The organism is Pseudomonas sp. GW531-T4, assembly GCF_017349615.1.
GTDB classification, from domain to species: domain Bacteria; phylum Pseudomonadota; class Gammaproteobacteria; order Pseudomonadales; family Pseudomonadaceae; genus Aquipseudomonas; species Aquipseudomonas chlororaphis_I.
The window spans coordinates 1-55,172 of the sequence record NZ_JACMZT010000029.1; the positions used below are offsets into that span (position 1 = coordinate 1).

Annotated in this window: 54 protein-coding genes and 1 riboswitch; of the genes, 26 read left to right on the forward strand and 28 right to left on the reverse strand. The window is 64.8% G+C overall.

The features are described 5' to 3' along the window. Positions 1-6: 6 nt before the first annotated feature. Together ligB and J4D28_RS21100 are read left to right on the forward strand one after the other, a co-directional pair. A complete protein-coding gene (gene ligB, locus J4D28_RS21095; protein WP_207246445.1) occupies positions 7-1,671 on the forward strand; it encodes an NAD-dependent DNA ligase LigB in 1,665 nt (554 codons plus the stop codon). Between the two features lie 97 nt (positions 1,672-1,768). Next, a complete protein-coding gene (locus J4D28_RS21100) occupies positions 1,769-2,164 on the forward strand; it encodes a DUF1090 domain-containing protein (protein ID WP_009051275.1) in 396 nt (131 codons plus the stop codon). A 52-nt stretch (positions 2,165-2,216) separates the two neighbouring features. Here J4D28_RS21100 and J4D28_RS21105 read toward each other — a convergent pair whose 3' ends face one another. Next, positions 2,217-2,666: a cytochrome c gene (locus J4D28_RS21105; protein ID WP_016704238.1), complete on the reverse strand. Its 450-nt coding sequence runs from the start codon at positions 2,664-2,666 to the stop codon at positions 2,217-2,219. A 128-nt stretch (positions 2,667-2,794) separates the two neighbouring features. On the opposite strand from J4D28_RS21105, the gene J4D28_RS21110 reads away from it, so the two are divergent. Beyond that, on the forward strand, positions 2,795-3,970 hold the full coding sequence (locus J4D28_RS21110; protein ID WP_016704239.1) for a murein transglycosylase A: 1,176 nt from the start codon (positions 2,795-2,797) through the stop codon (positions 3,968-3,970). Between the two features lie 159 nt (positions 3,971-4,129). On the opposite strand, the gene J4D28_RS21115 is transcribed toward J4D28_RS21110, so the two are convergent. Together J4D28_RS21115 and J4D28_RS21120 are read right to left on the reverse strand one after the other, a co-directional pair. Further along, positions 4,130-4,516 carry an MAPEG family protein gene (locus tag J4D28_RS21115; protein WP_103331457.1) on the reverse strand — a complete coding sequence of 129 codons (387 nt, stop codon included), beginning with the start codon at positions 4,514-4,516 and terminating at the stop codon, positions 4,130-4,132. 36 nt (positions 4,517-4,552) lie between these two features. Continuing rightward, positions 4,553-5,386: an EamA family transporter gene (locus tag J4D28_RS21120; protein ID WP_028684178.1), complete on the reverse strand. Its 834-nt coding sequence runs from the start codon at positions 5,384-5,386 to the stop codon at positions 4,553-4,555. Between the two features lie 209 nt (positions 5,387-5,595). Here J4D28_RS21120 and J4D28_RS21125 point away from each other — a divergent pair, with 209 nt between their 5' ends. Then, positions 5,596-6,765, forward strand: coding sequence for an MFS transporter (locus tag J4D28_RS21125; protein ID WP_009051280.1), 1,170 nt, complete (start codon positions 5,596-5,598; stop codon positions 6,763-6,765). A gap of 176 nt (positions 6,766-6,941) precedes the next feature. Further along, a complete protein-coding gene (locus tag J4D28_RS21130; protein ID WP_009051281.1) occupies positions 6,942-8,201 on the forward strand; it encodes a sodium:proton antiporter in 1,260 nt (419 codons plus the stop codon). A 138-nt stretch (positions 8,202-8,339) separates the two neighbouring features. Here J4D28_RS21130 and J4D28_RS21135 read toward each other — a convergent pair whose 3' ends face one another. Then, positions 8,340-8,744 carry an acyl-CoA thioesterase gene (locus J4D28_RS21135; RefSeq protein WP_007932525.1) on the reverse strand — a complete coding sequence of 135 codons (405 nt, stop codon included), beginning with the start codon at positions 8,742-8,744 and terminating at the stop codon, positions 8,340-8,342. Between the two features lie 197 nt (positions 8,745-8,941). Next, positions 8,942-9,048, forward strand: a riboswitch (S-adenosyl-L-homocysteine riboswitch). Positions 9,049-9,070: 22 nt separating this feature from the next. On the opposite strand from J4D28_RS21135, the gene ahcY reads away from it, so the two are divergent. From ahcY to J4D28_RS21160, 5 genes are all read left to right on the forward strand, one after another. Next, entirely contained in the window at positions 9,071-10,480 is a 1,410-nt protein-coding gene (gene ahcY, locus J4D28_RS21140; protein ID WP_009045993.1) for an adenosylhomocysteinase, read from the forward strand. A gap of 189 nt (positions 10,481-10,669) precedes the next feature. Further along, a complete protein-coding gene (gene metF / locus J4D28_RS21145) occupies positions 10,670-11,515 on the forward strand; it encodes a methylenetetrahydrofolate reductase [NAD(P)H] (RefSeq protein WP_009051282.1) in 846 nt (281 codons plus the stop codon). An 82-nt stretch (positions 11,516-11,597) separates the two neighbouring features. Continuing rightward, positions 11,598-12,680, forward strand: coding sequence for a hypothetical protein (locus J4D28_RS21150; protein ID WP_016704244.1), 1,083 nt, complete (start codon positions 11,598-11,600; stop codon positions 12,678-12,680). A 55-nt stretch (positions 12,681-12,735) separates the two neighbouring features. Then, positions 12,736-13,551 (forward strand): ABC transporter substrate-binding protein, encoded by an 816-nt coding sequence (locus tag J4D28_RS21155; protein WP_038636132.1) that lies wholly within the window; start codon positions 12,736-12,738, stop codon positions 13,549-13,551. Positions 13,552-13,776: 225 nt separating this feature from the next. Beyond that, entirely contained in the window at positions 13,777-15,639 is a 1,863-nt protein-coding gene (locus J4D28_RS21160) for a DEAD/DEAH box helicase (RefSeq protein ID WP_016704246.1), read from the forward strand. Positions 15,640-15,818: 179 nt separating this feature from the next. On the opposite strand, the gene J4D28_RS21165 is transcribed toward J4D28_RS21160, so the two are convergent. Then, entirely contained in the window at positions 15,819-16,415 is a 597-nt protein-coding gene (locus J4D28_RS21165) for a YceI family protein (RefSeq protein ID WP_103331456.1), read from the reverse strand. Positions 16,416-16,447: 32 nt separating this feature from the next. Continuing rightward, on the reverse strand, positions 16,448-16,999 hold the full coding sequence (locus J4D28_RS21170; RefSeq protein WP_016704248.1) for a cytochrome b: 552 nt from the start codon (positions 16,997-16,999) through the stop codon (positions 16,448-16,450). Between the two features lie 280 nt (positions 17,000-17,279). Here J4D28_RS21170 and J4D28_RS21175 point away from each other — a divergent pair, with 280 nt between their 5' ends. Both J4D28_RS21175 and J4D28_RS21180 read left to right on the forward strand, forming a co-directional pair. Continuing rightward, a complete protein-coding gene (locus J4D28_RS21175; protein WP_028684177.1) occupies positions 17,280-18,686 on the forward strand; it encodes an adenosylmethionine--8-amino-7-oxononanoate transaminase in 1,407 nt (468 codons plus the stop codon). Between the two features lie 98 nt (positions 18,687-18,784). Beyond that, positions 18,785-19,504 carry a 16S rRNA (uracil(1498)-N(3))-methyltransferase gene (locus J4D28_RS21180; RefSeq protein ID WP_009051289.1) on the forward strand — a complete coding sequence of 240 codons (720 nt, stop codon included), beginning with the start codon at positions 18,785-18,787 and terminating at the stop codon, positions 19,502-19,504. Positions 19,505-19,611: 107 nt separating this feature from the next. On the opposite strand, the gene J4D28_RS21185 is transcribed toward J4D28_RS21180, so the two are convergent. From J4D28_RS21185 to J4D28_RS21195, 3 genes are read right to left on the reverse strand one after another with little or no spacing between them, the layout of a single operon-like run. Continuing rightward, positions 19,612-20,514 (reverse strand): transporter substrate-binding domain-containing protein, encoded by a 903-nt coding sequence (locus tag J4D28_RS21185; protein ID WP_009051290.1) that lies wholly within the window; start codon positions 20,512-20,514, stop codon positions 19,612-19,614. A 27-nt stretch (positions 20,515-20,541) separates the two neighbouring features. Further along, a complete protein-coding gene (locus tag J4D28_RS21190; protein ID WP_028684176.1) occupies positions 20,542-20,892 on the reverse strand; it encodes a RidA family protein in 351 nt (116 codons plus the stop codon). A gap of 27 nt (positions 20,893-20,919) precedes the next feature. After that, complete coding sequence (locus J4D28_RS21195) at positions 20,920-22,161, reverse strand: D-amino acid dehydrogenase (RefSeq protein ID WP_028684175.1); 1,242 nt, start codon at positions 22,159-22,161, stop codon at positions 20,920-20,922. 106 nt (positions 22,162-22,267) lie between these two features. Between J4D28_RS21195 and J4D28_RS21200 the strand changes: the two genes are divergently transcribed. Then, positions 22,268-23,182 (forward strand): LysR family transcriptional regulator, encoded by a 915-nt coding sequence (locus J4D28_RS21200; RefSeq protein WP_009051293.1) that lies wholly within the window; start codon positions 22,268-22,270, stop codon positions 23,180-23,182. A gap of 116 nt (positions 23,183-23,298) precedes the next feature. On the opposite strand, the gene J4D28_RS21205 is transcribed toward J4D28_RS21200, so the two are convergent. Then, the gene (locus tag J4D28_RS21205; protein ID WP_103331455.1) at positions 23,299-23,916 is read right to left on the reverse strand and encodes a hemolysin III family protein; all 618 of its coding nucleotides are present in this window, start codon (positions 23,914-23,916) and stop codon (positions 23,299-23,301) included. Between the two features lie 154 nt (positions 23,917-24,070). Between J4D28_RS21205 and J4D28_RS21210 the strand changes: the two genes are divergently transcribed. Beyond that, a complete protein-coding gene (locus tag J4D28_RS21210) occupies positions 24,071-24,988 on the forward strand; it encodes a LysR substrate-binding domain-containing protein (protein ID WP_009051295.1) in 918 nt (305 codons plus the stop codon). A gap of 101 nt (positions 24,989-25,089) precedes the next feature. Here J4D28_RS21210 and madM read toward each other — a convergent pair whose 3' ends face one another. The 16 genes from madM to pilG all read right to left on the reverse strand — a co-directional run bounded on the left by madM (position 25,090) and on the right by pilG (position 43,673). Further along, positions 25,090-25,854 (reverse strand): malonate transporter subunit MadM, encoded by a 765-nt coding sequence (madM, locus tag J4D28_RS21215; RefSeq protein WP_009051296.1) that lies wholly within the window; start codon positions 25,852-25,854, stop codon positions 25,090-25,092. Position 25,855: 1 nt separating this feature from the next. Further along, complete coding sequence (gene madL, locus J4D28_RS21220; protein ID WP_028684174.1) at positions 25,856-26,272, reverse strand: malonate transporter subunit MadL; 417 nt, start codon at positions 26,270-26,272, stop codon at positions 25,856-25,858. 66 nt (positions 26,273-26,338) lie between these two features. Continuing rightward, the gene (gene mdcH, locus J4D28_RS21225; protein ID WP_009051298.1) at positions 26,339-27,274 is read right to left on the reverse strand and encodes a malonate decarboxylase subunit epsilon; all 936 of its coding nucleotides are present in this window, start codon (positions 27,272-27,274) and stop codon (positions 26,339-26,341) included. Then, positions 27,271-27,891, reverse strand: coding sequence for a malonate decarboxylase holo-ACP synthase (locus tag J4D28_RS21230; RefSeq protein WP_103331454.1), 621 nt, complete (start codon positions 27,889-27,891; stop codon positions 27,271-27,273). The genes mdcH and J4D28_RS21230 overlap by 4 nt, the downstream gene beginning before the upstream one ends. Positions 27,892-27,896: 5 nt before the next feature. Continuing rightward, positions 27,897-28,703, reverse strand: coding sequence for a biotin-independent malonate decarboxylase subunit gamma (mdcE, locus tag J4D28_RS21235; RefSeq protein WP_177477899.1), 807 nt, complete (start codon positions 28,701-28,703; stop codon positions 27,897-27,899). Continuing rightward, positions 28,700-29,548, reverse strand: coding sequence for a biotin-independent malonate decarboxylase subunit beta (locus J4D28_RS21240; RefSeq protein ID WP_103331452.1), 849 nt, complete (start codon positions 29,546-29,548; stop codon positions 28,700-28,702). Before J4D28_RS21240 ends, mdcE begins: the two co-directional genes overlap by 4 nt. After that, positions 29,541-29,840 (reverse strand): malonate decarboxylase subunit delta, encoded by a 300-nt coding sequence (locus J4D28_RS21245; protein ID WP_007932573.1) that lies wholly within the window; start codon positions 29,838-29,840, stop codon positions 29,541-29,543. Before J4D28_RS21245 ends, J4D28_RS21240 begins: the two co-directional genes overlap by 8 nt. Continuing rightward, positions 29,840-30,715 (reverse strand): triphosphoribosyl-dephospho-CoA synthase, encoded by an 876-nt coding sequence (locus J4D28_RS21250; protein ID WP_103331451.1) that lies wholly within the window; start codon positions 30,713-30,715, stop codon positions 29,840-29,842. Before J4D28_RS21250 ends, J4D28_RS21245 begins: the two co-directional genes overlap by 1 nt. Beyond that, positions 30,716-32,392 carry a malonate decarboxylase subunit alpha gene (gene mdcA / locus J4D28_RS21255; RefSeq protein ID WP_096375689.1) on the reverse strand — a complete coding sequence of 559 codons (1,677 nt, stop codon included), beginning with the start codon at positions 32,390-32,392 and terminating at the stop codon, positions 30,716-30,718. 147 nt (positions 32,393-32,539) lie between these two features. Further along, positions 32,540-32,800, reverse strand: coding sequence for a hypothetical protein (locus tag J4D28_RS21260; protein ID WP_103331450.1), 261 nt, complete (start codon positions 32,798-32,800; stop codon positions 32,540-32,542). A 911-nt stretch (positions 32,801-33,711) separates the two neighbouring features. Next, positions 33,712-34,167: a chemotaxis protein CheW gene (locus J4D28_RS21265; RefSeq protein ID WP_009046013.1), complete on the reverse strand. Its 456-nt coding sequence runs from the start codon at positions 34,165-34,167 to the stop codon at positions 33,712-33,714. Then, positions 34,160-40,114, reverse strand: a complete 5,955-nt coding sequence (locus tag J4D28_RS21270; RefSeq protein ID WP_103331449.1) for an Hpt domain-containing protein — start codon at positions 40,112-40,114, stop codon at positions 34,160-34,162. Before J4D28_RS21270 ends, J4D28_RS21265 begins: the two co-directional genes overlap by 8 nt. 30 nt (positions 40,115-40,144) lie before the next feature. Further along, positions 40,145-42,208, reverse strand: coding sequence for a methyl-accepting chemotaxis protein (locus tag J4D28_RS21275; protein WP_009051306.1), 2,064 nt, complete (start codon positions 42,206-42,208; stop codon positions 40,145-40,147). A 97-nt stretch (positions 42,209-42,305) separates the two neighbouring features. Further along, positions 42,306-42,845: a chemotaxis protein CheW gene (locus tag J4D28_RS21280; protein WP_016704857.1), complete on the reverse strand. Its 540-nt coding sequence runs from the start codon at positions 42,843-42,845 to the stop codon at positions 42,306-42,308. Between the two features lie 11 nt (positions 42,846-42,856). After that, positions 42,857-43,222: a twitching motility response regulator PilH gene (gene pilH / locus J4D28_RS21285; RefSeq protein ID WP_007953328.1), complete on the reverse strand. Its 366-nt coding sequence runs from the start codon at positions 43,220-43,222 to the stop codon at positions 42,857-42,859. Positions 43,223-43,265: 43 nt separating this feature from the next. Next, a complete protein-coding gene (pilG, locus tag J4D28_RS21290) occupies positions 43,266-43,673 on the reverse strand; it encodes a twitching motility response regulator PilG (RefSeq protein ID WP_009051308.1) in 408 nt (135 codons plus the stop codon). 236 nt (positions 43,674-43,909) lie between these two features. Here pilG and gshB point away from each other — a divergent pair, with 236 nt between their 5' ends. The 7 genes from gshB to J4D28_RS21325 all read left to right on the forward strand — a co-directional run bounded on the left by gshB (position 43,910) and on the right by J4D28_RS21325 (position 50,060). Next, complete coding sequence (gshB, locus tag J4D28_RS21295; RefSeq protein WP_009051309.1) at positions 43,910-44,884, forward strand: glutathione synthase; 975 nt, start codon at positions 43,910-43,912, stop codon at positions 44,882-44,884. 150 nt (positions 44,885-45,034) lie between these two features. Continuing rightward, positions 45,035-45,934, forward strand: coding sequence for an energy transducer TonB (locus J4D28_RS21300; RefSeq protein ID WP_007929970.1), 900 nt, complete (start codon positions 45,035-45,037; stop codon positions 45,932-45,934). Between the two features lie 192 nt (positions 45,935-46,126). Beyond that, positions 46,127-46,696: a YqgE/AlgH family protein gene (locus tag J4D28_RS21305; protein WP_007929972.1), complete on the forward strand. Its 570-nt coding sequence runs from the start codon at positions 46,127-46,129 to the stop codon at positions 46,694-46,696. Beyond that, positions 46,696-47,133 (forward strand): Holliday junction resolvase RuvX, encoded by a 438-nt coding sequence (ruvX, locus tag J4D28_RS21310; protein ID WP_009046019.1) that lies wholly within the window; start codon positions 46,696-46,698, stop codon positions 47,131-47,133. The genes J4D28_RS21305 and ruvX overlap by 1 nt, the downstream gene beginning before the upstream one ends. Before the next feature lie 121 nt (positions 47,134-47,254). Then, positions 47,255-47,761: a bifunctional pyr operon transcriptional regulator/uracil phosphoribosyltransferase PyrR gene (gene pyrR / locus J4D28_RS21315; protein ID WP_007929976.1), complete on the forward strand. Its 507-nt coding sequence runs from the start codon at positions 47,255-47,257 to the stop codon at positions 47,759-47,761. A 26-nt stretch (positions 47,762-47,787) separates the two neighbouring features. After that, complete coding sequence (locus J4D28_RS21320; RefSeq protein WP_007929978.1) at positions 47,788-48,792, forward strand: aspartate carbamoyltransferase catalytic subunit; 1,005 nt, start codon at positions 47,788-47,790, stop codon at positions 48,790-48,792. Further along, entirely contained in the window at positions 48,789-50,060 is a 1,272-nt protein-coding gene (locus J4D28_RS21325; RefSeq protein WP_009051310.1) for a dihydroorotase, read from the forward strand. The genes J4D28_RS21320 and J4D28_RS21325 overlap by 4 nt, the downstream gene beginning before the upstream one ends. Before the next feature lie 105 nt (positions 50,061-50,165). Here J4D28_RS21325 and J4D28_RS21330 read toward each other — a convergent pair whose 3' ends face one another. Then, the gene (locus J4D28_RS21330; protein ID WP_009051311.1) at positions 50,166-50,585 is read right to left on the reverse strand and encodes a TM2 domain-containing protein; all 420 of its coding nucleotides are present in this window, start codon (positions 50,583-50,585) and stop codon (positions 50,166-50,168) included. Between the two features lie 250 nt (positions 50,586-50,835). Between J4D28_RS21330 and J4D28_RS21335 the strand changes: the two genes are divergently transcribed. Then, the gene (locus J4D28_RS21335; protein ID WP_009046022.1) at positions 50,836-51,468 is read left to right on the forward strand and encodes a C40 family peptidase; all 633 of its coding nucleotides are present in this window, start codon (positions 50,836-50,838) and stop codon (positions 51,466-51,468) included. Positions 51,469-51,550: 82 nt separating this feature from the next. Here the strand turns inward: J4D28_RS21335 and J4D28_RS21340 are convergent, their stop codons facing one another. Continuing rightward, complete coding sequence (locus J4D28_RS21340; protein ID WP_038575072.1) at positions 51,551-52,585, reverse strand: type IV pilus twitching motility protein PilT; 1,035 nt, start codon at positions 52,583-52,585, stop codon at positions 51,551-51,553. A 57-nt stretch (positions 52,586-52,642) separates the two neighbouring features. Here J4D28_RS21340 and J4D28_RS21345 point away from each other — a divergent pair, with 57 nt between their 5' ends. The 4 genes from J4D28_RS21345 to J4D28_RS21360 are packed head-to-tail and all read left to right on the forward strand — an operon-like array spanning position 52,643 to position 55,102. Beyond that, complete coding sequence (locus J4D28_RS21345) at positions 52,643-53,341, forward strand: YggS family pyridoxal phosphate-dependent enzyme (RefSeq protein ID WP_103331448.1); 699 nt, start codon at positions 52,643-52,645, stop codon at positions 53,339-53,341. A gap of 34 nt (positions 53,342-53,375) precedes the next feature. Further along, positions 53,376-54,194 (forward strand): pyrroline-5-carboxylate reductase, encoded by an 819-nt coding sequence (gene proC / locus J4D28_RS21350; RefSeq protein WP_103331447.1) that lies wholly within the window; start codon positions 53,376-53,378, stop codon positions 54,192-54,194. A gap of 10 nt (positions 54,195-54,204) precedes the next feature. Next, positions 54,205-54,795 (forward strand): YggT family protein, encoded by a 591-nt coding sequence (locus tag J4D28_RS21355; protein WP_009051315.1) that lies wholly within the window; start codon positions 54,205-54,207, stop codon positions 54,793-54,795. 13 nt (positions 54,796-54,808) lie between these two features. Beyond that, positions 54,809-55,102, forward strand: a complete 294-nt coding sequence (locus J4D28_RS21360; protein ID WP_028683556.1) for a DUF167 domain-containing protein — start codon at positions 54,809-54,811, stop codon at positions 55,100-55,102. The last annotated feature ends 70 nt before the right edge of the window (positions 55,103-55,172 follow it).

The following is a 55,172-nucleotide window of genomic DNA, read 5'->3' on the forward strand; positions in this document are numbered from 1 at the left end:
CTGCCCATGGCCGGCCTCCTTCTGAGCGCCATCGCCCTGCCGAGCGTCGCCAGCCCGTGCCCCGACTGGACACCCGCCCAGGCGCAAGCCGAAACGGCCACCCTGCAACAGCACATCAACCGTTGGGACGACAGCTACCACCGCGAAGGCCTGTCGCCGGTGACTGACGAACTCTACGACCAGTCCCGCGCCCGGCTCGAACATTGGCAAAGCTGTTTTCCCTCCGTCAGCGCGGAGCTCGCCAACCCGTTGCGCACCGCACGCGGCACTGTCCCGCACCCCATTCCCCATACCGGCGTGGAGAAACTGGCCGATGAAAGCGCCGTACGCCGGTGGTTCGCCGGGCGCGAGGAGGTCTGGGTACAGCCCAAGATCGACGGCGTGGCCGTGACCCTGATCTATCGCCAGGGACGCTTCCAGCAAGCCATCAGCCGTGGGGATGGCCTTCAGGGCCAGGACTGGACCAGGCCCGCGCAACTGATAAGCGCCATCCCCAAACACCTGCCCGAGCCTCGGGACCTGCTGCTACAGGGCGAGCTCTATTGGCGCCAGCACGATCACATACAGGCCAAGGCCGGCAGCCTGAATGCCCGCGGCCAGGTCGCCGGCCTATTGGCGCGCAACCAGCTGGATCCCCAGCAAGCCAGCCAGATCGGCCTGTTCGTCTGGGACTGGCCCCAAGGCCCGAGCACCCTGGCGCAGCGCCTGGACGGTCTCAAGGCCCTGGGGTTTCCCCACAGCAGCGAATACAGCCAGCGCGTCAGTACGTTCGCCGAGGTCCAGCACTGGCGAGCGCACTGGTATCGCTCGACCCTGCCCTTCGCCAGCGATGGCATCGTCCTGCGCCAGAGCCGGCGCCCGGAAGCGCAACGCTGGCAGGCCAAGGCGCCCTACTGGATCGCCGCGTGGAAGTACCCGTTCGCCCAGGCCCTGGCCAGGGTGCACAAGGTCGACTTCAAGATCGGTCGCACCGGCCGGATCACCCCGATGCTCGAACTGGAGCCGGTCCAGCTCGACGACCGGCAGATCAGGCGGGTCAGCGTCGGCTCGCTACCGCGCTGGCAAGAACTGGATATCCGCCCTGGCGATCAGGTATCGATCAGCCTCGCCGGCCTGACCATCCCGCGCCTGGACAGCGTGGTGCTGCGCGCGCCCCAGCGTGTTCCGCTGCAAGTCCCGGACGCCTCGGCCTTCCATGCGCTCAGCTGCTTGCAGCCCCTGCCCGGCTGCAGGAGCCAGTTCCTCGCGCGCCTGACCTGGCTGAGCAGCAAATCCGGGCTGGACCTGCCCCATGTGGGCGCCGGCACCTGGGAGAAGCTGCTGGACGCAGGGCTGATCAACGGGCTGGTCGATTGGTTGACCCTCGATCCTGCAGAGCTTGCTAACATTACCGGCTTTGGCGAACGCAGCATCGCGCGTTTGCTGGGCAGCCTGCACAGCGCCCGCCAGCAGCCGTTTCAGCGCTGGCTCAAAGCCCTTGGACTGCCACCGACCGGCAACGCCGGGCTCGAGGATGGCTGGGCGGTGTTGGCGGCCAGAACCACCGAACAATGGCAGGCCCAAAGCGCTATCGGCCCGGGACGCGCCGCTCAGTTGAGCGCCTTTTTCCGCGATCCGCAGGTCCTGGCCTTGATTGAAGAATTACGTGCCGCCGGAATCGAAGGCTTCTGAAGCCTTTATAACCGGCGGCGTTGAACCCCGGGGACGCAGATGGCTCAAACAGCCCATCGCCCCACTCCTGCTATTCATCTTTTCACATGGAGCCTTTATGAAATTCCTTGCACCGCTCACCCTCTTCGCCGCGTTCAGCCTGACAACCCCAGCCCTGATGGCCGCCGAGCAGGCCCCGGAACTCACCGGCTGCGCCGCCAAGCGCCAGGCCATCAGCACCCAGATCGAACAGGCCAAGGCCCATGGCAACAGCGAGCAACAGGCCGGCCTGGAAAAAGCCCTGAGCGAAGCCACCGCCAACTGCACCGACGCCTCGCTGAAAAAGGAACGCGAAAACAAGGTGCTGGAAGCCAAGCACGAGGTGAGCCGGCGCCAGACCGACCTGGACAAGGCCATGAAAAAAGGCGACGCCGAGAAGATCAACAAGCGCAAGGACAAGCTGGCCGAATCCCGCAAGGAATTGCAGGAAGCCCTCGACGAACTGGACAAGTAAGGTCGAGCCGCTGCGGCAGATGTGCCTGCCGCAGCCACCTCAGGCGACGGGATCAGTGATCGCGAAACTCTTTGTGGCAGGCACTGCAGGCATCTTCGACTTTCTGCACCGCCGGCCCCAAATTGCTGGCCTTGTACGGCTGGACCTTGCTGGCGATCACCAATTCACCGGTGGCCGCCTCGAGGGCACGGGCCAGTTCCTGGAAACGTGCCTGCTTCTGCCAGACATCGTCAGTCGCGCTGGTGTGCTCCTGCTCCTTGACCTGCGGGAAGTGCTTCCAGGGTTCGTGAGACAGGTTGTCCAGCTTGATCGCGCCTTCGGTAAAACGCGGGCCGTCGAACGGGATACGCCCACGGAGCATGCCGCCCAGGTCCTCACCGGTCTTGAGCATCTGTTTGAAGATCGCCTTGCGCTGACCCAGCGGGGAGTTCGGATCGACACCGCCGCAGGCGGACAACGTCAGGCAGGCCAGCAATACAACAGAGAGTCTTTTAAGCGTCATGGTGGCTTCGGGTCACGGGAAACGGCCGCCAGTATCCTCGCCTGTCCGGCAAAGACCAATAGCCCTATTAACAATATGGATTGCCTGAAGTTGCCATGCGCCCAGGCAAGCCACAAAGGAATTACCCAATGAACACCCGTTTCAAACTGTGGCGTCGACACCTGGCCTGGGCCTTGCCGACCGCGATCCTGCTGGCCGGATGCAATGGCGGCGAAGTCGGCAAGCCACCCCAGCCCCACGCTATCGCCACCTATACCAGCGCCAGCTGGGAAGCCTTGCCCACTGTGTCCGACGACGACCTGCTGGCCGGCTTCGGTTCCTGGCGCAGCGCCTGCACCCGGCTGAAAGCCGACCCGGTGTGGGGCCCGACCTGCGCGACCGCGGCCAACGTGCCGCTCACCGCCCTCGATGTCCGCAGCTTCCTCAAGGAACACCTGGACGTCTACGGCCTGCGCTCAGCCAGCGGCAGCAGCAATGGCCTGATCACCGGCTACTACGAGCCGGTCTACCCGGGCAGCCTGACCCAGACCCAGGCCGCGTCAGTGCCGGTCTACGGCGTGCCGGAAGACATGATCATCGTCGCCCTCGACAGCATTTATCCCGAACTCAAGGGCAAGCGCCTGCGTGGCCGCCTCGAAGGCCGGGTGCTGAAACCCTACGACGATGCCGCGACCATCGAGACCAAGGGGGTCAAGGCGCCGGTGATCGCCTGGCTGACCGACCCGATGAACCTGCAATTCCTGCAGATCCAGGGCTCGGGCCGCATCCAGCTGGAAGACGGGCGCCAGTTGCGCATTGGTTATGCCGACCAGAACGGCCACCCCTACCGCCCCATCGGCCGCTGGCTGGTGGATCAGGGCGAGCTGAAGAAAGAGGACGTGACCATGGGCACCATCGCAGCCTGGGCCAAGGCCAACCCCAATCGCATCCCGGAACTGCTGGGCAGCAACCCCAGCTACGTGTTCTTCAACCGCAACCCGGACAGCAACGAAGGCCCGCGCGGCTCGCTGAACGTACCGCTGACGTCCGGCTACAGCGTGGCGGTGGATCGCAAGGTGATACCGCTGGGCAGCCTGCTGTGGCTTTCCACCACCCGGCCCGATGGCAGCAGCCTGATCCGCCCGGTGGCGGCGCAGGACACCGGCGGCGCGATCGCCGGCGAGGTTCGCGCCGACCTGTTCTGGGGCACCGGCGACGCGGCCGGGCAACTGGCGGGGGACATGAAACAGCAGGGCCAGATCTGGATGCTCTGGCCCAAGGGCGCCACGCTGCCGAAAGTGCCTCAAGTCACCGACAGCAAATAATCCTGTAGCCCCGTAGCCGCTGCCGAGCTTGCGAGGCTGCGATCGACTGCGTAGCAGGCGCAAAACCTGAGAGTGCGTTGGGCCAGGATAACCGCGACGCCCCCATTGCGGCCGCTGCGCGCCCGGTCGCAGCCTCGCAAGCTCGGCAGCGGCTACAGGTCAAATGGAGACGAAAAAGAAGCTGGCAATCAGCGCGATACCGACGAGCCACACCAGCGACCGCAGGGCCGCCCAGTCCGCCAGGTAGCAGATGATGTACAGCAGGCGGCTGGTGATGAACAGCACCGCAAGCACATCGATGGTCACCAGTTCGGCGACGTTGGCGATGTGGGCAATGATCACCCCCGCCGCGAAGGCCGGGGTCACTTCAAAACTGTTGAGCTGCGCCGCGTGCGCCCGCCGGGCGAACCCCTCGAGGGTCTCGAGATAGGCCCGTGGGTCATGGTTCTGCCGCAGGCCAAAGTTGCCCCCGCTGAACTTGGCGATGCTGTTGCACAGGTAAGGCAGGAAGATGGCGATCAATACACACCAGAAAGCGACGGTCATGGCAGAGTCCTTTTTAAAGTCATGAGGGGAGCGGGGTCAGAACTTCATCACCAGCATGCCGATCAGCACCAGCCCACAAGCTAAGAGCCGAGGTCGGCCGAAAGGTTCTTTCAGGTAACGCATGCCGAACAACACCACCAGGATCACGCTGACTTCCCGCAGCGCCGCCGCCTCGGCGATCGATCCCAGCTGCATGGCCCACAGCACCAGAGCGTAGCTGAACAATACGCAGAACCCGACGCTCAACCCCAGTTGCCATTGCTCGCGCCAGAACAGAGCGAAAGCCGCACGCTTGCGCAGCAGCGCCAGCAACGGAAAGGGCCAGGCGCTGAGCAGCGTCACCCACACCAGGTAATCCAGCGGATGGGACCAGCGACGCAATGCCTGGCCGTCGATAAAGGTGTAGCAGCCGATGCACAGGCCGATCAGCGCCACCACCGGCAACATCGACCACGGCAGGCGGTCGCCGCCACCGCCCTGCCACAGCAGGCACAGCATGCCGAAAGGGATCAACAGGATGCCGAGGATCTGCTGGGGGCTGAGCACCTCGCCGGCGAAGACCAGGGTCAGGGCCAGCACCACCAGGGGCGAAAGGCCGCGCATCAGCGGATAGACCAGGCCCAGGTCGCCGACCCGATAGGCCTGGATCAGCAGGTAGCGGTAGAGCAATTCGAAAACCGCCGAGGCCAGGATCCATGGCCAGATCTCCAGCGGCGGCCATGCGACGAATCCCAGCATCAACGCCACGAACAGCAAGGCGACACTGTCCATGCAGGCCACCACCAACAAGCGCTCGCCGCTGAACTTGATCAGGGTATTCCATGCCGCATGCAGCAGCGCCGCCACCAGAACCAGAGTTGTCGCCAACACCTCACACTCCCTGTTTGCGATAAGAGAATCGATTCACCTAGGCGCTACGGCTGTCTATACTGACGCCGACCACGCCGCACTCAGTTGCGCATATCTATTCCAATAATTCCTGCTGCTGCCCGATCCGCCGGACCCGCTCCGATGGAGGAGCAAAGCCGGCATGCGTATGCCTGATCAGGGCGTCAAGACTACAGACAGAGAATCCTCGCATGCCACTCGCCTTGCTCGCACTGGCTGTTGCCGCCTTCGGCATCGGCACCACTGAATTCGTCATCATGGGCCTGCTGCCCGATGTCGCCCGCGACCTGTCCGTCAGCATTCCCCATGCGGGCCTGCTGATTACCGGCTACGCCCTGGGCGTGGTGTTCGGCGCGCCGATCCTCGCCGTCGGCACCGCCAACATGCCGCGCAAGGCTACGTTGCTGGGCATGACCCTGATGTTCATCCTCGGCAACGTGCTCTGCGCGCTGGCGCCGAACTACGCCACGCTGATGGCCGCACGGGTGATCACCGCGCTGTGCCACGGCGCGTTTTTCGGCATCGGCTCGGTGGTCGCCGCCAGCCTGGTGGCGCCGAACAAACGCGCCCAGGCGATCGCCATGATGTTCACCGGCCTGACCCTGGCCAATGTGCTTGGCGTGCCGCTGGGTACGGCGTTGGGGCAGTACGCCGGCTGGCGCTCGACCTTCTGGGCGGTGTCGGTGATCGGGGTGATCGCCGCCATTGCCCAGTGGCTCTGGCTGCCCCGGCACATCGCCATGGACAAGGCCAACCTGGCCAGCGAATTCAAGGTCCTGGGCAAGACCAACGTGCTGCTGGCCCTGGGCATGAGCGTGCTGGCGTCCACCAGCCTGTTCAGCGTCTTCACCTATATCGCGCCGATCCTGCAGGACGTCACCGGCGTCAGCCCCCATGGCGTGACCATCATGTTGCTGCTGTTCGGTGTCGGCCTGACGGCCGGCAGCATGCTCGGCGGACGCCTGGCCGACAGCCGCCTGTTGCCGTCGCTGGTGGCCATGGCGCTGGCCGTGGTGCTGGTACTGGCCGCGTTCAGCCAGACCAGCCATCTGCTGATCCCGGCGGCGATCACTTTGCTGCTGTGGGGGATTTTCGCCTTCGCCCTGTGCCCGATCCTGCAACTGCTGATCATCGACCAGGCCCATGAGGCCCCCAACCTGGGCTCGACCCTGAACCAGAGCGCCTTCAACCTGGGTAACGCCGCCGGCGCCTGGATCGGCGGCCTGGTGGTCGCCAGCGGCGCCGACCTGGCCGACCTGCCGTGGACCGGCGCGCTGGTCGGCGGGCTGACGGTGCTGACCGCGCTGCTGTTCATTCACCTGCAACGTCGCCAGGCGACCGCGGTCAATGTATCCGGCTGAGGCCGCCGAGCGCGCGACTGACCGACAATCGCCTCTAGAACCACACACCGACCGGCTCACCGCCAGAAGAATCTGAACTTTCCTTGTCGGTGTGCCCCGGGCCGCCAGCGGCCCATCCAACCCTTGCCCGATGGTTTTCGGGCTTTCTTTTCACCTTTCTATCCAAGGGACTCCGGATGCTTGAACTCGTTGCCGCCTTCATCTGCCTGACCACCCTGCTCACCTACGTCAACTTCCGCTTCATCGGCCTGCCGCCGACCATCGGGGTGATGGTCACCGCACTGCTGTTTTCCCTGCTGCTGCAAGGCTTGAGCTTCCTCGGCTATCCCGGCCTGGAAGAGCATGTACAACAGCTGATCGGCCAGATCGACTTCGGCGACCTGCTGATGAACTGGATGCTGTCGTTCCTGCTGTTCGCCGGCGCCTTGCACGTCAACCTCAACGACCTGCGCAGCTACCGCTGGCCCATCGGCCTGTTGGCCACGGTCGGCGTGCTGATCGCCACGTTCGTCATCGGCAGCCTGGCCTACTGGATCTTCGGCCTGTTCGGCTGGCACGTGAGCTTCCTCTATTGCCTGCTGTTCGGCGCCCTGATCTCGCCGACCGACCCGATCGCGGTGCTCGGCGTGCTGCGTACCGCCAACGCGTCCAAGCCACTGAAAACCACCATCGTCGGCGAGTCGCTGTTCAACGACGGCACCGCGGTGGTGGTGTTCACCGTGTTGCTGGGTATCGCCCAGCTCGGCGAAACCCCGACCATCGGCGCTACCGCCCTGCTGTTTGCCCATGAGGCCATCGGCGGCGTGGTATTCGGCGGGCTGATCGGCTACCTGGTGTACCTGATGATCAAGAGCATCGAGCAGCACCAGATCGAGGTGATGCTGACCCTGGCCCTGGTGATCGGCGGCTCGGCGATGGCCAGCGAACTGCACGTCTCGGCGCCGATCGCGATGGTGGTGGCAGGCCTGATCATCGGCAACCTGGGGCGTAACCTGGCGATGAACGACATGACCCGGCGCTACCTGGACGGTTTCTGGGAGCTGCTCGACGACATGCTCAACGCCCTGCTGTTCGCCCTGATCGGCATGGAGCTGTTGCTGCTGCCGTTCAACTGGCTGCACTTGCTGGCCGCGAGCCTGCTGGCGGTGGCGATCGTACTGTCGCGCCTGCTCACCGTGGCCCCGGCCATCGTCCTGCTACGCCGCTGGCGCAGCGTGCCGCGCGGCACCATCCGGGTACTGACCTGGGGCGGCCTGCGCGGCGGGGTTTCGGTGGCGCTGGCCCTGGCCCTGCCATTGGGCCCGGAGCGCGACCTGGTACTGAGCATCACCTACATCGTGGTGCTGTCGTCGATCCTCCTGCAGGGCCTGACCATCGGCAAACTGGTGCGTCATGTCACCAAGGATGCTCCGGCCGCCGCCCAGGACGCTCACTGACAACCTGCCCCCTGTAGGAGCGAGCTTGCTCGCGATCGGCCCGTCCAGACACCGCACTGCTTCAAGCAGATCGCGTCGCCTGGCAGCCCTGATCGCGAGCAATCAAGCGTCGACCGGCTGCTCCTACAAGAAGACGGCTCAGGCGATCGGCTCGTCATCCTTGAACTGGTCCTTCACGTACCTGATCTCGGTACGACCGTGAGGGGCCGGCAGGCCGTCCTCGCCCAGGTTGACGAAGACCATCTTCTCGACGGTGAGGATGCTTTTGCGGGTGATCTTGTTGCGCACTTCACAGGTCAGGGTGATCGAGGTGCGGCCGAATTCGGTGGCGGTGATGCCCAGCTCGATGATGTCGCCCTGGCGCGAGGCGCTGACAAAGTTGATTTCGGAAATGTACTTGGTGACCACGCGCTGGTTGCCCAGCTGGACGATGGCGTAGATCGCCGCTTCTTCGTCGATCCAGCGCAACAGGCTGCCGCCGAACAGCGTGCCGTTGGGGTTGAGGTCTTCGGGTTTTACCCATTTGCGGGTGTGGAAATTCATGCTCACTCCTGACCGTCTTGCCGATTGATGCCGGCATCATGGCAGACCCCGGCGCAGAGCTCTATTGAGCTTCTACTATGGTCGCGATTACCGTTCGATCATCGTCCGACAGAAATCCTTGGGAAGTCGCAGGCAGACGGCTATAATCGCCTCCGTTTCAAAACGGTAACGATCACCTGATACCGTTTTCCCGCCACCTGTCCGAGGGGCGCTGCAGCAGGCTAGACCTGTCAGGCTCGGATGGGGCGTTGTCTGGCCGTGATGGTTCGGTCAGTCACTAAACGCACAACGGCGCCCATTCGCATACTTACGAATGGAGGCTCTTCATGAGCGCTGTCATCACGCCTGCAGATTTTACCGACTACAAAGTCGCCGACATGTCCCTGGCCGCCTGGGGCCGTCGTGAAACCATCATCGCCGAATCGGAAATGCCGGCCCTGATGGGCCTGCGCCGCAAGTACGCCGCTGAACAACCGCTCAAGGGCGCGAAGATTCTCGGCTGCATCCACATGACCATCCAGACTGCCGTGCTGATCGAAACCCTGGTTGCCCTGGGTGCCGAAGTACGCTGGTCGTCCTGCAACATCTTCTCGACCCAGGACCAGGCCGCTGCCTCCATCGCCGCCGCCGGCATCCCGGTATTCGCCTGGAAAGGCGAGACCGAGCAAGAGTACGAGTGGTGCCTGGAGCAGACCATCCTCAAGGATGGCAAGCCATGGGATGCCAACATGATCCTCGACGACGGCGGCGACCTGACCGAGCTGCTGCACAAGAAGTACCCGCAGGTGCTGGATCGCGTCCACGGCGTGACCGAAGAAACCACCACCGGCGTGCACCGCCTGCTGGACATGCTGGCCAAGGGCGAGCTGAAGATCCCGGCCATCAACGTCAACGACTCGGTGACCAAGAGCAAGAACGACAACAAGTACGGCTGCCGTCACAGCCTGAACGATGCGATCAAGCGCGGTACCGACCACCTGCTGTCCGGCAAGCAAGCGCTGGTCATCGGCTACGGTGACGTGGGCAAGGGTTCGGCCCAGTCCCTGCGTCAGGAAGGCATGATCGTCAAGGTTTCCGAAGTTGACCCGATCTGCGCCATGCAGGCCTGCATGGACGGTTTCGAACTGGTTTCGCCGTTCATCGACGGGATCAACACCGGCACCGAAGCGAGCATCGACAAGGCCCTGCTGGGCAAGATCGACCTGATCGTGACCACCACCGGTAACGTCAATGTTTGCGACGCAAACATGCTCAAGGCCCTGAAGAAGCGTGCCGTGGTCTGCAACATCGGTCACTTCGACAACGAAATCGACACCGCTTTCATGCGCAAGAACTGGGCATGGGAAGAAGTGAAGCCACAGGTGCACAAGGTTCACCGTACCGGCCCAGGCGCTTTCGACGCCCAGAACGACGACTACCTGATCCTGCTGGCCGAAGGCCGCCTGGTGAACCTGGGCAACGCCACCGGTCACCCAAGCCGCATCATGGACGGTTCGTTCGCCAACCAGGTTCTGGCGCAGATCTTCCTGTTCGGCCAGAAGTATGCCGACCTGTCGCCAGCCCAGAAAGCCGAGCGCCTGACCGTTGAAGTACTGCCGAAGAAACTCGACGAAGAAGTGGCCCTGGAAATGGTTCGCGGCTTCGGTGGCGTGGTCACCCAACTGACCAAGCAACAGGCTGACTACATCGGCGTGACCGTCGAAGGCCCGTTCAAGCCGCACGCTTACCGGTACTAAGAGCAGTTGCAAGCCTTGAGCTTCAAGCGGCAAGCGAGGGCCACAAGCCCTGCTTGCCGCTCGAAGCTTTCGGCTTCGTCCCTATTTGCTTAAACAGTTTCAAGCAGCCCGTTCCAGGCCCAAGAGTCGAGCGCACCTCCGCTACTCTTGCAGTTTGTGGCTTGCAGCTTGTAGCTGGAGGTTTCCTCCATGTCCCAAGACCGTCGCTACAGCTTCGAGTTCTTCCCGACCAAGACCGATGCTGGGCATGAAAAACTGCTCGCCACTGCCCGCCAGCTGGCCAGCTACAACCCCGACTTCTTCTCCTGCACCTACGGTGCCGGTGGCTCGACCCGCGACCGCACGATGAACACCGTGCTGCAGCTCGAAAGCGAAGTGAAGATCCCGGCCGCACCGCACCTGTCCTGCGTGGGTGACAGCAAGGCCGACCTGCGTGGCCTGCTGACCCAGTACAAGGCTGCCGGCATCAACCGTATCGTCGCCCTGCGCGGCGACCTGCCTTCGGGCATGGGCATGGCCAGCGGCGAGCTGCGTCACGCCAACGACCTGGTGAGTTTCATTCGTGAAGAGACCGGCGATCACTTCCACATCGAAGTGGCGGCGTATCCGGAAATGCACCCGCAGGCGCGCAATTTCGAAGACGACCTCAACAACTTCGTGCGCAAGGCCAACGCCGGCGCCAACAGTGCGATCACCCAGTATTTCTTCAACGCCGACAGTTATTTCTACTTCGTCGAACGCGTGCAACAAATGGGTGTGAACATCCCGATCGTGCCCGGCATCATGCCGATCACCAACTACAGCAAGCTGGCGCGTTTCTCCGACGCCTGCGGCGCGGAAATCCCGCGCTGGATCCGCAAGCAACTGGAAGCCTACGGCGACGACAGCCAAAGCATTCAGACGTTCGGCGAACAGGTCATCACCGAAATGTGTGAACGTTTGTTGCAAGGCGGGGCGCCAGGGCTGCATTTCTATACCCTGAACCAAGCCGAGCCAAGCCTGGCCGTCTGGAACAACCTGAAGCTGCCGCGTTAACCGCCCGGCAACATCAGAAAAGGCCTTGGCGAAATCCAGGGCCTTTTTTTTAACCCCCAATACATCCGAAGGATCGCCGTAGATGTCCACAGGCAGCACCGCAGCACGCCCACAATTGATCTATCTGGTTTACGGCGCCGCGACCTATCACCAGGAAGCCGCGTTCAGCATTGCCAGCGCCCTTGCCGGGCTGCGCGAAACGCCGGGCGAAGCCCTCGACATCCAGGTCTTCACCGACAATGCCGCGCCTTACCGCGACCTGCCTGTGCGCGTGCGCCCCTTGGACGAAAACACCCGCCAGGCCTGGATCGCCCCACACGGCTACCACTTTCGCGCCAAGCACGTGGTGATGCAGCAGGTGCTGCAAGAGTCCGAACTGGCGCTGCTGATCGACACCGATACCTTTTTCCACTGCTCGCCGCTGGAGCTGTTTCGCCGCATCCAGCCCGGCACCCTGCTGTGTAACGCCTTCGGCATGTGCTACGGCGCCAACAAGGAGTCCGGCCTCTACCAGTCCCTGGCCGGCTTGCTGCAGGAACGCAAACTCGCCGACGACCAGATGCCGCTGCTGAACTCCGGCGTGATCGGCCTGCACCGCGCCGACGCCGATGTGCTGGAGCGCTCCATCGCCCTGATGGACGAGCTGTACCCGCTGGCCAACGGCGCCTACACCCTCGAAGAGTTCTGCCTGTCGGTGGCGGCCTATCGCACCAAGCAGGTTCGCGAATGCCCCGACCTGATCCACCACTACTGGAGCCGCAAGCAGCTGTTTCGCGCCAAGATCAAGGCCTGGCTGGACAAGCACGGCGCAGCACCCACCAGCAGCGTCGCCCTGGACGAAACCCGCCTGGTCACCGCGACCCTGCCACGCCCACCGGCGTTGCAACGCCTGGCCTACAAGATCGTGACCCTGGCCCTGCCCGGGCACCAGCGGCAGTTCATGCGCGAAATCCTCTACGGCTGCTACCGCCACACCAACGAATTCGACCAGGCCTGCGCCCCGGTCTGGTGGGAGAAAGCCCGGGAAAACGCCGAAGGCCGCCTGAAAAAGCCGCTCAACAGCCATCAACTCGAGCGCTGGTTCAACCACCCGGTGATTCGCCTGGTACTGGGCCAGCGACGCAAGGCCATCTACCTGCATCTGATCGAGACAAAGGCTGACTGAGGCTTGAGCTAGACAGCCTCTGGTATTGGGCGACCTCTCGTCGTAATCTCCAGCGATGCCCCTCATCGCCCAGCTGCTGACAGCCTTTATCTGTGCTTGCCTGAGCCTCACCGCCCATGGCGAGAAGCTGCGCATTGTCACCGAGCCCTGGGCCCCTTATGTCTATGAGGAACAGGGCAAGGCCCAGGGGCTGGATTACGAAACCACGGCCATCGTCTTCCAGCGCCTGGGGATCGAAGTCGAATGGCAGTTCCTGCCCTGGAAACGTTGCCTGGCCATGCTCGAACAGGGACAGGCCGACGGTGCCCTGGACATCTTTCACAGCAACGAACGCGAAAGCAGCCTGCTCTACCCCAGCGAGCCGCTGTCGGACGTCGAGTTCGTGATGTTCTATGCCAATGCCCGGCCCTTTCCGTTCCGCACCCTGGAAGACTTGCGCGGCCTGACCGTGGGCACTTCCCCCGGCTACCTGTACAGCCAGGACTTCAGGGAATCCACGCTGTTCAAGCACGAGCCGGCGCCGACCCACGAAGCCAACTTCGGCAAGCTGCTGCGCGGCCGCATCGACCTGCTGATCACCGATCGGCGGGTCGGCCAGCATCTGCTCGACCAACTGGATATTCGCCAGCAGATCACCGAGAACCCGGTGGTCATCAGCCGCCAGAGCCAGTTTCTGGCGGTACGACGCAATGCCGGCATGGACTTGCTGGTGCAGCGTTTCGGCGCCGAACTCAAGCGCTTCAAACGCGAGCCGGCCTACGCCGAACTGAGCGCACGCTATGGCACGGCGCCGGCCATGGCCGACTCAAGCGCAATGCCGCCCGGCGCCCCGCTGAAAACCGTTGAGCAGCAGGAACGCAGCGCACGCTGATTGCTCTGTTATACTCCGGCCTTCCCGCCAGGCTCACGCCCGGACGCTCGACCCTGTTCAAGGCCTCTCGATACCGCTACAGCGCAGCCACAAGGCCCGCGCGAGCCCTCGCCGATGAGCCTTCAGGAGCCAGCAGGACCGGACGGGATTGCGTCCTCTTAAACGCCATTCGCGCCAGGCAAGACTATCCCTCTGGGCCAAGCCCTCACTAAAACAGGATTACTCATGTCCTTTGCTTCCCTCGGTCTCTCCGAGGCTTTAGTCGGCGCCATCGAAGCCGCCGGCTACACCCAGCCTACTCCGGTGCAACAGCGGGCCATTCCCGCCGTGTTGCAAGGTCGCGACCTGATGGTCGCGGCACAGACAGGTACTGGTAAAACCGGCGGTTTCGCCCTTCCGATCCTGGAACGGTTGTTTCCCAACGGTCACCCGGACAAATCCCAGCGTCACGGCCCGCGCCAACCGCGCGTCCTGGTCCTGACCCCAACCCGCGAACTGGCCGCGCAAGTGCACGAGAGCTTCAAGGTCTATGCCCGCGACCTGAAGTTCGTCAGTGCCTGCATCTTCGGCGGCGTCGGCATGAACCCACAGGTTCAGGCCATGGCCCGCGGCGTCGACGTGCTGGTGGCCTGCCCCGGCCGCCTGCTCGACCTGGCCGGCCAGGGCAGCGTCGACCTGTCCCACGTGGAAATCCTCGTGCTCGACGAAGCCGACCGCATGCTCGACATGGGCTTCGTCCATGACGTGAAGAAAGTCCTCGCACGCCTGCCCGCCAAGCGCCAGAACCTGCTGTTCTCCGCGACCTTCTCCAAGGACATCACGGACCTGGCCGGCAAGCTGCTGCACAACCCCGAGCGCATCGAAGTCACGCCGCCGAACACCACGGTCGAGCGTATCGAGCAACGGGTGTTCCGCCTGGCCGCCAGCCACAAGCGTGCCTTGCTGGCCCACCTGATCACCGCTGGCGCCTGGGAACAGGTACTGGTCTTCACCCGTACCAAGCACGGCGCCAACCGCCTGGCCGAGTACCTGGACAAGCACGGCCTGACCGCCGTCGCCATCCACGGCAACAAGAGCCAGAACGCCCGCACCAAGGCCCTGGCCGACTTCAAGGCCGGTGAAGTGCGGATCCTGGTCGCCACCGACATCGCCGCCCGCGGCCTGGACATCGACCAACTGCCACACGTGGTCAACTTCGAACTGCCGAACGTCGACGAAGACTACGTGCACCGCATTGGCCGTACCGGTCGTGCCGGTCGTTCGGGCGAAGCGATCTCGCTGGTCGCGCCGGACGAAGAGAAGCTGCTCAAGAGCATCGAGCGCATGACCAAGCAGAAGATCCCCGACGGCGATCTGATGGGCTTCGATGCCAGCGCCGTGGAAGCCGAGAAACCGGAAGTGCGCGAGCGTCCGGACGTGCGTAACCCGCGCAATTCCCGTGGCCCGCGTGGCGACGGTCCGAACGGCGGCGGTGGTGGTGGCGGCGGCCGCAAAGACAAAGGCAAGGACAAGGGCAAGGAAAAACCGGCCGCTCGCGGCGACCGTCCAGCCCGTGAGCAGAAGCCTCGCGAAGGCACCCCGGCCCGCGAACAGCGCCAGCCGACGCCACGCGCCGACCGCGCCCCGGATGAGTTCCTGGACGACGACGTGGACAACTTCGGCAACCGCGCCGACTACGTCAGCCCGTACCAGAACAAGAACAACCAGAGCCGCGGCCGCCGTCCAGGCGCGCCAGGCCAGGGCGCAGCAGCCAACAGCAATGCGCCGCGCAGTGGCGGCCAGGGTCGCTCCGGCGGTCCGCGCAACAGCAACGGCGCCAGCACCGGCACTCCACCTGCCAAGCGCAACGGCCCACGCAGCGGTGCTCCACGTGACGGCCAGGCCCGTCGCGAAGAGTCGCGCAATCGTCGTCCGGCCCGTGACGACCAGGCGCGTCAGGAACCGGCGGTACAGAACCCGCGTGGCAACCAGCCGAAGATCATGCACAAGGAATCGAAAGCCGACCGCTTCCCGACACCCGAGCAGCTCGATCAACTGCCAAGCCGTCCACGTGGCGAGAAACCAGCCTTGCTGACCCGCAATCGCTGAGTTACCCGCGGCAATAAAAAACGCCCCTGATCTTGCGATCAGGGGCGTTTTTTTATGGCCTCTGTAGCCGCTGCCGAGGCTGCGATCGACCGGGAACCGGTCGCCGGCCTCAAGGGCCATGAAGGTCCTGCGGACCTTGTCGCAGCCTCGCGGGCTCGGCAGCGGCTACAGACGAAGCATTACTTCGCTTTCACACCTTCGAAGGTGATGTACAGGTCGACATTGTTGGAGGCCGGGCCCAGGTCCATCATCTTGCCGAAATCCTGGCGATTGATGCTGGTGGTGCCTTCGAAGCCGGCACGGTAGCCGCCCCATGGGTCCTTGCCTTCACCCAGGAAGGTCGCCTTGACCACGACCGGCTTGGTCACACCGTGCAGGGTCAGGTTGCCGGTCACGTCGGCAGTCTGCTTGCCATCGGCGTTCTTGCCGGTTGGCTTGACGCTGGTGGAGACGAACTTGGCGTCAGCGAACTTGCCCACGTCCAGGAAGTCTTTGCTGGCGATGTGCTTGTCGCGCTCGGCGTGGTTGGTGAACACGCTGGCGGTGCGCACATTGACTTCGATCTTGGCGTCTTCAGGCTTGGCCGCGTCGAAGCTGAACTTGCCGTCCAGGTCCTTGAAGGTACCGGTGATGAAGCTGTAGCCCAGGTGGCTGATCTTGAAGTCGACGAAGGCGTGCTGGCCTTCCTTGTCGATCACGTAATCAGCGGCCATCGCCTGACCGGCAGACAACAGAGCAGAACCGATTGTCAGAGCGGCGAGAGTCTTTTTCAACATGCTTTCTATTCCTTTTGAGTCGAGGTTGAGCATCAGGCTTTGCGTCCCAGCATACGAGCCAGGGTCGCATCACGATCGATAAAGTGGTGTTTCAAGGCGGCCAGAGCATGCACTCCGGCAAAGATCACCAGGGCCCAGGCCAGGTACAGATGCACCTCGCCGGCCACATCCGCCTGGTCCGGCAGTCCGGAAACCAGGGCGGGAATTTCAAACAGGCCAAACACCGGGATCCCGACACCGTCTGCGGTGGAAATCAGGTAACCGGCAATCATCACAGCGAACAGACTGAGATACAGGAAGGCATGGCCGAAGGTGGCGCCCAGGCGCGTCAGGCGACCGTGGTTGGCCGGTGCCGGTGGCGGCGGGCTGACAAAGCGCCACAGCACCCGCAGCAGCATGACCGCGAACAGCGTCAAGCCAATGCTTTTGTGCAGGTCCGGCGCATCTTTGCGCCAGGCACTGTAGTAATCCAGGCCGACCATCCACAGGCCCAGGGCGAACAATCCAAAGACTGCCAGCGCCACACTCCAGTGCAGGAAAATGCTTACCCAGCCATAGCGGGAAGAAGAGTTACGTAGCTGCATCACTTAAATCCTGTAAGAACTGCTGCCCAAGACTATCGATTTAACTATCGAATTAAAGCGGAAATTTTCGCTTTGAAATATCGAGAAATACGATGTTGATCCTACGAACACTAAATTAACCAGGCATTAAGGTCTACGTGGGGAAAACGTGACAGACCGTCCTGCGGCCGCGATCAATTCGCCCTTCCAGGCATGCAATGGGTTGTGACACGGCCTGGCATTGCATAGGCTTGCGCGATTGTTTGCTCGCGTACTTAGAGCCGCCTCCAGGAGACTGAACATGGGCCTCAACAACCAGTGGATGCAACGCGATCTCGCGGTGTTATGGCATCCCTGCACCCAGATGAAAGACCACGAGCAGCTGCCGCTGATCCCGATCAAGCGCGGCGAAGGCGTGTGGCTGGAGGACTTCGAAGGCAAGCGCTACCTCGACGCGGTCAGCTCCTGGTGGGTCAATGTGTTCGGCCACGCCAACCCGCGCATCAACCAGCGCATCAAGGATCAGGTCGATCAGCTGGAGCACGTGATCCTCGCCGGCTTCAGCCATCAGCCGGTGATCGAGCTGTCCGAGCGCCTGGTGAAAATGACCCCCGAAGGCCTGACCCGCTGCTTCTATGCCGACAACGGCTCGTCGTGCATCGAAGTGGCGATGAAGATGAGCTTCCACTACTGGTTCAACCGCGGCCAGAAGGACAAGAAGCGCTTCGTCACCCTGACCAACAGCTACCACGGCGAAACCATCGCCGCGATGTCGGTGGGCGATGTGCCGCTGTTCACCGAGACCTACAAAGCCCTGCTGCTGGACACCCTCAAGGTGCCGAGCCCGGACTGCTACCTGCGCCCCGAAGGCATGAGCTGGGAAGAACACTCGCGCAACGTGTTCGCGGCCATGGAGCAGACCCTGGCGGAACACCACGCCACCCTCGCCGCGGTGATAGTCGAGCCGCTGATCCAGGGCGCCGGCGGCATGCGCATGTATCACCCGGTGTACCTCAAGCTGCTACGCGAGGCCTGCGACCGCTACGGCGTGCACCTGATCCACGATGAAATCGCCGTCGGCTTCGGCCGCACCGGCACGATGTTCGCCTGCGAACAGGCCGGCATCCGCCCGGACTTCCTCTGCCTGTCCAAGGCCCTGACCGGCGGCTACCTGCCGCTGGCCGCATGCCTGACCACCGACGAGGTCTACAGCGCCTTCTACGACGACTACCCGACCCTGCGCGCCTTCCTCCACTCCCACAGCTATACCGGCAACCCGCTGGCCTGTGCGGCGGCGCTGGCGACCCTGGATATCTTCGAGCAGGACAACGTCATCGCGAACAACCGGGCGCTGGCCCAGCGCATGGCCATCTCGACCGCGCACCTGGCGGACCACCCGCACGTCGCGGAAGTACGCCAGACAGGCATGGTGCTGGCCATCGAGATGGTCCAGGACAAGGCCAGCAAGACCGCCTACCCGTGGCAGGAACGCCGTGGCCTGAAAGTCTTCCAGCACGCCCTGGAGCGTGGCGCCCTGCTGCGTCCGCTGGGCAGCGTGGTGTATTTCCTGCCGCCCTACGTGATCACCCCGGAGCAGATCGACTTCCTCGCCGAGGTGGCCAGCGAAGGCATCGATATCGCCACCAGCGACAAGGTCAGCGTGGCGGTGCCCAAGGACTTCCACCCAGGCTTCCGCGATCCGGGCTGATAACCGCGCGAGCAAGCCCGCCCTCCGTAGGAGCGAGCTTGCTCGCGAAAAGCTCCGACTGACTGACACCGATCCAGAATTTTCCCCAGAGAACCACCATGAGACTGTCCCGCTTCTTTATCGACGCCCCCCTGAGCCTCGGCGAGCACGAACTGCCGGAAGCCCAGGCCCACTACATCGGGCGCGTGCTGCGCATGGCCGAGGGCGACGCGCTGCAGCTGTTCGACGGTTCGGGCAACGAATTTCGCGGCACCCTGCTGGAAGTCGGCAAGAAACGCGTGGTGGTCCGGCTCGATGAAAGCTTCGCCGGGCAGGTCGAGTCGCCGCTGCAGATCCACCTCGGCCAGGGCCTGTCCCGGGGCGAGCGCATGGACTGGGCGATTCAGAAAGCTACCGAGTTGGGAGTGAATGAAATCACCCCGATCTTCAGCGAGCGCTGCGAAGTACGGCTCAAGGACGAACGCGCCGACAAGCGCCTGGCCCACTGGCGCCAGGTGGCTGTCAGCGCCTGCGAACAATGCGGGCGCTCGCGGGTGCCGGTGATTCATCCGCCAGTGCTGCTGGCCGACTGGATCAAGCAGACCCAGGCCGACCTCAAGCTGGTGCTGCACCCGGTGGCCGAGCCGCTGGTGAGCCACGCCAAACCGGCGACCCTGGCATTCCTGATCGGCCCGGAAGGCGGTCTGTCCGACACCGAAGTGGACCAGGCCCAGGACGCGGGCTTCCTGCCGGCGCGCCTTGGGCCGCGGGTGCTGCGCACCGAAACCGCGCCGGTGGTAGCGCTGGCCGTGGCGCAGCAACTCTGGGGCGACTTCTAACCCCTTCTGTAGGAGCGAGCTTGCTCGCGAAAAACGGACTCAGCCAACGTAATTTCCACGTCCGGACGATCCAATCGCGAGCAAGCTCGCTCCTACGGAGGGGCCGATCACTCCACCGGATCGCTCACTGGCTTGGCGATGATGGCCTTCAACTCGCTGGTCATCGGAAATTCCAGGTTCAGGCCCTTGGGTGGAATCGGTTGTTCGAACCAGCGCTGGTAGATTCCGTTGATCTCCCCTGAGCGATACAGGTCCGCCAGGGTGCTGTTCACCAGTTCCAGGAACTGCGGATCGTCCTTGCGCACCATGCAGCTGTAGATTTCCCGCGACTGCTCCTCACCGACCACCACCCAGTTGTGCGGATCGCGGGCCTTGGCCCGTTCGCCGTAGAGCAGTGCGTCGTCCATGTAGAACGCCGCGGCGCGACCCGATTGCAGCATCTGGAAGGCTTCGCCGTGGTCTTTGGCGCTGATCACGAACATGTCGATCTTGTGCTCGACGTTATAGCTCTTGAGGAAGCGCTCGTTGGTGGTGCCGGCGGTGGTCACCACGTTCTTGCCGCGCAGGTCGGCGAAACGCTTGATCCCGCTGTCCCTGGCGGTCAGCAACTGGCCTTTGACGTAGATAAAGCCATAGGAGAACGCCACCTGCTTCTGCCGTTCGGCGGTCACTCCGGTGGAGCCGCATTCCAGGTCCACGGTGCCGTTCTGCACCAGCGGAATGCGCGTCTGCGACGTCACCAGGTTGTACTTCACCGCCAGTTGCGGCAGCGCAAGCTTGTCGCGGATGCGCTCAACGACCTTGCTCGCCAGGTCCACCGAGTAGCCCATGGGTTTGCCGCTGTTGTCACCCACGTAGGAAAACGGCACCGACGCATCGCGATAACCCAGGGTAATACTGCCGGCATTGGCGATCTTGCCCAGGGTGCCAGTCAGCGGCGCCTCGCTGGCGTACAGCGGGGAGCCGAGCAACAGGCCCAGGGTGCAGCCGAGCAACGTGATTTTTTGCATTGTTATTCTCCGTTGTGGGTGAAGGCGTTAGCGGCGAACCGCGATGACAGTGATTTCCACCAGGATTTCCGGACGCGCCAGCGCGGCCTGCACGGTGGTGCGGCTTGGCGCCTGGCCCGGGGACAGCCAGGCCGACCAGACCTCGTTCATCGCGGCAAAGTCCTGCTGGATGTCTTTCAGGTAGAGGGTCGCACTAAGCAGATGATCCTTGTCGCTGCCGGCCTCGGCCAGCAAGGCGTCGATCTTCGCCAGCACTTCACGGGTCTGGCCGGCGACATCGGTGGCCGGGCCCGGCACCTGGCCAGACAGGAACAGCAGATCGGCAAAGCTCACGACAGCGCTGAGGCGGTCATTGCTGTGGAGACGCTGGATGGTCATGGGACAACTCCTTGTACGCGGAAGAAATCAGGCGGCATGGGGCGCGAGGCCCTGCATGTCGATGGAAGGACGGCGCTGGCCGATCAGCTCGGCCAACAGCCGCCCGCTGCCACAGGCCAGGGTGAACCCCAGGGCGCCGTGGCCGAGGTTGAGCCACAGGTTGCGGTAGCCGGTGGCGCCAATCAGCGGTACGCCGCTGGGGGTCGCCGGGCGCATGCCGGCCCACTCGATGGCGGCATCGTAGTCGCCGGCGTTGGCGAAGGTTTCCCGGGCCTGGCGCTGCATCAGGGCCAGGCGCTTGGGGTCCAGGGACGGGTCGAAACCGACGATATCGACCATCGCCGCTACCCGCAGCTGCTGGCCGATCCGCGCGTAGACGATCTTGCGGTTGTAGTCGGTGATGCTGATCTCCGGCGCCCGGTGCCCCGAGCCGATCGGCACGCTGAGGCTGTAGCCCTTGAGTGGATACAGCGGCAGCTTCAGCCCGGGCAGCGCCAGCTCGCCACTGCGATGGCCGGCGGCGAGTATCAGTTGGTCCACCGCCAGCACCTCGGCGCCCAGCTCGATGGCCTGCACCTGGCCGCCCGCCTGACGAATACCGGTGACCTGGCGCCCCGTCAGCAGCTGGCAGCGACCGGAAGCCTGCAGCCGCGCCACCAGTTGCTGGCAGAAGGCGTGACAGTCGGCCACCTCTTCGTCCGGGGTGAAGATGCCGCCGACAAAGGGCACGCCGCCGAGGGTCGGCTCCAGTTGTGCGCATTCGCCAGCGGACAACACCTGTTGCTGGCGCGGATCGGCCAGTCCATGGCGGGCATGCTCGAAACTGGCGGTTTCGCGGAAAGTCACCAGCTTGCCGTTACGCCGCCAGTGAAAACCCTCGAGCCGATCCTCCTCGCGCCAGCGCTGCAAGGTGGCCTGGCTCAGCAGCGCCAGGCGCAGCAGGTGGGCACCGTTGCGCCGGTTGACCGAGCCGCGGCAGGCCGCCAGGAACCCGGCCATCCAGCGCCACTGCGCCGGGTCCAGGCGCGGGCGCAGCTTCAGCGGCGAATCGCCCCGCAGCATCCAGCCCAGCGCCTGCCAGGGCACGCCGGCATCGGCCAGCGGCGCCACGTAGCGGTACGACAGTTGGCCGCCGTTGGCGAAGCTGGTCTGGCTGGCGAAGGATTCGCGCGCCTCCACCAGGCTGACGTCGAACCCCTCGCGAACCAGGGCGTAGGCGCTGGCCAGGCCAATGACCCCGCCGCCGATGATGCAAACCCGCTGTGCCATGTCAGTCCTTAAACCTTGTTGAGCGGGCTTCAGGTTAGGACCAGGTGACAGGCCCGGGACAATGAATAAAGATGGACCACCCATAAACAAAGGTTATGGAATCATCATGCGACTGCGCCATATCGAGATTTTCCAGGCCATCCGCCAGACCGGCTCGATCAGCGGCGCGGCGCAACTGCTGCACGTCTCCCAGCCGGCGGTGACCAAGGTCTTGCAGCACGCCGAGCAGCAGTTGGGGTTCCCGCTGTTCCTGCGGGTCAAGGGCAAGTTGCAGGCCACCCCGGAAGCCCTGGAGCTGGAGCGCGAAGTCGACAAGGTCAGCGAAAGCCTGCAAGGGGTGCGACGCCTGGCCCAGAGCCTGCGCCGCGAGCCGGGCCACAGCCTGCGGATCGGCGCCACGCCGGCGCTGGCCCTGTCCTTGCTGCCGCCGGCCATCAACCAGTGGACCCGGCGCTACCCGGACATCGTCTGCGAGCTGTCCAGCGCCCACAGCCGCGAGCTGGTACAGAACCTGCTGATGCGCGAGATCGATGTAGCCCTGACCCTGCAGCGCCCGGATCATCCGGGGCTGACCGCCCAGGCCCTGGCCAGTGGGGTGCTGGTGGCGCTGGCGCCGCTGGATTACTGGCCCCAGGCGGCCAGGGGCACGCCGCTGCCGTTGATGGAATTGGCGGGGGCGCCCTTGATCGGCCTGTCCAGCGCCGACCCGCTGGCGGCGAAACTCGACGGTTACCTGAAAGCCGTGGAGCCGGCGCCCCGGGTCAGCATTGCCGTGCAGACCTACTCCCTGGCCCGGGCCATGGTCGAATCCGGGGCCGGGCTGGCGGTGATCGACCCCTTCACCGCCCTAGGCGCCTCCCCCGCCAGCACCGCGATTCGCCCGCTGACCCCGGCGCTGCCGATCACCCTGTATGCCGTGACCCGCGCGGCGGAGGCCCTGCCCCACACCTTGAGCAGCCTGCTGGAGATCTTCGGCGGCCGGGCGCAGGAACAGCTGGATCGGTTGATGACCGGGGATTGAGGCGGCCCTGCCGGGCCTTGTCGCGAGCAATCGAGCGTCTACCGGCTGCTCCTACAGAAGCACCTCGTACCTGTAGGAGCGAGCTTGCTCGCGATGAACGATAACGCGGTCGCCCGTCACAACACGTAGAAAAAGATCGCCACAAAGTGCAGCAAACTGCCGGCGATCACGAACAGGTGCCAGATCCCGTGGGCGTGGCGCAAACGGCTGTCGAGGACGAAGAAGATGATGCCGACGGTGTAGAGCACCCCGCCCGAGGCCAGCCAGGCAAAGCCGGCGGGGCCCAGGGCCGCCAGCAGCGGCTTGACCGCCACCAGCACGATCCAGCCCATCACCGCGTAGATCACGATGGACAGGATGCGCGCCTCGGAGCGCGGCTTGATCTCCTGCAGGATGCCGATCAGCGCCAGCCCCCAGACGATCCCGAACAGCGTCCAGCCCCAGGGCCCGCGCAGGGTCACCAGGCAGAACGGCGTATAGCTGCCGGCGATCAGCAGGTAGATCGAGAAGTGATCGACCTTCTGCATGATGCTTTTCGCCCGCCCGCGCACGCTGTGGTACACCGTCGAGGCGCTGTACAGCACCAGCAAGGTGAAGCCGTAGATCGCCACGCTGACAATTTTCCACGGACTGCCGTCGAGGCAGGCCAACACCAGCAGCCAGATCCCCCCGACCAGTGCCGCAATCGCTCCCACCAGATGCGTCCAGGCGTTGAGTCTTTCCCCGTGATACATGTGCCACTCACCTCCCAAGGCGGAAAATCTGCGCAAGGCTCAGGCCTGCAGCCTGAAAGCGCAATGTTTGCGAATAAAGCTATGGACGAAAAAACCTCCAGCCAAGTCATGACCCGGCAGGCACAATCGGAGCATTCGAATAAGAGCGCCCATCATGCTGATCGATGAAGAGTTGACCCTGAAAAAGCTCGAAGTGTTTCTGGCGTTCATGCGCACCGGCAACCTGGCGCGTGCCGCCGCCGAGTTGCAGACCAGCAATGTCAGCGTGCACCGGGCCATTCACTCCCTGGAAAGCGCCCTGCGCTGCCCGCTGTTCAAGCATGAAGGACGCAACCTGACGCCGCTGGAGAGCGCCTTCGTCCTCGAAGAACGGGCACAGAAGCTGATCCAGGACGTGCTCGAAAGCGTGCGCCTGACCCGCGAAGCCGCCGGGTTCTCGGCGGAGCGCTTCAAGCTCGGCTCCCTGTATTCATTGACGGTGAAGACCGTGCCGCAGCTGATCATGGGCCTGAAACTGCGCCGCAGCGAGCTGAATATCGACCTGATCCTCGGTTCCAACATCGACCTGTTGTACAAGCTGAAGAACATGGAAGTCGACGCGATCCTGGTATCGCTGGACGACAGCGTCAGTGACCCGGACTGCGAGCAGATCCCGCTGTTTTCCGACGACATCTTCCTCGCCACGCCGGCCGATTCGCCGTTCGCCCAGCAGGCGGAAGTCGACCTCAGCGATGTGCGCGACGCGACCTTCATCACCCTGACCCAGGGCTTTGCCACCCATCAGGACGGCGTGCGGGTGTTCAAGCAGGCGGGGTTCGAGCCGAAGGTGGCGATGCAGGTCAACGACATCTTCACCCTGCTGAGCATGGTCAGCTCGGGGGTGGGCTATGCCCTGCTGCCGGGAAGGATTGCCGCGGTGTACGAAAACCGCGTGAAACTGATTCCGCTGCAGGCGCGCTACCGGCTGCAACAGCATATCGGCGTGGTATTCCTCAAGGCCAAGGAGCGCGACCCGAACCTGCTGGCGCTGCTGGCGGAGTGCCGGATGTATGCCAACCGGCAGGACACATAACGCACGGTGTTTACAAGAACGCTATCGCGAGCAAGCTCGCTCCTACAGGGGATCACACCGTACCTGTAGGAGCGAGCTTGCTCGCGATGAGGCCAGCCGCCCTACCCCACCAACCCGCGCACGATGAAGAACAGCAACGAAGGCCCGAGCAGGCAACCCAGCCCGGTATGGAAGGTCGCGGTCAGCGCGCCGTAGGGCACCAGGCGCCGGTCGGTCGCCGCCAGGCCCGCGGTCACCCCGCTGACGGTGCCGGCCAGGCCACCGAAGACCATCGCCGAACGCGGGTTGTCCAGGCCCATCCAGCGCGCCGCCATGGGCGTGCCGACCATCACCAGGATCGCCTTGATCAGCCCCGTGGCGATGGACAGCGCCACCACATCGGAACTGGCGCCGATCGCCGCCCCGGTCACCGGGCCGACAATGTAGGTCACCGCGCCGGCGCCGATGGTGGTCATGCTCACCGCATCGCGATAGCCGAAGGCCCAGGCGATGCTCGCGCCGACAATGAACGGCAGCACCGTGCCGAGAAACAGCGCGATGGCGCCGATCATCCCGGCCTTGCGCGCCTCGGTGGCCTGCACTTCGAAGGCCGTGGCGACAATCGCGAAGTCCCGCAGCATGGCGCCGCCCATCAGGCCGATGCCGGAAAACAGCGCCAGGTCCGCCAGGCCCTTTTGCCCACCGGTGATGGTGCCGCCGACCCAGGCCAGCACAAGGCCGATGACGATGGCGATGGCCGAACCGTGTACCCGGCCGAACGTCAGGCGCTTGGACAGCAGCACCGAGACCCACATGATCACGCCGACGAAGGCGAAGGCGGTGACCAGGCCGTTGTGTTCCAGGCCTTTCTCGATCAGATCCCACATATCAGCGTCCCCCTGCCGCAGCGGCGCCAGGGGCGACACTGTCCGGTTCGTCCGGCAACGGTTCGCCTTTGTTGGTGCGGCTGATCAGGGCGATGGTGCCACCACAGAGCAGCACCGAACCGATGGCCGCCAGTACCGCCACCGGGCCGCCGTGCAGGGCGGTCACCACGTTCTGTTGCGCGGCCATGGCCACCACCACCGGGATGTACATGGCGCCCCAGAAGCCGACGCCCATCTCGCAGTCCTTGGTCATGCCACCGTGCCTGTGCATCCACAGCCGCGCGCAAATCAGCAGGATCATGGCGATGCCCACCCCGCCGACGTTGGATTTCACCCCCAGCAGGACGCCGAGCATGTCACCGATAATCACCCCTGCCAGCGTACAGATCGCCAGCAGCGCCACACCGTAAATAATCATTGTTGTAGTCCTCAAAGTGCATCGTCGAAGTTGTTGTTCTTGTGCTTCGCCAGCTTGAGTCGGTGTCTAGGGTTGGCGGCTTCCCTCCTCACGCAACAGCGCTTGCAGGGTGTCGAGCCGGGCACCGTCACAGGCAATCACGGTGCCTTGCTCGAACACCCGGCGCGCCAGAGCGGTCAACACCGCACCGGGCGGCAGTTCGATCTGTAGCCGCACGCCGCGCTCGTAGGCGCTTTGCACGGTGCCGCGCCAATCCACCACCCGGCACATGTTGAAGGCCAGGTCGTCGCGCAACTGCTCTGGCGTGCGCAGCGGCCGCGCGCGGCTGCCGCTCAGGTAACCCAGGCGCGGCGGCTGCAGCGTCACCCTGGAGAAGGCCACGGCCAGGACCTGGGCCGGCTGCTCCAGCAGCGGGCAATGGGACGGCACGCTGACCGCCAGGCGCTTGGCCACCCCGACACCGCAACTCCGGGCCAGCTCGGCGACCTGGGCCATGGCGGCATCGCTGCCGGCGATCACCACCTGGCTATCGGCATTGATATTGGCCAGGTACACCGGGTTGTCCGGGCTGTGCACCCGGGCCAGCAAGGCCTCCACCGTCGCCAGCTCCAGGCCGATGATCGCGGTCATGCCATAACCCTGTGGATAGGCCTGCTGCATCAGCTCGCCGCGCAGGCTGACCAGACGCAGCGCATCGCCAAAATCCAGGGCCCCGGCCACCACCGCGGCGGGATAGGCGCCAATCGACAGGCCCGCCACGTAATCCGCGCCCGGTCCATTTTCCAGCAGCACCCGGGCATTGGCCACGCCGGCGATCAGCAGGCACAGCTGCACCGCCCGGGTACTCGCCAGGGCCTGGGGCGAATCCAGGGCCAGGGCATCCTCGCCCAGGACTTCGCTGGCCTGTCGCAGGCAGGCGTCCGCCAGGGCGCTGGGCGGCAGGCGATGCAACATTCCCGGCTGCTGCGCGCCCTGGCCTGGAAACACCAGTAGGCTGCTCACGCCACCTGCTCCAGGGCCTGCCACGGATCGCTGACCAGACGCGCGCCACTGGCGCTTTTCAGCAGCACCCGCGCCGAAGTCCCGGCCCACTCGCGCAGAGCCACGGCGCCGTTGGGCGTCTGCAATTGCAGGTCCACCGGGCAAACGGCGGCGTCGAGCAGAGCCAACAACGCGCGGGCCTGGGCCCGGTCCATGGGCTGCGCAGTGCGCAGGATCAGGTCCAGGTCGCTCTGCCGATGCAACGCCGGCACGCCGCTGGCCAGTTCAAAACCGGCGCTGCCGCTGACACCCCAGGCGAGGCCAAGGGCATCCAAAGGTTCACGCAACCGGGCCAGTGCCTGGAGCGCTGGCCAGGCCCGCTCCGACTCGACATAACGCAGCTCTTCCGGGCGCACCCGGCGCTCGATGGCCGCCACCGCCATCAGCGTCCCGTAGCGCTGCTCGCGCAGCCGCCCACGCACGCCCACCGCCACTTGCCCGGCCGCGGCCACCGCTCGACGCACCACCACCGGTTGCCCGGCAGCCATGGCCGTCACCGCCCAGGCCGGGGCATCGGCGGGCAACTGTTGCGGGGTCAAGCCCCACAGCAGGTCATGGGGCAGCAAGGCGCTGGTCATGGCGCTCACCACTGCTCGCGCAACAGCTGGCGGACCCGGCTGGAAGCGCCGCGATTGCTGGCCCCCAGGCGGCCCGACAGATCGCGGCCATGGGTACGCACATCGGCAATCGCCTGGCTCAGGCACTGCCGCACCTGGGCCAGATCGTCAGCGGTCGGTTGTTCGATCTGACTGACCGAGAGGGTCTCCCAGAGCAGGCCGAGGCTGGCATAGCTGTCGATGTCATAGGCCATGGGCGGCACGCTGGCGGCCAGGGTTTCCAGTTCCTCGACGCTGCGCAGGGTGACCCGCGCCGCCGACACCTTGCCCATGGCGTGCACCATCACCCCCGGATCGCGCAGGGCGATCAGGCGGTTGGCCTGGTAACCGTGGGCCAGGAAGGCCCCGGACATGGCCTTGCCCACCAGCAGGCCGATCACCGGATGCCCGGCCAGCCGGGCCCGGGCATAACTGTCGGCGGCCGCGGCCAGGGCCTGATGAATGCCTAAAGCTTCTTCGCGACGCCCATAGGCCTGGCTCGGCACATCGACTATGGCGATCAGCGCACGCTTGATGCTCTGCTCGCGGTCGGCCTCGATCGCCTCGTCCACCGCCTTGGCCAGGCCCCAGCCTTCCAGCAGGCCGACCTCACCGTTGCGGGCGCGCACGAAGGGGTTGGCCGGGTCGGCGACCACGGCGATAAAGCGCACCGGCTGCTGCTCCAGCGTGGCATCCGCCACTTTCAACGAGGCGGGCAAACCCGCTACCGGGGCAGCGCCCGCGCTCAGGGCCGTGAACCAATGCAGGCCCCGCAGGGAATAAGCACTCATCAGTGGTCTCCTCGGTACAGCTGGCGAACCGTTGCCGGGTCGATCTGTGGGTGGGCGTCCAGCCGGGCCAGGCGTTGCAGGTACAGCTCGGCCTGGCGGCTGCGCTGCTCGTCGGGCAACCCCTGGGCCAGCAACTCGCCAACCTGTTGGCGGATCTGCGCCACGTCGTCGGCCACATAACGGTCCGCCAGGCCGCTGGCGAAACGCTGCTCGCCGCCGGTCAGGCTCCAGATAAAGGGCCGGTCGCGGGAGTCGTACTCCTCAAGGCCGGCTTCCTGTTCGATCACCTGCGGGCCGTTGAGGCCCAGCCGCGCCTCCTGGGTCACCAGCAGGTAGCTGCACAGCCCGGCGGCAATCGACATGCCGCCAAAACAGCCGACGCTGCCGGCCACAATGCCTATCACCGGCTGGTACTGGCGCAGATCGACGATGGCCGCGTGAATGTCGGCAATCGCCGCCAGCCCAAGGTTGGCTTCCTGCAGGCGCACGCCGCCGGTTTCCAGCAGCAACACGGCGCGGGTAGGAATGCCCTTGCGGTTGTCTTCGGCCGCCAGCTCCAGGGCGCCGGCAATCTTCGCCCCACCGACCTCGCCGAGGCTGCCGCCCTGGAACGCGCCTTCGATGGCGGCGATCACCACCGGCAGGCCGTCGATGCGGCCCTTGGCGATCACCACACCGTCATCGGCCTGGGGCACCACGCCCTGGCGGGCCAGCCACGGCGACATGACGCGCTGGAACGGATCGAGCAATTCGCGAAAGCTGCCGGCGTCGAGCAGGGTCTTGGCCCGCTGCCGGGCGCCGAGTTCGACGAAGCTGTGTTTGTTGAGCAAACGGGCGCTGTCAGTCATGGCCGATCTCCTCGAAACCCTGCTCCAGGCGCAAGCGCACCACGCCGGGGGTGGCGCCAAAATCATGGATATCGATGCTCAGGGCCGGCGGCGTCTGGCCGTCGAACATGCGCTCGAACAGATGCTGCCAGCGCGACGCGCTACCGTTGACCGAGGTCTGCACCTGAATGCTCAGCTTGCCGGGTTGCCCGGGTTCGAGCAGCACTTCCAGGTCGCCGGAGCCGACACAGCCCACCAGCGCCCGGCCCCGGGCGGGTTGCCCGGCGGGAAATTCGAAAGACAAGGTTTCCATCACACTGCTCCCTGGATAAAGGCGGCGCCGGAGGCGATCCGGTCGATCAGCAGGCAGGCCGCGAGCAAGTCCGCGGCGCCACCGGGCGAGGCATTCAAGGCCAGCAGGCACTGGTCCAGTTCGTGCAGGCGGCGACGCCCGGCCAGGCTGGCGCTGCCGCCGGCGTCGAGCACCGCCTGGGCGCCCTGTTGCATGGCCTGCAGGCCCGCCTCGCCAGCGCGATAGAGCACGCAGGTGTCGGCCAGGCCGGTCATGATCGCCAGCAGCGCATCGAGCCGGGCGTTCTGTTCGCCATGCCCCTGGGCCCGGCTGCGTTCGAGTTGCGGCAGGCCCCGTTGCAGCACAGCCGGAAAGCCCAACTGGGCTTCTTCCCGAGCGCCACGCACGCCATAGCGCAGCGCCACTTGCGCGCCGTGGCTGAGGGGCCGCGGCGCGTAACGGTCGTCCAGCAGCGCCAGGCGCGCGGCCCGCAGGCACAGGGCGCCTGCCGTGTTGGCTTGCGGTTCCAGCGCGGCGGCGGCCACCAACAGGCCCAGGGCCCAGATCGCGCCACGATGGGTGTTCACCCCGTTGGTCGTGGCGAGCATCGCCGCTTCGCCTTCACGGCCAATGCAGCCCAGGGCTTCGCGCAGGGGCAGGCCGACCGTGCCGAACTCGCTGGCGGCTTCGGCCATTTCCTTGAAGGCTGGCCACAGCGACAGGGCCGAGGCATGCATCAAGCCCAGGTGCAGGTCGCTGTGGGCGCCGTTACCACGACGGTCGACCAGGGCCGGTTTCGGCGACAGGTCGGCTTCGTCGATCAGCGCGTCCACCGCCAGGTCCGCCAGGCGCTCGGCCAGGCTCAGGGGTTTGCTTTGCAGGTTGAAGGCGTGCATTTACCAGCTCCTGAACTTGGCGGGCGGGTTGTACAGGCCACCCGACCACTCCACCAGATCGGCGACGCTTTTTGCCGCCAGCAGCTCGCGGCTGGCGTCGGTGCGGCGGATGCCGAGGTCTTCGGGCAGGGCGATCAGGCCTTCGCGGCGCATGCGCGCGGTGTCTTTCGGGTTGTGGCGCAGGCCGATGGCGGTCACCCCGGCCACCGCCGCGATCATCGCCTGGCGCTCTTCCAGGGAACGCGCCTTGTACAGGTAGGCGATGCCCTCCTCGGTCAGCAGGTGGGTGACGTCGTCGCCGTAGATCATGATCGGCGCCAGGGGCATGCCGCTCTTGCGTGCCACTTCCACGGCGTCGAGGGTTTCGACAAAGGTGGGTTTGCCGCCTTCCTGGAAGGTCTCAACCATCTGCACCACCAGCTTCTTGCCACGTTCGAGCATGGCCGCCGGCGCGTCGCTCTGATCCTGGCGCATATCCAGCCAGGCCGGGGTGCCGTGGCGCCGGCCGCGCGGGTCGTGGCCCATGTTCGGCGCACCGCCGAAACCGGCCAGTCGGCCGCGGGTCACGGTGGAGGAATGGCCATCGCCATCGACCTGCAGGGTGGCGCCGATAAACAGGTCCACCGCGTATTGCCCGGCCAGCTGGCAGAACATCCGGTTGGAGCGCAACGAGCCGTCGCGCCCGGTGAAGAACACATCCGGCCGCGCGGCGATGTAGTTTTCCATGCCCAGTTCGGTGCCGAAGCAATGCACGCTTTCCACCCAGCCGCTTTCGATGGCCGGGATCAGGGTCGGGTGGGGGTTGAGGGTCCAGTTGCGGCAGATCTTGCCTTTCAGGCCCAGGGATTCGCCGTAGGTCGGCAGGATCAGCTCGATGGCCGCGGTGTTGAAACCGATGCCATGGTTCAGCGACTGGACGTTGTGTTTCTCGTAGATGCCGCGGATCGCCATCATCGCCATCAGCACGTGCACCGGCTTGATATGGCGCGGGTCGCGGGTGAACAGTGGCTCGATGTAGAACGGCTTGTCGGCCACCACCACGAAATCGACCCAGGACGCCGGGATATCCACCCGCGGCAGCTCGCTGACGTCGTCCACCAACTGGTTGACCTGGACGATGACGATGCCATCGCTGAACGCCGCCGGTTCGATCAGCGCCGGGGTGTCCTCGGTGCTTGGCCCGGTGTAGATATTGCCCGCGCGGTCGGCCATAAAGCCGGCCGAAAGCACCACGTTGGGGATCAGGTCCACCACCAGCCGCGCATAGAGCTCGATGTAGGTGTGGATAGCGCCGATTTCCAGCAGGCCATCTTCCAGCAACTGGCTGATGCGCAGGCTCTGGGTGCCGGCGAAAGAGAAGTCGAGTTTGCGGGCGATGCCGCGTTCGAACAGGTCCAGGTGCTCCGAGCGGCCGACGCTGGGCATGATCATGTGCAGATCATGCAAGCGGCCCGGGTCGGCCTTGGCCAGGGAGCGGGACAGGAAGTCCGCCTGCTTCTGGTTGTTGCCCTCCAGCACCACACGGTCGCCGGGCAGGATCAACGCCTCCAGCGCCGCGACTATCTTGTCGGTGGGCAACACCGCGCCATCGGCGAGACCCCGCACCTGCTCGAGACGCCGCTGCTTTTCAGCGCGCCGCCGCGTCCAGCGCGAGTCGGGGGATATTGTTGTTGTCATGCTCACTCCACGGGTTCGCTGTCGTGGCAGCTACCTTAGGAGCGGAGGATGGGCGGCATCAATCAAGCAGAGCGGTGGATCGTTACGGTGAGGGTAATGATCAGGGGCGCAGGCCTTCCCACCCACGCCCCATAAACAACCTTGCGCTTAACCTTCGAGCCGCCACTGCAATGCATCCAACGCATCGCAGCCATCCTGCAACAGCAGATGGGCCGCATTGACGATGTGATGCAGGTCCTGGTCGTGAACGCCTTTGAGGCTCAGGCAGTTGAGGCTGTGCATCAGGTCGCGGGTGGTCTTGAGGCGCTGGACGGCACAACCGTGCAGATCGGATGCCGGGGCGTTGGGGTTGAGGTAGAGCACTGGAGTGGTGGTGAGATTGCTGTGTAGCGGGATGAACTCAGTCATGGGTCTAGCTCCTTGGCCGGTCGAGAAACAGGTTAAACAGCAGTTCCATACTTGTCTGTGCACGACCGTAAGTAAGAAAAGACAGCCCCGTCTTTGGAGACGTCTATAGGTCCGTGAACAAATTCGACCGGCTAAGATCGGCCACCGATGCGTCGGTGACAGCCCGGACTATGGGGCCTGATACACCTCCCAGCAATCGGCAAACTGTTGCCACTCTCTACGACTGAAATCTCTGTTAATACCCCAGCCCCCGTGTAGCCGCTGCCGAGCCATGGCGAGGCTCCGATCGACCGCGTAGCGGGCGCAAAGCAGACGCCAGAGCAGGTCAGCTATACCGCGTCGCCAGATTTACGGGGCTACGCCCCGATCGCAGCCTGCGGCAGCGGCTACAGGGTTTCGCGCCGACCGGCAGGTCGCGTTTGGCTTTTGATCTTGATCTACCCGCCCCATCGGGAGGCTTCGTTCCGGTGTTCATCAGGGGGATGGCGCGCAGCGCCCCTCGACGCAGTCGAGGACATCGTATGGAGGTCGAAGCGAAGCCGACCGGAGTCGATGCCCCCTGATGGACACCGGAGCGAGGGAACCTGAGCGCAGCGAAGGCCGTACGCAGGGGCAAGCGTTTTTTGGTTACTTTTTGCTGGGCCGGCATTCCGGCGTTTGAAAAAAAGTGACCCGCCGTAAGGGCGGAACCCTAAGTGGCCGTTACCGCAGGAATGGATATGTACACCATCCAAAAAATGCAGCGCCAGAACAGACGCCATCGCGGGCAAGCCTCGCTCCTACAGATCCGTGGCGCACCAAAAACAGTCGCTGCGTCATCGAACGATGAGTGCCGACATGATTGATCCCATCAGTCCCAAATAGGGACCGATAGGTCCCTTTCCGGGAACGATCAAGCCGCTCGACAGGGCCTAAGACAACCCCGCCTTCACCAGCATCTCCTCCAACCCCAACAGATCCGGAATCTTCGCCACCTGCTCCCCCACCTGCACCGCAGCCTTTTCCAGCCGGCACAGCGGCACGTCGACGTAGCTCAGCTGGCTGTCGAGCCGGCAGGAGCGCGGGATGCCCTGGATCACCAGGGCGATGAACTTCAGGCGCTCGCGGCCGCCCAGGGTGTTGAGCACCACGATGCGGGCGCGTTCGCCGATGGCGAGGGGCTGCCCGCAGGCAGCCTCGAAGCTGATCAGCGGCAACTGGCGGTCGCGCCAGGCCACGGAGCGCAGGTACCAGGGCGGCGCGTCGCTGGCGGGTTCGCCACGCTGGTAGTCGATCAGTTCGGCCACCGCGACATTGGGCAGGATCAGGGTGCGGTCGGCCAAAGGCAGCAGCAGTCCGGTGAGGAAGCTGGCGCGGTAGTCATGCATGGGGTCTGCTCCACTGGGCGATGCTCTCCAGCAGCACCGACTCCTGGTAAGGCTTGCCGAGGTAGTCGTTGACGCCGATGGCCATGGCCCGGTCGCGGTGTTTCTGGCCGGTGCGCGAGGTGATCATGATGATCGGCAGCTGTTGCAGGCGCGGGTCGGCGCGCACCTGCATCGCCACCTCGAAGCCGTCCATGCGCGGCATTTCGATGTCCAGCAGCATCAGGTCCGGGGTGTGCTCCTGCAGCAGCGCCATGGCGTCGACCCCATCCTTGGCGGTCAGCACGTTCATGCCGTGGCGTTCCAGCAGGCGGCTGGTGACCTTGCGCACCGTCACCGAGTCGTCGACCACCAGCACCAGCCTCGGCCGCAGCGGTTCGACCTCGGGGCTCACTTCATCGCCGACCGCCATGCGTGGCACCGGCAAACGCGTTTGCAGGGCGCGGATATGCGCCAGCAGATCGAGGATCAACACCACCCGGCCATCGCCGAGGATGGTCGCGCCGGACAGCCCCTGCACCGCCGCGAACTGCGGCCCCAGGCTCTTGACCACGATCTCCCGGCTGCCGGCCATGGCATCCACCTGCACAGCGATCCGGTGTTCGTTGTAGTGCACCAGCAGCACCGGCAGCGGCAGGCTCTGCCCCAGCAGTTTCGGCCGGGCCACGGTGTGCAGCAACTCGCCGAGGTAGCACAGCTCATAACGCTGGCCGGCGTATTGGTAATGGGGCGAATCGAGCTGGTAGTAGCTTTCCAGTTCGTGGGGCAGTACCCGGACGATGCCCTCGATGGTGTTCAGCGGGATCGCGTACTGCTCCTCCAGGCACTGCACCATCAGTGCGCGGTTGACCGACAGGGTGAACGGCAGGCGAATGCGGAAATGCACGCCCTGCCCCGGGATCGAGTCGATGGTCATCGAGCCGCCGAGCTGGCGCACCTCTTCATGGACCACGTCCATGCCCACCCCGCGCCCGGAAATCTGGGTGATTTTTTCCGCTGTGGAAAACCCCGGCTGCATGATGAATTGCAGTACGTCGCGGTCGCTGATCTCGACATGGGGGGCGAGCAGGCCACGCTTGATCGCCTTGCGCCGCACCGCCTCCAGCGGCACCCCGGCGCCGTCGTCGCGCATGTCGAAGACGATATCGCCGCCTTCGTGGGACAGGTCCAGGGTGATCCGCCCCTGCTCCGGCTTGCCCGCGGCGCGCCGCACTTCGGCGGACTCCAGGCCATGGTCGACGGCGTTGCGCAGCATGTGTTCCAGGGGCGCGACCATGCGTTCCAGCACGTTACGGTCCATCTCACCCTCGGCGTTGCCGACGCTGAATGACACGTCCTTGCCCAGCTCCTCGGCCACCTGGCGGACGATGCGCTTGAGGCGCGGCACCAGGCGCTCGAACGGCACCATGCGCGTGCGCATCAGGCCTTCCTGCAGCTCGGTATTGACCCGCCCCTGCTGCTGCAACAGGTTTTCCGCGTCCTGGTTGCGCCGATCGAGGGTTTCCTTGAGGTCGAGCAGGTCGGACGCCGACTCGAACAAGGCCCGCGACAGTTGCTGCAACTGCGAATGGCGGTCCATCTCCAGCGGGTCGAATTCCTCGTACCCCAGGCGCTCGGCCTCGACCTGCTGGCGACTGAGGATCCGCCCCTGGGTTTCGGTGTCCAGGCGACGCAACTGGTCGCGAATACGCTCGATGGTGGTTTCCATTTCGCTCAGGGCCACCCGCGCATCGTTGACCTGCTGCTCGATGCGCCCCCGGAAGATCGAGGTTTCCCCGGCCAGGTTGACCAGGTCGTCCAGCAGCTCGGCCGAGACCTTGACCATATCCCCGGCCACTGCGGCCTCAGCCGGTACCGCCGGCGGTTCGGGTTTGCTTGGCGGGCTAAGGTCGGGCAGCAGCAGAGGCGGGGCTTCGGCCTGGGCCGGATGGGTGAAGCCGCGAATCGCCTCGATCAGGCTGTCGGCCGGCTTGATCGGTTGTTCGGCGCGGGCGGCGTCGAGCATCTGCGCCAGCCGGTCCTGGCTTTTCTGCAACAGGCCGAACAACGCCGGTGTCGGTTGCAGCAAGCCTGCGGACAGGCCTTCGTAGAGAAATTCCAGTTCATGGGCCAGGTCGCCGATCGGCGCGATCTCCACCATGCGCGCGCCGCCCTTGAGGGTGTGCAGGTCGCGCAGCAGGGTTTCCACTTCCTGGCGGCTGGCCGGCTCGGCCTGCCAGCGCGTCAGCGCCGCGCCCGAACTGTCGAGAATGTCGAAGCCTTCTTCGAGGAAGATCTCCAGCAGCTCCGGATCGTGGGCCGCAGAATCGTCGGCCACCGCCGCCTCGGGCATTTCAGTGGTGACCCCGCTGCGCTGGCGAAAACCGCGGATTGCCTCGATCAACGCCTTCGGATCGCTCAGCGCTTGCTGCGCCTGCAACTGCTGCAACAGCAGCGCCAGTTGCTCATGGCTGCGTTGCAGCAGGTCGACCAGGGCCTCGCCATGCTGGTAACGGCGATCCACCAGGCCTTCGTAGAGGTTTTCCAGTTCCTGGGCCAGGTCGCCCACCGGGCCGACTTCGGCCATGCGCGCGCCGCCCTTGAGGGTATGCAGGTCGCGTTGCAGGGAAGACAGCGGCGCGCCGTTGTCCGGGTCGGCCAGCCAGCGCTGCAAGGCCTGGCCGGCGCTTTCGAGAATATCCACCGCCTCTTCGAGGAAGATCGCCACGATTTCATCGTCCGGTCCCTCCACCTCGATCGGCGCTTCCTGCTCCATCTTGGCGGTGGCGCTGGCCAGGTCGGTGATGCTCAGGGTGCGGCTGCCATCGCTGCGGATCAGGCCCATGGCCGACGGGTCGAGGCTTTCCTCGAGCAGTTCGCGCAAGGCCCGGACCATGGCCGGTTGCGGGCTGATTTCCTGGCCGGCGGCCAGTTCGTCGAGCATGTTGATCAGCGCTTCGTGGGCGTTTTCCGCCTCATGGAAAAACCGCTCGCCGACCGCCAGGCTGCTTTCTTCCACGGCGCCGTACAGGTCCAGCAGCGCCTCACACAGCTCGTCCATCGGCTGCAGGTCCGCCAGGTGCGCGCCTTCGCCGAGGGTGGTCAGTTCGTCCAGCAGCGCACTGAGTTCCTGGCGCTCGCCAGGGTGCTGCTGCCAGCGGCGCAGCAGGTTTTCGGCATCCAGCAGGATGTCCATGCCCTGGGCCAGGAAGCTGCTGATCAATTGCGCATCGCGCTTGACCCGCAGCCCGGTATTGGGCGCGTTGAGCAGGTTTTCCAGACGCTCGGCGGTCAGCGCCTTGACCCGTTCGATCAGGTCGACGGCGCCTTCGATGGGTGCCAGCGGGTCGCTGCCCAGCTGTTGCAGGCCACGGCGAAACAGGCCTTCGGCTTCCAGCAGCAGCTCGACTTCGTCCAGGTCCAGGGCCATCAGGTGCGCGCGGTATTCCCGGGCCAGCAGGTCCAGCGGCGCCGCCAGCTCGGCGATCGGCAGCACGCCGGCCATGTAGGCGCTGCCCTTGAGGGTGTGCAAGGCGCGCTGCAATTCGTCGCTGGCCTGCAAGGGCAAGTGCTCGGCAGCTTGCTCGAGAAAGCGCTTGATGCTCTCCAGATGGGTTTCGGCCTCGTTGCGGAAGATCTCCAGCAACTGCGGATCGAGCCCGTCCTCCGGCTCGTCTACCGACGCCGTTTCGCCCTTGGCCAGGGCGTGCGCCCGGGCAGCCAGGCGATCGACATCGTCGCGCTGGCGCTGGGCCTGGGCGGCGAACTCGGCGACCAGCTCCGGCAGCAGCTGCAACACCTCTTCGAGCAATTGCCGCACCTGCGGCCCTGGCTCCACGCTGTGTTCCAGGACACGGTTGAGCAGGTTTTCCACGGCCCAGGCCAGTTCGCCCAGCACCAGCGCGCGGACCATCCGCCCGCTGCCCTTGAGGGTATGGAAGGCCCGGCGGATTTCGCCCAGCGCCGCCTTGCCGTGAGGGTCGGCGGCCCAGCGCGGCAGGTACTCGCGCAGCACGTCGAGTACTTCGTCGGCCTCTTCGAGGAAGACTTCACGCAGCTCGTCGTCCACCGGCGCTTCATCGCCCGGCGGCGGCAACAGGCTACCCGGTGTGTCCAGCGCCGGCGGGTTGAGCGCCGAGACCGGGCTGGCCAGCACATCGGCCAGGGACTGCACCACTTCCGGGCTGTCCAGCTCCTGCAGGTCCTGCATCACCAGGGCTTCGTTGGGGCTGAGCACATCGCTGAGCAGCGGCACCTGTTCGCTCGCTACCCACTCGTCCGGTGCCTGCTTTTGTGGCACATAGCCCAGCGCGGCCAGGCCCTGCTCGGCCACGTCGAGAATCTTTTCCCCCGGCGCCTGGTGATCGTCGCTCAGGCGCTCCAGGTAATACTCGATGCTGGTGATCACGTCGGCCAGATTGTCCAGCTGCTGCCAGCCGGGCTGGCGCGGGTCCAGCAGCAGGTGTTCACGCACGAAGCCGATGCAGGCTTCCAGCAGGCCCGCAGCCCGGCTCAGGGGGATCATCGCCAAAGCGCCACGCACCTGGGTCAGCAGCTCCGGCAGCGCCTGCAAGTGCTCGCGGTCCCAGCCGGCGTCGATGTAGTCGACGATCAGGTCCTTGGCCTGCTGCAGGCAGATCCGCGCCTCCTTGATCACCAGTTGGTGGATCTGGGTCAGGTCGGTGGTCGGCAGGCGGCTCTCTTCGCGGCTCTCGGGTTCGGCCGGGCCGACCATGCCGGCCAGGGTCGCCTCCACATAAAGCAGCGCCCCGGCCACATCCATCAGCACCGCGTCATTCGGTTCGCGCTGGCCCTGGGCCAGGCTCAGCACCACCGCCAGCTGGTCGATGATGACCTTGCGCGGCTGGCCGAAACCCAGCACCGCCAGGGTGTCGGCGATCTGCCGCAGGGGCGCCAGCAGGCTGTCCAGGTCCGACGCGTGCTGGCGGTCGCTGCGCACGAACAGGTCCAGGCGCTCCTTGACCCGCACCAGTTCCTCGCACAGGGCCGACAGCACCGAGCGCATGGCGTCGCGGTCGGGGCCGGCCATGCGGGCCCGTTCCTGGTCGACCAGCGCATTGTCGGGCAAAGCGTCATCGAGTCCGTAAGCGTCTTTCATGGTCTGCATCTGCGCGGTGGGATAGCGGGCCTTGGCGATGTAAAACAACAGGCTTTTGAGCAATTCTTCGGGGGCTGGCTGGTTGATTCCGGCGATGCCCTGTTCATAGAGGCGCTTGAGCTCGCGGTCGGCATCCTTGAGCAGGCTGCGCACCGCCGGGCTGTTGGCGATCGCCCCGCTGCCCATGCCTTCCACCAGGGCCAGGGCGATCTGCCACAAGGGCCCCAGCGGGGCGTTCTGGCACAACACCTGGAGGCGCTCGAAGACCTTGGCCATGTAGCCCAGGCTGTTTTTCACATCCTGTTCGCGCAGCAGGTCGACCAGCGCGGTTTGCAGCATGTGCCGCAACTTGCGCAGCAGGATGGTCAGGTCGGGGGGCGCCAGGCGGTTCAGCGTCGCCTCGTCCAGCGCCGGCAGGTCCGGCAGTTGCGGGCTGAACAGGCTGGTTTCGCTCAGCAGGCCTTCGCCCCGGGCGCTGCGCAGGTCGTTGAGCAGCGGCAAGACCACCAGCGGCAGGTCGCGACGTGCGCTTTGCACCCGGTCGAGGTACTGCGGCAACTGGCTGATGGCTTGGCGCAGCAGGTAGATCGCCTCGTCGCGCTGGGCCACGCGGTACTCGCGCAGGGCCAGGGTCAGGGCTTCCATTTCTTCGGCGAGCAGCGCCGCGCCATAGAACTCGACCATCTGCAGGCTGCCGTGGACCTGGTGGATGCAGTCCAGGCACTGGTCGAGGGCCTCCACCGCCTGCGGCTCGTCGACCAGGTGATCGAGCGCCTGGTGGGCCTGCTTCAGCGTTTCGGCAATTTCGCCCTTGACCCATTCCAGGGCCACATAGTCGTGCCGATCACCCATTACCATTCCCATCAAAGTCGTGCTCCGGCCTCAGCGGTTTTCCCGCGGCGTCTGCTCGCGACTGGCCGGCAAGGTGAAACCGGACACCGAGCGCCGCAGCTGGCTGGCCATTTTCGCCAGGTTGCCGATGCTTTCGGCCGTCGCGGTCGAGCCGGACGAAGTCTGTGAAGTAATCTGCTGGATCACGTTCATGGTCAAGGATATCTGTCCGGCCGACGAAGTCTGCTGCTGGGCGGCGTTGGAGATGCTCTGGATCAGCGCCGCCAGGGTCTTGGAGACGCCTTCGATTTCTTCCAGGGCCACCCCGGCATCCTGCGCCAGCCGGGCGCCACGCACCACTTCCGAGGTGGTCTGCTCCATGGAGATCACCGCCTCGTTGGTGTCGGTCTGGATCGCCCGCACCAGGGTCTCGATCTGCCGGGTCGCCGCCGAAGAACGTTCCGCCAGGCGCTGCACCTCATCGGCCACCACCGCGAAGCCGCGCCCGGCATCCCCGGCCATGGAAGCCTGGATCGCCGCGTTGAGCGCGAGAATATTGGTCTGGTCGGCAATGTCATCGATCAAGCTGACAATGTCGCCAATTTCCTGGGAAGACTCGCCCAGGCGCTTGATGCGCTTGGCGGTGTCCTGGATCTGCTCGCGAATGTTGTCCATGCCGTGGATGGTGTTGTGCACCACCTCGTTGCCCTTGTTGGCGATCTCCACCGAACGCTCGGCCACCGCCGAGGACTCGGCGGCGTTGGCTGACACCTGGTCGATGGACTGGGCCATTTCGTTGATCGCGGTGGAGGCTTCGGAAATCTGCTGGGCCTGATGCTCCGAGGCTTCGGCCAGTTGCATGGCGGTGGCCTGGGTTTCCTGCACCGCGCCGGCGACCTGGCCGGCGGTGAGGTTGATGGTCGCCACCAGGTCGCGCAGCTGGTCGACGGAATAGTTGATCGAGTCGGCGATGGTGCCGGTGAAGTCCTCGGTGACCGAGGCGGTCACGGTGAGGTCGCCGTCGGCCAGGTCCTCGATCTCGTCCAGCAGGCGCATGATCGCGTTCTGGTTGCGCTCGTTCTTCTCGGCGGTCTCGTGCAACTGGCGATTGGTTTCCCGCACCATCACCAGGCCGATCAGGATGATCGAGGCCAGCGCCGCCAGGCCCAGGACATAACCGCCGATGGTGTCCAGCGAACGGCCGCCGGCCAGGTTCTCGAAACCGATGGCCAGGTGCGAGGCTTCGTCGAGCAGGGTCTGCGACAGGCTGAAGATATTGCTCGCCGATTCACGGACCTGGAACAGCTCGGGAGAGGTTTCGAGAATTTCGTCCACCGAGCCGGAGACGAACTGGAACAGCTCGCTGATCTCGGTCAGGCGTGCCCGCGCATCGCGGTCCTCGACCTGGCTGATCTTCAGGGTCGGGTTGCCCTGGAGCATGCCGCTCAGCACCTGGCCGAAACGCGCCGCGTCACGGCCAAAGGCGTCGGCGGCCTGCACCGCGTTTTCGTCGCCGGCGAGCACGGTATTCACCGCACCGAGAATGCGTTCGGCGAGCAGCGACTGGCGCTGCGCCATGGCCACCTGGGCGGCCGGAGCACCGCGCTGCAGGAGGATTTCCACGACCTTTTCATACTCGACCTGCAACTGCGGCACGGTTTCCGCCAGGGTCGCAGCCACCTGATGCAAAGACAGCACGGTCTGTTCGCTGGCCAGGATCGCGTCGGCGTTGTGCAGCAGCTTGTCCCAGTCCTGCTGCACTGCGTGCATTTCCTTACGCACCGCCACCGGCGCGGCGGGTAGCCCGGTGGCCGGGTCGCCTTTTTTCAGGTAACCCCAGCGCTGGGCGAAATCGTTGCGCGCATCGCCCAGCAGCTTGAAGGCCGCGGCCTTGCCCGCCGCGGCTTCCGTGGCGTTCTTGGCGATGCGCTGGGACAGCACCCGCAGCTCGCCGGCGTGGCCGATGTACTGCTTGTCGTAAGTGGCCTGGGTGTTGAGGTAAGCGAAGTTGGCGAACAGCAGCATGATGAACACGATCAGGGCGATGAACAGCACGATGATCTGCGAGCGGCTGCGCGATCCTTCCATTGGCTTGCCTGGGTTGGCTTTTAGCATCTGCACACCTGAATTCCGGTTGTTCTGTTGCCCGCGCAATGGACGGCGCGGTTCTGCAGGTTCATCGCGCACTATTCATCGCGAGCAGGTCTCGCGCCTACAGCGCCACATCCAGGAACCCCGGCGACTGCGCCAGGGCGAAGGGGCTGAATACCCACCAGACCTGCTCGCAGGGGAAATACCCGCGCAGGTACGGCGTGATGGCGCCCTGTTCGCTACCGCTGGCAGCCATCTTCAGGCTGCTCTGCTCGAAATGCTGCATCCCGGCCACTTCGTCCACCATCAAGCCGGCGAACACTTCCTTGTGCTCGACCACCAGCACCCGCCGCTGCTTGCGCAGCGCCGACAGCTCATGACCGAAGAAGCCGCACAGGTCCATGATCGGCAGTAGCCGTCCGCGCAGGTTGGCCACGCCCTTGACCCAGGGCTTGACCCCGGGCAGCAACGTATAACGCGGCTCGTGCAGGACTTCGCTGACTTCGCCCATCGGCGCCACATACCAGTGCTCGCCGATGCGAAAGCCGATCCCGCTCCAGCCGTGCTGGCGGGTTTCCTGGGAGGGCAGGTCGGCCGCCAGCAGGCGGCAGCGCTGGTCGATCTCGAGCAGCAGTTCGAAGGCGGTTTGCGACTCGGCCATGGCGCGGGCGGTCAGCCGGCCAGGACGTTGTTCAGGGTCTTGATCAGGGTGTCTTCGTCGACCGGCTTGGTCAGGTAATCCTTGGCGCCCTGGCGAGTGCCCCAGACCTTGTCGGTTTCCTGATCCTTGGTGGTGATGATGATCACCGGGATATGGCTGGTTTCCGCGTCCTTGGTCAACTGACGGGTGGCCTGGAAGCCATTGAGGCCGGGCATGACGATGTCCATCAAGACCGCGTCGGGCTTTTCCTGGCGCGCCAGGGCCACGCCGTCGGCGCCGTTTTCGGCCTTCAGGACTTCATGGCCATGCTTTTCCAGCATGCCGGTCAGTTTGTACATTTCAGTCGGCGAGTCATCGACGATCAGAATACGAGCCATGGTCTTCCCCATACGAATAGGCGTGCGGCCCGCTGGCCGGACCTCAATGTGCTTGTTCTACTGCGGCGAACCCCGGCACATGGGCCTTGATCGCGCTCAGCAGCTCTTCCTTGCTGAAAGGCTTGGTCAAAAACTGGTCAGAGCCGACGATGCGACCCTTGGCCTTGTCGAACAGGCCGTCCTTGGAGGACAGCATAATCACCGGCGTGGACTTGAACGCGCTGTTGTTCTTGATCAGTGCGCAGGTCTGATAGCCATCGAGCCGCGGCATCATGATGTCGACGAAGATAATGTCCGGGTGGTTGTCGGCGATCTTGGCCAGGGACTCGAAACCGTCGACCGCGGTGATGACTTCACAGCCCACATTCTTCAACAGCGTTTCTGCCGTGCGGCGAATCGTCTTCGAATCATCGATCACCATCACCTTGAGGGCGCTGGATTGCTGTTCCATATCTGCTCTACCATCGCCACAGCGAATCGATTTTCTGCCCGTACTGGTAGCCAGTGCCTCAAGCCCTTGATGTTCAAGGCCTGAGCACGGCATGCGAGCCTTTTTAGCATACTCTCCCCATGCAATCTATCGGCCGGCCGGCGCGGTGGTTTTTCCTTGACCGGGAACCGCCCGAGCGCCACTCTGACGCCACTTTTTCAAGCCATTGCGCCCACTAATTTTCGAGGAAACCGCCCATGAGCGTTCGCGTCGGGATTGTCATGGACCCTATCGCCAGCATCTCCTACAAGAAGGACAGCTCGCTGGCCATGCTGCTGGCCGCCCAGGAGCGCGGCTGGACCCTGTTCTATATGGAGCAGCGCGACCTGTACCAGGCGACCGGTGGCGTGGCCCGGGCGCGGATGCGTCCGCTGAAGGTGTTCGCCGACCCGCACAAGTGGTTCGAGCTGGAGGCCGAGACCGACAGCGCCCTGAGCGAACTGGACGTGATCCTGATGCGCAAGGACCCGCCGTTCGACATGGAGTTCGTCTACTCCACCTACCTGTTGGAGCAGGCCGAGCGCGACGGTGTGCTGGTGGTCAACAAGCCGCAGAGCCTGCGCGACTGCAACGAAAAGCTGTTCGCCACCCTGTTCCCGCAGTGCACGCCGCCGACCATCGTCAGCCGTCGCCCGGACGTGTTGCGCGAATTCGCCGACCATCACGGTGACGTGATCCTCAAGCCGCTGGACGGCATGGGCGGCTCATCGATCTTCCGTCACACCGCCGGCCACCCGAACCTCTCGGTGATCCTCGAAACCCTGACCCAGCATGGCAAGCAGCAGATCATGATCCAGGAGTATCTGCCGGCCATCGTCGATGGCGACAAACGCATCCTGATGATCGACGGCGAACCTGTGGATTACTGCCTGGCGCGGATTCCCGCCCACGGCGAAACCCGTGGCAACCTCGCCGCCGGTGGCCGTGGCGAAGCCCGGCCGCTGACCGAGAAAGATCGCTGGATCGCCGCACAGGTCGGCCCGACCCTGCGCGAGAAAGGCCTGCTGTTCGTGGGGCTCGACGTGATCGGTGAGCACCTGACCGAAATCAACGTCACCAGCCCGACCTGCATCCGCGAGATCGACAACGCCTTCGGCACCAATATCGGCGCAATGCTGATGGATGCCATCGAGAAGAAGCTGCAAGCTGCGAGCCGCAAGCCACAAGCTTGACGGCTGTCGCATGCAGCTTGTCGCTTGAAGCTCGAGGCTTACGGCTTGAAACCAACATTGCGTTATCATGCGCCGCCTGTGAAACCCGCAATGTTGGTCTTGTGAAGTTTTTTGTGATGTTGAACCGCTGATGACTGTTGTGAACCGCTGATGGCTCTCCCTTCCGATCTGCCCCCCGAGCTGGCCCACAGCGGCGTGCGCCCGGCCGATCGCCTGGGATTTACCCTGTTCCTGGCCGCCCTGCTGCATATCGCGCTGATTCTCGGCCTGGGTTTCTCCTTCGCCGAACCCAAGCAGATCAGCAAGACCCTGGAAATCACCCTGGCCACCTTCAAGAGCGAGACCAAGCCGAAGAAGGCCGATTTCCTTGCCCAGGAAAACCAGCAAGGCAGCGGCACCCTGGACAAGAAGGCGATCCCGAAGACCACCGAAGTGGCGCCGTTCCAGGAAAACAAAGTCAACAAGGTCACCCCGCCGCCTCCGGCCAAGACCGAAGTCAAGGAAGCCGCACCCAAGGCCGCGGTCGCCACCACCGCGCCGAAACCGAAAAAGACCGTCACCAAGCGTGAAGAGGTCAAGACCGAGGCCAAACCCAAGGTTCCCGTGCCGACGTTCGACAGCGAGCAGCTGTCCAGCGACATCGCCAGCCTGGAGGCCGAACTGGCCCAGGAGCAGCAGCTGTACGCCAAGCGCCCGCGCATCCACCGCCTGAGCGCGGCCTCGACCATGCGCGACAAGGGCGCCTGGTACAAGGACGAGTGGCGCAAGAAGGTCGAGCGCATCGGCAACCTCAACTACCCGGAAGAAGCCCGGCGCAAGCAGATCTACGGCAACCTGCGGCTGATGGTCTCGATCAACCGCGACGGCTCGCTGTACGAAGTGCTGGTGCTGGAGTCCTCCGGCCAGCCGCTGCTGGACCAGGCGGCGCAGCGCATCGTGCGCCTGGCGGCGCCCTTCGCGCCCTTTACCGGCGACCTGTCGGATATCGACCGGCTGGAGATCATCCGCACCTGGAAGTTCGCCCGCGGCGACAGGCTGTCCAGCAACTGATTCCAGGGCGAAGCCATCCCCCCAGCCTTATCGCGAGCAAGCTCGCTCCTACAGGGACGGGGCAATACCTGTAGGAGCGAGCTTGCTCGCGATGGACCCGATGCCGACACAGCTGCAAAAGGCCGACCAAAATGCCCGGTGCCGCGCATCCCCAGCTTGTCAGTTCGCCCCTCCACCGCCACACTAGCGCTCATGAAAAACGTCAGCCCCAGCTACCTCAAGCATCACTTCCTGATCGCCATGCCGCACATGGCCGACCCGAACTTTGCGCACACCTTGACCTACATCGTCGAGCACAATGCCAATGGCGCCATGGGGTTGGTGGTCAATCGTCCGCAGGACCTGAACCTCGCCGACATCCTCGAGCAATTGCGCCCCGAGATCGACCCGCCAGCGCTCTGCCAGCATGTGCCGATCTTCATCGGTGGCCCGGTGCAGACCGATCGCGGTTTTGTCCTGCATCCCAGCGGCCCGACCTTCCAGGCCACGGTCGAGCTGGATGGCCTGTCGCTGTCGACGTCCCAGGACGTGCTGTTCGCCATCGCCGATGGCGTCGGCCCGGCCAAAAGCCTGATCGCCCTCGGTTATGCCGGCTGGGAAGCCGGGCAGCTGGAAGCCGAGCTGGCGGACAACGCCTGGCTGACCTGCCCGTTCGACGCCGACATCCTGTTCAACACCAGCAGTGAGCTGCGCCTGGAAGCGGCGGCCAAGCACCTGGGCATCAACCTCGCCCTGCTGACCAGCCAGGCGGGCCACGCCTGATGGCCCTGCGACTGATCCTCGGGTTCGACTACGGCACCAAACAGATTGGCGTGGCGGTTGGCCAGGCCATCACCGGCCAGGCCCGCGAGCTGTGCACCCTGAAGGCGCAGAACGGCGTGCCGGACTGGAACCAGGTCGAAGCCCTGATCAAGGAATGGAAGCCGGACGCGGTGGTGGTCGGCCTGCCATTGAACATGGACGGCACCCCGAGCGAGATGTGCGTACGCGCCGAGAAATTCGCCCGGCGCCTCAATGGCCGCTATAACCTGCCCTTCTATACCCATGACGAACGCCTGACCACCTTCGAGGCCAAGGGCGAACGCCTGGCCCGGGGCGGCCAGAAAGGCAGTTACCGCGACAACCCGGTCGACGCCATCGCCGCCGCCCTGCTGCTGCAAGGCTGGCTCGACGAAAACGCAGCGCTGCTGAACAACTGAAACGCCGAATCCTGAAGATGCGTGGCCACCCCCCGGCCACGCGCCTCCTGGCCACAACACCAGCCGTAAGACCCTGCGCCTCGCTGCATGCAACCAGGCGCGGGCCCACGAAGGAGCAATCATGAGCCTGCCCAATCCCGCCGAACTGATCAGCCAGATGGCCGTGCGTCTCACCGCCCACCTGGAACAACGCGCCATCAGCGAGCCCCGCTATATCGGCATCCGTACCGGCGGCGTCTGGGTCGCCCAGGCCCTGCTCGCGGAACTGGGCAGCGACGCGCCGCTGGGCACCCTGGATGTGTCCTTCTACCGCGACGACTTCAGCCAGAACGGCCTGCACCCGCAGGTGCGCCCTTCCGAGCTGCCGTTCGAGATCGAGGGCCAGCACCTGATCCTGATCGACGACGTGCTGATGAGCGGCCGCACCATCCGCGCCGCCCTCAACGAGCTGTTCGACTATGGCCGCCCGGCCAGCGTGACCCTGGTCTGCCTGCTGGACCTGGACGCCGCCGAGCTGCCGATTCGCCCGAACGTGGTCGGTGCCACCCTGTCGCTGGCCGCCCACGAGCGGGTAAAATTGTCCGGTCCTGCGCCGCTTCAACTCGAGCTTCAAGACCTCGCCCTTTAATTCGCCCCTCTAAAGAGTCCATTGCGATGACGCCTCTAGACGCCAAGCGCCCGCTGCAGCTCAACGATCAGGGCCAGCTGCGCCATTTCCTCTCGCTCGACGGTCTGCGTCGCGAGCTGCTGACGGAAATCCTCGACACCGCCGACTCCTTCCTCGAAGTCGGCGCCCGGGCGGTGAAGAAAGTCCCTTTGCTGCGCGGCAAGACCGTGTGCAACGTGTTCTTCGAAAACTCCACCCGCACCCGCACCACCTTCGAACTGGCGGCCCAGCGCCTGTCGGCGGACGTGATTACGCTCAACGTGTCCACCTCCTCGGCCAGCAAGGGTGAAACCCTGCTCGATACCCTGCGCAACCTCGAAGCCATGGCCGCCGACATGTTCGTCGTGCGCCACGGCGACTCCGGCGCCGCGCACTTCATCGCCGAACATGTGTGCCCGCAGGTGGCGATCATCAACGGCGGCGACGGCCGCCACGCCCACCCGACCCAGGGCATGCTCGACATGCTCACCATCCGTCGGCACAAGGGCGGCTTCGAAAACCTCTCGGTGGCCATCGTCGGCGACATCCTGCACTCGCGGGTGGCGCGCTCGAACATGCTGGCCCTGAAAACCCTGGGTTGCCCGGACATCCGCGTGATCGCGCCAAAGACCCTGCTGCCGATCGGCATCGAGCAATACGGGGTGAAGGTCTACACCGACATGGCCGAAGGCCTGAAAGACGTCGACGTGGTGATCATGCTGCGCCTGCAGCGTGAGCGCATGCAGGGCGGCCTGCTGCCGAGCGAGGGCGAGTTCTACCGCCTGTTCGGCCTGACCACCGCGCGCCTGGCCGGCGCCAAGCCGGACGCCATCGTCATGCACCCGGGGCCGATCAACCGCGGCGTGGAGATCGAATCGGCGGTGGCCGACGGTCCGCACTCGGTGATCCTCAACCAGGTGACCTACGGCATCGCGGTACGCATGGCCGTACTGTCCATGGCCATGAGCGGGCAGACCGCCCAGCGACAATTCGAGCAGGAGAACGCCCAGTGAAGCTCAGCATTCTCGGCGCCCGTGTCATCGATCCAAGCAGCGGCCTGGATCAAGTCAGCGATATCCATCTGGAAGCCGGCAAGATCGTCGCCATCGGCGCCGCGCCCGCCGGTTTCAACGCGGTCGAAAGCCTCGACGCCAAAGGCCTGGTGGCCGCGCCCGGACTGGTGGACCTGAACGTCTCCCTGCGCGAGCCGGGCTACAGCCGCAAAGGCACCATCGCCAGCGAAACCCGCGCCGCCGCGGCCGGTGGCGTCACCAGCCTGTGCTGCCCGCCGCGCACCAAGCCGGTGCTGGACACCTCGGCGGTGGCCGAGCTGATCCTCGATCGCGCCCGCGAAGCCGGCAATACCAAGGTGTTCCCGATCGGTGCCCTGAGCAAAGGCCTGGACGGCGAACAGCTGGCCGAGCTGATCGCCCTGCGCGACGCCGGTTGCGTGGCCTTCGGCAACGGCCTGGAGGGTTTCCGCAGCGCCCGTACCCTGTGCCGGGCGCTGGAATACGCGGCAACCTTCGACCTGACGGTGATTTTCCACTCCCAGGACCGCGACCTGGCCGAAGGCGGCCTGGCCCACGAAGGCGCCACCGCCAGCTTCCTCGGCCTGCCGGGCATTCCGGAAACCGCGGAAACCGTGGCGCTGGCCCGTGACCTGCTGCTGGTGGAACAAAGCGGCGTGCGCGCCCACTTCAGCCAATTGACCAGTGCCCGCGGTGTGGCCCTGATCGCCCAGGCCCAGGCCCGTGGCCTGCCGGTGACCGCCGATGTGGCGCTGTACCAGCTGATCCTCACCGACGACGCGCTGATCGACTTCTCCAGCCTCTATCACGTGCAGCCGCCGCTGCGCTCGCGCGCCGACCGCGAAGGCCTGCGTGAAGCGGTGAAGTCCGGGGTGGTCCAGGCCATCTCCAGCCATCACCAGCCCCATGAACGCGATGCCAAGCTGGCACCTTTCGGGGCTACCGAGCCGGGCATCAGCAGCGTCGAGCTGCTGCTGCCACTGGCCATGACCCTGGTGGAAGACGGCCTGCTCGACCTGCCGACCCTGCTGGCACGCCTGAGCAGCGGCCCGGCCGACGCCCTGCGCCTGCCGGTCGGCAAGCTGGCGGTGGGCGCCCCGGCGGACCTGGTACTGTTCGACCCGAGCACGTCCACCGTGGCCGGCGAACACTGGCTGTCGAAAGGCGAGAACTGCCCGTTCCTTGGCCATAGCCTGCCGGGCGCGGTGCGCTACACCCTGGTGGATGGGCGGATCAGCCACAAGGGCTGACGGCCATGATCGCGAGCAAGCTCGCTCCTACAGGTACGGCACAGGCCACATGGGCGCCGTACTTCTTCTGTAGGAGCGAGCTTGCTCGCGATAGCGCTCCTGCATTCAACGCCGCTGCGCGTTACGCAACGACACCTGGTCGTTCAGTGTCCAGAAGTCGTACAAGACCCCCAGAAAGAACACCCCGCCAGTCAGCAGGTACAGCAGGCCGCTGATCCATTTGCCCTGATACATACGGTGCACGCCAAAGATCCCGAGAAAGGTCAGCAGGATCCAGGCGACGCTGTACTCGATCGGTCCCGGGGTAAAACGCAGGTCGGCCTCGCGGTCCATGGCCGGGATCAGGAACAGGTCGATCAGCCAACCGATACCCAGCAAGCCCAGGGTGAAAAACCAGATAGTCCCGGTAATCGGCTTGCCGTAATAGAAGCGGTGAGAGCCGGTAAAACCGAAAATCCACAACAGGTAACCGATCACCTTGCTGTGGGTGTCATGGGTCGAACCGTCCGGGCGATAGGTGTTCATTGAGTACCTCGTTCCACGCAATAGATAAATTTTCTTTAATTCTTTGTGACTTTTTTACAGGCAGCCGACGTGTGGCAAATGTTAAGGTCGCTGCCGTGAAACCCTTGTACTGCCTGACTTCTGTCGGACAATTGCGTCAATTTGCCGCCTCTTCAGCGAATTTGACCTCCAGGTTGAATCGACCAACGGCCTGAGAAGTGACAAAAAAGCTGTTATAAAGTTGCGCGCTAACCCATATGAGCCTTGCCTAATGCGTCCATTTTTCAAGACATGGCTAACCATTTGCCTATTGATGCCACTGGCCGCCCACGCCACCAATCGTGAGCAACGTCTTCCCAACGTGAACGGCTTCACTCCAAAAGCCCACGTTACCCAAGTCAGCAAGAACAGCTCCAAGAACAAGCTGTCGGTCAAACGCCCGACCCACCTGAGCAGCGTCAGCAGCAAGCCGGTGCCGCAGATGGCGGCCAAGCAGAGCAGCACCGTGCTCAGCCGTGCCGTCAACGTACTGGGTACCCCTTACCGTTGGGGCGGCAGCAGCCCAAGCAAAGGCTTCGACTGCAGCGGCCTGGTGAAATACGCGTTCAACGACGTCGCCGCCGTCGATCTGCCGCGCACCTCCAATGCTATGGCCAGCGGCCACGGGCAGAAAGTCGAGCGCAAGGACCTCAAGCCTGGCGACCTGCTGTTCTTCAACCTCAAGAGCCGCCGGGTCAACCACGTCGCCATCTACCTGGGCAACGATCGTTTCATCCACGCGCCGCGCCGCGGCAAGTCGGTGACCATCGATACCCTGAAGAAGCCGTACTGGGACAAGAACTACGTAGTGGCCAAGCGGGTCCTGCCAAAAGAGCAGAACACCCTGCGCATCGTTCAGCGCTGATCGCCCCCCTCTGATCGCGAGTCATCGAGCAGCCTGCTCGATGGCTCGCGATTGCATTTACCGCCTCGAACCCTCTCCAGCCTCAAAGACTGTCCGGCGCCCGCGCCTTCTCCCGGGCGTGCTCCCGACTGACCAGCCCCGCATCCACCAGCGCCTTCAGGCTCATGTCCAGGGTCTGCATCCCCTGCGCCCCGCCGGTCTGGATCGCCGAGTACATCTGCGCCACCTTGTCCTCGCGGATCAGGTTACGGATCGCCGCGCTGCCCAGCATGATCTCGTGGGCCGCTACCCGGCCGCCGCCGATACGCTTCACCAGCGCCTGGGAAATCACCGCCTGCAGCGATTCCGAGAGCATGGAGCGGACCATCGCCTTCTCCTCGGCCGGAAACACATCCACCACCCGGTCCACGGTTTTCGCCGCCGAGGTGGTGTGCAGGGTACCGAACACCAGATGCCCGGTCTCCGCGGCGGTCAACGCCAGGCGAATGGTTTCCAGGTCGCGCATCTCGCCGACCAGGATCACATCCGGGTCCTCGCGCAGGGCCGAACGCAGCGCCGTGGAGAAGCTGTGGGTGTCGCGATGCACCTCGCGCTGGTTGATCAGGCACTTCTTCGATTCGTGGATGAACTCGATGGGGTCCTCGATGGTGAGGATGTGCTGGTGCCGGCTCTGGTTCAGGTGATCGATCATCGCCGCCAGGGTGGTCGACTTGCCCGAACCGGTCGGTCCGGTCACCAGTACCAGGCCGCGGGGCACTTCGCTGATGCGGCGAAACACCTCGCCCATGCCCAGTTCGTCCAGGCTCGGCACCTTGGCCGGAATGCTGCGAAAGACCGCGCCAGCGCCGCGCTGATGGTTGAAGGCATTGACCCGAAAGCGCGCCAGGCCCGGCACCGCGAAGGAAAAGTCGATCTCCAGCGCGGCCTTGAACTCGGCCCGCTGCGGGTCCGTCATGCTGGCCAGGATCAGCTCGTGCACCTGTTGCGCCTCCAGCACCGGCAGGTTGATCCGGCGAATATCGCCGTCGATGCGAATCATCGGCGGCAAACCGGCCGAGAGGTGCAGGTCCGAAGCGCCCTGTTTGACGCTGAAGGCCAGCAACTCAGTGATATCCATAGCGTTCCCCAATTCCAGTAGAATGCCGCGAACCCAAGACCCGCTGGCGTACATCGAATGTCCACGATAGCAGACAACATCGCCCTGGTTAGCGCACGGATCCGTGCCGCGGCGCAGGCCTCGCAACGTGACGAAAGCAGTATCCATCTGCTGGCCGTGAGCAAGACCAAGCCCGCCGCGGCGCTGCGTGAAGCCTATGCCGCCGGCCTGCGCGACTTCGGCGAGAACTACCTGCAGGAAGCCCTGGGCAAACAGGCGGAACTCGGCGACCTGCCCTTGAGTTGGCACTTCATCGGCCCCATTCAGTCGAACAAGACGCGAGCTATCGCCGAGAACTTCGCCTGGGTGCATTCCGTGGATCGCTTGAAAATCGCTCAACGCCTGTCCGAGCAACGCCCGGCCGACTTGCCGCCGTTGAACATCTGCATTCAGGTCAATGTCAGCGGCGAGGCCAGCAAGTCTGGTTGCACGCCGGCCGACCTGCCCGCCCTGGCCAGCGCCATCGGCGCCTTGCCGCGCCTGAAACTGCGCGGGCTGATGGCGATTCCCGAGCCGACCGAAGATCGTGCCGCCCAGGACGCCGCCTTCGCGGCCGTGCGCCGCCTGAACGAAAACCTGCACGCCAGCCTCGACCTGCCAACCGACACACTTTCCATGGGCATGAGCCACGACCTCGAAGCGGCCATCGCCCAAGGCTCCACCTGGGTACGTATCGGTACCGCCCTGTTTGGCGCTCGCGATTATGGCCAGCCATGACCGTGGCGGCCCCACCTCTGAATAAGGACCTGTCATGAGCAAGACTCGTATCGCCTTTATCGGCGCCGGCAACATGGCTGCCAGCCTGATCGGCGGCCTGCGCGCCAAGGGCCTGGACGCCAGCCAGATCCGCGCCAGCGACCCGGGCGCCGAAACCCGCGCCAAGGTCCAGGCCGAGCACGGCATTGAACTGTTCGCCGACAACGCCGAAGCCATCGACGGCGTCGACGTGGTGGTGCTGGCGGTCAAGCCACAGGCCATGAAGGTCGTGTGCGAAGCCCTGCGCCCCAGCCTGAAGCCGCACCAGCTGATCGTGTCCATCGCCGCCGGCATCACCTGCGCCAGCATGAACACATGGCTCGGCGAGCAGCCGATTGTGCGCTGCATGCCCAACACCCCGGCCCTGCTGCGCCAGGGCGCCAGCGGCCTGTACGCCACCGCCGCGGTGAGCGCGGAGCAACGCCAGCAGGCGCAAGAGCTGCTGTCGGCTGTGGGCATCGTCCTGTGGCTGGAACAGGAGCAGCAACTGGACGCGGTGACCGCGGTGTCCGGCAGCGGCCCGGCGTATTTCTTCCTGCTGATCGAAGCCATGACCGCCGCCGGCGAGAAGCTCGGCCTGCCACGGGAAACCGCCCGGCAACTGACCCTGCAGACCGCGCTGGGCGCGGCGCACATGGCGGTGTCCAGCGACGTCGACGCGGCCGAACTGCGCCGCCGCGTGACCTCGCCGGCCGGTACCACGGAAGCGGCGATCAAGTCGTTCCAGGCCAGCGGCTTCGAAGCCCTGGTGGAAAAAGCATTGGGTGCCGCCGCGCACCGCTCGGCCGAGATGGCCGAACAACTGGGCCAATAAGGAGCCAATGATGATTGGATTGAACACTGCGGCGGTGTACGTGCTGCAAACCCTGGGCAGCCTGTACCTGCTGATCGTGCTGCTGCGCTTCGTGCTGCAACTGGTACGCGCCGACTTCTACAACCCGCTGTGCCAGTTCGCCGTGCGCGCCACCCAGCCGCTGCTCAAGCCGATGCGCCGGGTCATCCCGAGCCTGTTCGGCCTGGACATGTCGTCGCTGATCCTGGCGATCGTCGTGCAACTGCTGCTGATGGCCCTGACCCTGCTGCTGACCTACGGCACCACCGGCAACCCGGTGCAGCTGCTGATCTGGTCGATCATTGGCGTGACCGCGCTGTTCATGAAGATTTTCTTCTTCGCCCTGATCATCAGCGTGATCCTTTCCTGGGTCGCCCCGGGCAGCCATAACCCGGGCGCCGAACTGGTCAACCAGATCTGCGAGCCGGCCCTGGCGCCGTTCCGCCGCATCCTGCCGAGCATGGGCGGCCTGGATATCTCGCCGATCCTGGCGTTCATGGTGCTCAAGCTGATCGACATGCTGGTGATCAACAACCTGGCAGCGATGACCATGATGCCGGAAATCCTGCGCCTGCTGATCTGACCCGGCCTCTGTGATGAGCTACTTTCGCTGGGACGGCGACGACCTGATCCTGGAGTGTCACCTGCAACCTGCGGCCCGTAGCGATGACTTCGCCGGGCTGCATGGCGAGCGCCTGAAGATCCGCCTCACCGCGCCGCCAGTGGAGGGCAAGGCCAACGCCTACCTGATGGCGTTCCTGGCCAAGGCGTTCGGCGTGTCCAAGAGCCAGGTCAGCCTGATCAGCGGCGAGCTGAACCGGCAGAAACGGGTGCGGATCAACGCGCCGAAGAAGCTGCCGGATCTGCCTGGCCTGACGCGCCAGACCTGAGCCTGTTTCGCGAGCAAGCTCGCTCCTACAAGGTCACCGCAGCCCCTGTAGGAGCGAGCTTGCTCGCGAT

What these genes read in the sequence shown, in the direction of transcription:
- ligB (WP_207246445.1), top strand. Translation starts at nt 7, where the DNA reads ATGGCCGGCCTCCTTCTGAGCGCCATCGCCCTGCCGAGCGTCGCCAGC.
- J4D28_RS21100 (WP_009051275.1), top strand. Translation starts at nt 1,769, where the DNA reads ATGAAATTCCTTGCACCGCTCACCCTCTTCGCCGCGTTCAGCCTGACA.
- J4D28_RS21105 (WP_016704238.1), bottom strand. Translation starts at nt 2,666, where the DNA reads ATGACGCTTAAAAGACTCTCTGTTGTATTGCTGGCCTGCCTGACGTTG.
- J4D28_RS21110 (WP_016704239.1), top strand. Translation starts at nt 2,795, where the DNA reads ATGAACACCCGTTTCAAACTGTGGCGTCGACACCTGGCCTGGGCCTTG.
- J4D28_RS21115 (WP_103331457.1), bottom strand. Translation starts at nt 4,516, where the DNA reads ATGACCGTCGCTTTCTGGTGTGTATTGATCGCCATCTTCCTGCCTTAC.
- J4D28_RS21125 (WP_009051280.1), top strand. Translation starts at nt 5,596, where the DNA reads ATGCCACTCGCCTTGCTCGCACTGGCTGTTGCCGCCTTCGGCATCGGC.
- J4D28_RS21130 (WP_009051281.1), top strand. Translation starts at nt 6,942, where the DNA reads ATGCTTGAACTCGTTGCCGCCTTCATCTGCCTGACCACCCTGCTCACC.
- J4D28_RS21135 (WP_007932525.1), bottom strand. Translation starts at nt 8,744, where the DNA reads ATGAATTTCCACACCCGCAAATGGGTAAAACCCGAAGACCTCAACCCC.
- ahcY (WP_009045993.1), top strand. Translation starts at nt 9,071, where the DNA reads ATGAGCGCTGTCATCACGCCTGCAGATTTTACCGACTACAAAGTCGCC.
- metF (WP_009051282.1), top strand. Translation starts at nt 10,670, where the DNA reads ATGTCCCAAGACCGTCGCTACAGCTTCGAGTTCTTCCCGACCAAGACC.
- J4D28_RS21150 (WP_016704244.1), top strand. Translation starts at nt 11,598, where the DNA reads ATGTCCACAGGCAGCACCGCAGCACGCCCACAATTGATCTATCTGGTT.
- J4D28_RS21155 (WP_038636132.1), top strand. Translation starts at nt 12,736, where the DNA reads ATGCCCCTCATCGCCCAGCTGCTGACAGCCTTTATCTGTGCTTGCCTG.
- J4D28_RS21160 (WP_016704246.1), top strand. Translation starts at nt 13,777, where the DNA reads ATGTCCTTTGCTTCCCTCGGTCTCTCCGAGGCTTTAGTCGGCGCCATC.
- J4D28_RS21165 (WP_103331456.1), bottom strand. Translation starts at nt 16,415, where the DNA reads ATGTTGAAAAAGACTCTCGCCGCTCTGACAATCGGTTCTGCTCTGTTG.
- J4D28_RS21170 (WP_016704248.1), bottom strand. Translation starts at nt 16,999, where the DNA reads ATGCAGCTACGTAACTCTTCTTCCCGCTATGGCTGGGTAAGCATTTTC.
- J4D28_RS21175 (WP_028684177.1), top strand. Translation starts at nt 17,280, where the DNA reads ATGGGCCTCAACAACCAGTGGATGCAACGCGATCTCGCGGTGTTATGG.
- J4D28_RS21180 (WP_009051289.1), top strand. Translation starts at nt 18,785, where the DNA reads ATGAGACTGTCCCGCTTCTTTATCGACGCCCCCCTGAGCCTCGGCGAG.
- J4D28_RS21185 (WP_009051290.1), bottom strand. Translation starts at nt 20,514, where the DNA reads ATGCAAAAAATCACGTTGCTCGGCTGCACCCTGGGCCTGTTGCTCGGC.
- J4D28_RS21190 (WP_028684176.1), bottom strand. Translation starts at nt 20,892, where the DNA reads ATGACCATCCAGCGTCTCCACAGCAATGACCGCCTCAGCGCTGTCGTG.
- J4D28_RS21195 (WP_028684175.1), bottom strand. Translation starts at nt 22,161, where the DNA reads ATGGCACAGCGGGTTTGCATCATCGGCGGCGGGGTCATTGGCCTGGCC.
- J4D28_RS21200 (WP_009051293.1), top strand. Translation starts at nt 22,268, where the DNA reads ATGCGACTGCGCCATATCGAGATTTTCCAGGCCATCCGCCAGACCGGC.
- J4D28_RS21205 (WP_103331455.1), bottom strand. Translation starts at nt 23,916, where the DNA reads ATGTATCACGGGGAAAGACTCAACGCCTGGACGCATCTGGTGGGAGCG.
- J4D28_RS21210 (WP_009051295.1), top strand. Translation starts at nt 24,071, where the DNA reads ATGCTGATCGATGAAGAGTTGACCCTGAAAAAGCTCGAAGTGTTTCTG.
- madM (WP_009051296.1), bottom strand. Translation starts at nt 25,854, where the DNA reads ATGTGGGATCTGATCGAGAAAGGCCTGGAACACAACGGCCTGGTCACC.
- madL (WP_028684174.1), bottom strand. Translation starts at nt 26,272, where the DNA reads ATGATTATTTACGGTGTGGCGCTGCTGGCGATCTGTACGCTGGCAGGG.
- J4D28_RS21230 (WP_103331454.1), bottom strand. Translation starts at nt 27,891, where the DNA reads ATGACCAGCGCCTTGCTGCCCCATGACCTGCTGTGGGGCTTGACCCCG.
- J4D28_RS21240 (WP_103331452.1), bottom strand. Translation starts at nt 29,548, where the DNA reads ATGACTGACAGCGCCCGTTTGCTCAACAAACACAGCTTCGTCGAACTC.
- J4D28_RS21245 (WP_007932573.1), bottom strand. Translation starts at nt 29,840, where the DNA reads ATGGAAACCTTGTCTTTCGAATTTCCCGCCGGGCAACCCGCCCGGGGC.
- J4D28_RS21250 (WP_103331451.1), bottom strand. Translation starts at nt 30,715, where the DNA reads ATGCACGCCTTCAACCTGCAAAGCAAACCCCTGAGCCTGGCCGAGCGC.
- mdcA (WP_096375689.1), bottom strand. Translation starts at nt 32,392, where the DNA reads ATGACAACAACAATATCCCCCGACTCGCGCTGGACGCGGCGGCGCGCT.
- J4D28_RS21260 (WP_103331450.1), bottom strand. Translation starts at nt 32,800, where the DNA reads ATGACTGAGTTCATCCCGCTACACAGCAATCTCACCACCACTCCAGTG.
- J4D28_RS21265 (WP_009046013.1), bottom strand. Translation starts at nt 34,167, where the DNA reads ATGCATGACTACCGCGCCAGCTTCCTCACCGGACTGCTGCTGCCTTTG.
- J4D28_RS21270 (WP_103331449.1), bottom strand. Translation starts at nt 40,114, where the DNA reads ATGGGTGATCGGCACGACTATGTGGCCCTGGAATGGGTCAAGGGCGAA.
- J4D28_RS21275 (WP_009051306.1), bottom strand. Translation starts at nt 42,208, where the DNA reads ATGCTAAAAGCCAACCCAGGCAAGCCAATGGAAGGATCGCGCAGCCGC.
- J4D28_RS21280 (WP_016704857.1), bottom strand. Translation starts at nt 42,845, where the DNA reads ATGGCCGAGTCGCAAACCGCCTTCGAACTGCTGCTCGAGATCGACCAG.
- pilH (WP_007953328.1), bottom strand. Translation starts at nt 43,222, where the DNA reads ATGGCTCGTATTCTGATCGTCGATGACTCGCCGACTGAAATGTACAAA.
- pilG (WP_009051308.1), bottom strand. Translation starts at nt 43,673, where the DNA reads ATGGAACAGCAATCCAGCGCCCTCAAGGTGATGGTGATCGATGATTCG.
- gshB (WP_009051309.1), top strand. Translation starts at nt 43,910, where the DNA reads ATGAGCGTTCGCGTCGGGATTGTCATGGACCCTATCGCCAGCATCTCC.
- J4D28_RS21300 (WP_007929970.1), top strand. Translation starts at nt 45,035, where the DNA reads ATGGCTCTCCCTTCCGATCTGCCCCCCGAGCTGGCCCACAGCGGCGTG.
- J4D28_RS21305 (WP_007929972.1), top strand. Translation starts at nt 46,127, where the DNA reads ATGAAAAACGTCAGCCCCAGCTACCTCAAGCATCACTTCCTGATCGCC.
- ruvX (WP_009046019.1), top strand. Translation starts at nt 46,696, where the DNA reads ATGGCCCTGCGACTGATCCTCGGGTTCGACTACGGCACCAAACAGATT.
- pyrR (WP_007929976.1), top strand. Translation starts at nt 47,255, where the DNA reads ATGAGCCTGCCCAATCCCGCCGAACTGATCAGCCAGATGGCCGTGCGT.
- J4D28_RS21320 (WP_007929978.1), top strand. Translation starts at nt 47,788, where the DNA reads ATGACGCCTCTAGACGCCAAGCGCCCGCTGCAGCTCAACGATCAGGGC.
- J4D28_RS21330 (WP_009051311.1), bottom strand. Translation starts at nt 50,585, where the DNA reads ATGAACACCTATCGCCCGGACGGTTCGACCCATGACACCCACAGCAAG.
- J4D28_RS21335 (WP_009046022.1), top strand. Translation starts at nt 50,836, where the DNA reads ATGCGTCCATTTTTCAAGACATGGCTAACCATTTGCCTATTGATGCCA.
- J4D28_RS21340 (WP_038575072.1), bottom strand. Translation starts at nt 52,585, where the DNA reads ATGGATATCACTGAGTTGCTGGCCTTCAGCGTCAAACAGGGCGCTTCG.
- J4D28_RS21345 (WP_103331448.1), top strand. Translation starts at nt 52,643, where the DNA reads ATGTCCACGATAGCAGACAACATCGCCCTGGTTAGCGCACGGATCCGT.
- proC (WP_103331447.1), top strand. Translation starts at nt 53,376, where the DNA reads ATGAGCAAGACTCGTATCGCCTTTATCGGCGCCGGCAACATGGCTGCC.
- J4D28_RS21355 (WP_009051315.1), top strand. Translation starts at nt 54,205, where the DNA reads ATGATTGGATTGAACACTGCGGCGGTGTACGTGCTGCAAACCCTGGGC.
- J4D28_RS21360 (WP_028683556.1), top strand. Translation starts at nt 54,809, where the DNA reads ATGAGCTACTTTCGCTGGGACGGCGACGACCTGATCCTGGAGTGTCAC.